Genomic DNA, 43,002 nt, shown 5'->3' on the forward strand with positions numbered 1-43,002 from the left:
CGTCGCGGTAGAAGCGCTCGACCGGGACGCCGCGCATGTAGCCCATGCCCCCGAAGACCTGCACGGCCCGGTCGGCGACGCGGCCGACCATCTCCGAGCAGAAGTACTTGGCGCACGACGGGCCGAGCTTGGTGTCCTCCCCCGCGTCGTACGCGCGCGCCGCCTCCAGCACCATGGACCGCCCCGCGTACAGCTCGGCCTGGGAGTCGGCGATGAGCGCCTGGATCAGCTGGTACTCGCCTATCGGACGTCCGCCCTGCGTGCGCTCCTTGGCGTACGCGACGGTCTCGTCCAGGATCCGCTGGGCCAGCCCCACGCAGACGGCGGCGATGCTCAGCCGGCCGTGTGCGAGCGAGGCCATGGCCGTGCGGAAGCCGGTCCCCTCGGGGCCGACCATCGCGGACGCAGGCACGCGCACGCCGTCGAAGAACACCTCGGCGGTGTGGGCGCCGCGCTGGCCCATCTTGGCGTCCGGCGGGCCGACCTTGAGGCCGGGGGCGTCGCCGCTCACCAGGAACGTGGAGATGCCGCGCGAACCGGGGCCGCCGGTACGGGCGAACACCATGAACACGTCCGCTTCGGGGGCGTTGGTGATGAACCGCTTGGCCCCGTCGATGACGTACTCGTCGCCGTCCTTGACCGCGCGCGTGGTGAGGGTGCTGGGGTCCGACCCGGCCTCGGCCTCGGTGAGCGCGAACGCTCCGACGACCTCCCCGGACGCCAGCCGGGGCAGCCAGGCCTCCTTCTGCTCTCGGGTGCCCGCGTTCACCAGCACCTGCCCGGCGATGCCGTTGCTGGTGCCGAACATCGACCGGAAGGCGGGGCTGGCGTAGCCCAGCTCGAACGCCAGGCGCACCTCCTCGCTGATCGACATGCCGAGCCCGCCGTACTCCTCCGGCAGCGCGTACCCGAACAGGCCCATGTCGCGGGCGGCCCGGCGCAGGTCCTCCGGGATCGCGTCGGTCTCCTCGATCTCCTCTTCGCGGGGGATCACCTGCTCGCGGACGAACGTGCGCACGGCGGCCAGCACATCGGCGAAATCCTGAGGTTCCATGAACCCATTCTAGAATCCCATTCCAAGATTGGGGTCAGGGACGGACCAGCACCGCCGTCGCGTCGTCATGGCGCTTGCCCCGCCGGATCGTCGCGCCCGCCTCGGCCTCCCGCGTCCGCCGGATCAGCGCCCTGGGACCGGCGTCGTCGAGCAGGTCCAGCAGCCCCGCCCAGTCGGTGCGCCCGAAGATCTGCACCAGCCGCGCCGCGCCGTCGCTCAGCAGCGCCGCCCGCCGCACCCGCTCCGCGGGCGCCTCGCCCGTGAGCGCCTCGTAGGCGGCCTCAGGACGGGTCTGCACCACCCAGAATCCGCCCGGACTGTTGCGGGCCGCACGCACGGCCTCGACCGTGTACGAGGGCAGTTTGTCGACCCGGTCGTCGCACACGACCTGCACCTGCCCGTCCGTCTGCAGCAGCACCGGCGAATCGGCCAGCACCAGCCAGTCCAGGACGCCGCCGCGGCGCCGCAGCATCGCCACGGTCGCCGACGGGCTGTCGGGATTGTCCAGATCGCAGGTGTCGGCGTGGGCCTCCCCGGCCGCCTTGATGGCGTCGGCCAGCAGGTCCTGCAGCGGTGCGCCGTCCTCTGCGGCCAGCCGCGCCGCCAGCCCTCCCGCCAGCCGCCGCACCAGCCACGCCGGGCCGTGCACGCACCCGCTGTCCACTCCGGGCGCCGCCGTGGCGCCGTCCAGAAGCACAACCCATTCGGGCCCGGCGACGACGTAGTCCTCGTTCAGCCGCCCCGGTGTCGCCTCGCTCGCATAGGTGATCCGCACGCAGCCTGTCTACCCCTGATCCCTTCGCACGCTCGACACCCGCCCGCCAGTACGTGCGCACCACCGCACGTCGGCTACTGGCCGAGTTCTCCCGCAGGGGGATCCCGCCGCAACGGCCCCCACGCTGGTTCACAGGGTTCCGCTCACACCTCAGGGAGGGACGGACCGGGCGTCCAAGGGTCCGGCGCGGTGATGGCCCAGCGCTCGTGGTCGCGCCAGGCGCCGTCGATGTACAGGTAGGCGGGCGAGAACCCCTCGTACCGGAAGCCCAGACGCTGCACCAGCGCAAGCGACGCCTTGTTGTCCGGCTGGATGTTGGCCTCCAGCCGGTGGAGCCTGAGGTCGTGGAAGGCGTGCCGCAGGACAAGAGTGAGCCCCTCGGCCATGTATCCCCGTCCGGCGGACGGGGCGAAGGCGGCATAGCCGAGGGAGGCGCCCTGGTAGCGACCGCGGATGATCGAGTTGATATTGATCAGGCCGGCGGCGTCGCCGGTCTCCCGTACGCGGACCAGGAACCCCCGGTTGGTGCCGTCCTCGAACCGGCGCATCCAGGCCCGGAACTCCTGCGCGGTTGCGGGCAACTGTATCCACGGCCGGTGCAGTTCGGCGCTGGCCCGCACAAGCGAGCAGAACTCGTCCTGGTCGGAGAGGGCGAGGGGGCGCAGTACGACCCGTGACGGCACTTCGGACATGGCCCAACGCTACGCGGAACTCCCGCCCACCGACCGCCGGTAACAACCGGCAACAGCTGTGCCCCCCGAACAAGCCTCCTCTCCCCTGTCGAGGATGGACGGCTCTTCCAAACGGAGCGGGGCGGTATCGTCGGCTCCACGGCGTACGGCGACGTGTCGGCCGAGATCCGCAAACTCGCCTTCGCACCCGAACAGGTCGCCTCACCACTGGCAAGACGGCCGTACGACCTGCGGCATGCGGGTGTCTCACTGTGGCTGAACTCCGGCGTCCCGCCGACTGAGGTGGCCGAGCGCGCCGGGCACAGTGTGAACGTCCTACTGCGGATCTACGCCAAGTGCATCGACGGCCAGCAGGACAGGGCGAACGAGCGGATTGAAGATGCTCTCGGCGACTGAGGCGGCCTACACCGTTGGGGCTCCGGTTACCGGGGCCCCTTCGTTTTTGCGGGCCGGCCTGCGGAGAACGGGCCGTTCGGATCCCGCGTATTTTCCGGCAGTGGTGACAGGCGGCTGCGTCCGGCGGCGTCTGGTTGCGGGGGAAGGCCTCCTGGCAACAGAACACCCCCTGGCCTGTTCTCCCAGGTCAGGGGGCGTCTTTTGTCGTGTGGCGGGTCCAGGATTCGAACCTGGGTAGGCGAAGCCGACGGATTTACAGTCCGCTCCCATTGGCCACTCGGGCAACCCGCCCTGGCTGTCGTCCTCGCGGCGACTCTGGAAAGGATAGCGGAACCCGGGACCGGTCGTGACATCGGAGCAGAGGGCCCGCTGCGGTGTGCGAAGCGACCCCACCGGCGGGGGCGGTAGCGGTGGGGGTAAGTGGACATGGGAACGCCCGCCGGCCCCATGGGGCCGGCGGGCGCTTTGCTCAGGGCGGGGTCAGCACTTCTTGTAGTCGCCCTTGCTGCCCCAGGAGCACTTGTCCGCGAGGGTCCCGTTCGGGTAGCGCAGGTACGCGGTGTCGCCGGTGTTGTTCCACACGTACCACTTGCGGCCCCAGTACCGATGGGTGGAGGTGTTGGTGCCCTTGCCGGTGTGGATGTACACGGACTTGCGGCCGCCGAGCTTGAAGTTGCCGAAGGTGTAGGTGTAGCCCGTCTTGTCGCGCAGCTTGTAGCCCTTGAGCTGGCGGGCCGTCTTGCCGGTGTTGTACAGCTGCACCCACTCGGCGTTCAGCGACTTGTTCGAGCCGGTGTCCTTGCCCGGCGAGTCGAAGTAGACGCGGTAGATCTGCACCGCGCCAGCGGCCTCGGCCGGCGCCGCGACCACTCCGGTCGCGACCGCCGCGGCGAGCGCCGCGGCCCCCGTGGTCAGAATCCTTTTCACCCCGATTGCCTCCCCTGTGACGGTTGGGGCATTTGGTCTATCAGCGACCTATCGCTCATGAGGGGCGATGGCCGGATGTGGAGGGGTTTGTCAACCTCAGGGGGCGTTGAGGCGACGGGGACGCGCCAGACCGGCCCCGAACGCGGTTCGTCCGGTGCCGCGGGACGCGCCCGCGCCCTCGCCGGGCACGGCGAACCGGTCACCGGCGGCGGAAACGCTCGCGGGGGCCGGGGGCGCCGGGCGGCGCCGTCGTGCGCGGCGGCGGTGGGGCGCGATCGCTACGCTGATCGGCGAGGTGGGGGCGCCCCGGAGGGGCGATCGCGTCGGTCCGCGCCTCCACGGGGGCCTAAAGCAGAGTGTTTTCGCAGTTCAGAGGGGCTGAGTGCCGTGGCAGACTCTTCTTTCGACATCGTGTCGAAGCTCGACCGGCAGGAGGTCGACAACGCGCTCAACCAGGCGGCCAAGGAGGTCGCCAACCGGTTCGACTTCCGCAACGTGGACGCGGGCATCCGGTGGGCCGGGGACGGCATCGAGATCCAGGCCAACTCCGAGGAGCGGGCCAAGGCGGTGCTGGAGGTGCTGAAGGACAAGCTGGTCAAGCGGGGCGTCTCGCTGAAGGCGATCGACGCCGGGGAGCCCAAGGCGTCCGGGAAGCTGTACAAGCTCGGCGTGGCGCTGAAGGAGGGCATCTCCCAGGAGAACGCCAAGAAGATCAGCAAGATCATCCGGGACGAGGGGCCGAAGGGCGTCAAGGCCCAGATCCAGGGTGACGAACTGCGGGTCAGCTCGAAGAAGAAGGACGACCTGCAGGCCGTCATCGCCCTGCTCAAGGGCAAGGACCTCGACGTCGCGCTGCAGTTCGTCAACTACCGGTGAGTGAGGGGGTCGCCGGCACCTTTCCCCCGCTGACGGTGCCGGCGCCCGTACACAGAGATGTCGGGAACGCGGCCGCGGTTCAGCCCGCGAGACGGGAATCGTCGAACGGCTCCAGGTCGCGGGCCAGGGCGGTCAGGTCCAGGTCGAGGACGCGGGCCAGGGCCGCGATGGTGAAGAACGCGGGCGCCGCGATGGCCCCGCGTTCGATTTTGCGGAGGGTGTCCAGGGAGATTCCCGCCTCGGCGGCGACGGCCGCGGCGCTGCGCGGGCCCCGGGCGGCCCGCAGGATGCCGCCCAGGGCGCGGCCGCGGTCGCGCTGCTCGGAGGTCAGTGGTGTGCGCACCATGGTGAAGATTCTAATACTGGTATTACTATCTTGGCCATGGTGACGTATCGCAGCCCCCGGGAATGGAAGATCATGCGTGAGGCGGGCCGGGTGGTGGCCCGCACGCTGCACACGGTGCGCGAGGCGGCCGAGCCGGGCATCCCGCTGGCGGAGCTGGACGCGATCGCGGCGCGGTGCATCAAGGAGGCGGGGGCGCGGTCGTCGTTCCTGCACTACCACCCGGACTGGTCTCCGACGCCCTACCCTGCGACGATCTGCGTGTCGGTGAACGAGGCCGTCGTGCACGGCATCCCGAACGGGCGGGTGCTCAAGGAGGGCGACGTCGTCTCGGTGGACTGCGGCGCCGAGCTCGGCGGCTACCACGGCGACGCCGCGATCACGTTCGCCGTGGGCGCGGCCGACGAGGAGGCCCGGCGGCTGATGGACGTCACCCGCACGGCACTGGAACGGGCGATCGAGCAGGCCCGGCCGGGCGGGCGGATGGGCGACATCTCCCACGCCATCATGCGCACGGCCCGGGACTGCGGGTACGGGATTCTGCAGGGCTGCGGCGGCCACGGCATCGGCACGCGCATGCACGAGGATCCCGACGTGCCCAACATGGGGCGGCCGGGACGCGGGCTCAAGCTCCGCGAGGGCCTGACGATCGCGATCGAGCCGATGTTCCACGAGGGCGGCGGCGACGCGGCCGAGGTGCTGCCGGACGGCTGGACGATCGTCACGGCGGACGGCAGTCGCGCCGCGCACTTCGAGCACACCATCGCCATCACGGCCGACGGCCCGGTCGTCCTCACCCTCCCCTAGACACCGCGTCTTGCGCCCCCGGTGCGGGACGGGGCGCTCAGCGCAGGCCGGCCATGCGCTCCAGGCGGGCGATGCGCTCGGCAATCGGCGGGTGGGTGGAGAACAGGCGCCCGATCCCCGCGCCGCGGAACGGGCTGGCGATCATGAGGGAGCTGGTGGTGGCCAGCTCGGGGTCCTGCGGCAGCGGCATCGCGCGGGTGCCCGCCTCGATCTTGCGCAGTGCGGCGGCCAGGGCGAGCGGGTCCCCGGTGAGCTGGGCGCCGGCCGCGTCGGCCTGGTACTCGCGGGTCCGGCTGATCGCCATCTGCACGACGGCGGCGGCGACCGGGCCGAGCACCAGCAGCATCAGGGCGCCGAGGACGCCGGGCCCGTCGTCGTCCTCCGACCGGCCGACCGGCAGGAACACCGCCAGGTACGACAGGTAGGTGATGACGGTGGCGATGGCCGCGGCGACGGAGGAGATGAGGATGTCGCGGTTGTAGACGTGCGACAGCTCGTGGCCGAGCACCGCGCGCAGTTCCCGCTCGTCCAGCATGCGCAGCAGCCCCCGGGTGCAGCACACCGCCGCGTTGCGCGGGTTGCGGCCGGTGGCGAACGCGTTGGGCTGCATGGTCTCCGACACGTACAGCCGGGGCATGGGCCGGCGCGCGGAGGTGGCCAGTTCCCGGACCACCCGGTACAGGACGGGCGCCTCGACCTCCCCGACCGGGTGGGCGCGCATGGAACGCAGCGCGATACGGTCGCTGAAGAAGTACGCCACGCCGTTGGTGACCAGCGCGATCAGCAGGGCGATGGCCAGCCCCGCGCCGCGGCCGAGTCCCCAGCCGGCGAGCAGCATCAACGCCGACAGGGCCGCGATCAAAGCGGCCGTCTTGACGCCGTTGAAGTGCACTTTCGCCGCCTCCCGTTGCTCTTCCGCTGTCTGGGACAACGGTGTGACCTGGCGAAACGTTCCCGTTTTCGGGCGGCGTCCAGGGGCCTGGGCGGACCGCCGCAAGACCCCCGGACGGCCGCCGGTCAGGTGACGTTCGACACCGTCTGCAGCACCAGTTGCGGCGCCGCCGACAGCACCACGGCGCCGGCGGCCGCGGCGGCGATGGCGGCGCGGACGGGCACCCCGGTGTCCGGCACGGGCGGCCGGGCCCCGGCGGGCGGGGCGCCGAACAGCCGCACGGCCCACACCAGGTAGTAGTACAGCCCGATGACGGTGTTGACGGCCATGACGACCGCCAGCCACGTCACGCCCCCGGCCAGGGCCGCGCGGAACACCACGACCTTGGCGAACAGCCCCATGACGCCCGGCGGCAGCCCGGCCAGGCAGATCAAAAAGAACGCCAGCGCGGCGGCGACGGAGGGGCTGCTGCGGGCCAGGCCGCGGAAGTCGTCCAGGGCGTCCCAGCGCGAGTGCGGGCCGCGGCGCTGGACGGCGACGACCACGGCGAACGCACCCATGTTCATCACCGCGTACAGCGCAACGTAGGCGGTGGTGGCGGCGACCGCCTCGGGCAGCCGGTGGTCGCCGACCGCCAGCGGCGCCAGCATGTAGCCGGACTGGGCGACCGACGACCAGGCCAGCAGGCGGATGGCGGTGCGCTGCCGCAGCGCCATCAGGTTGCCGAGCGTCATGGTGGCGGCGGCGAGCACGGCGACCAGCGGCCCCCAGACGTGCCCGTACGCGGGCAGCCCGAGCGCCAGGACGATCGCGAGGCCGGCGAACCCGGCGGCCTTGGACACCACCGACAGGAACGCGGCGACCGGCAGCGGCGCGCCCTGGTAGACGTCCGGCGCCCAGAAGTGGAACGGCACGGCCGCGACCTTGAACCCGAACCCGGCCAGCACCAGCACGGTCCCGGCGGCCGCGACCGGCTCCAGGTCGGCGGGCAGGCGGGCGAGGGCGGGCGCGAGCCGGTCCAGGTGCATGGCGCCGGTGGCGCCGTACAGGAGGCTGACGCCGAACAGCATGACGGCCGCGGAGATCACCGAGACCAGGAACAGCTTGAGCGCGGCCTCGGTGGCGGCGCCGTCGTAGCGGCGCAGGCCGACGAGCGCGAACACCGGCAGCGACAGCGTCTCCAGCGCGACGACGAGCAGCACCAGGTCGCGGGCGGCGACGAGGGTGAGCGCGCCGGCGGTCGCGGCCAGCAGCAGGAAGTGGTACTCCCCGGCGGGCATCTTCGCCCGGGTGATCTCGTCCAGGGACAGCAGGACGACGACCACCCCGGCGGCCAGCACCACGCCCTGGAACAGCAGCGTGAACTGGTCGGTCACGTAGGAGCAGGACGGCGGTCCGCCGCCGCGCAGACCGCCCGGCACGCAGAACGTGGCGCGGCGGCCGCCGCCCGCGGCCAGCGCGACGACCGCGACGAGCGCGGCGGCCAGCGCGCCGCACGACGCCCAGCCCAGGACGCGGCGCGGCACGTCGAACGCGTCGGCGAGCAGCAGCGCGACGGCCGCCACCGCGACGATCAGCGCGGGCGCGACGGCCGCGTAGTCGATGCTCTGGATGATCATCGGGCGGTTCCTTCCGCCGTGGTCCGTCCGGCCGCCATCAGCCGCCTCCGAACAGCGCGCGGACCGGGGCGGTGGTCACGGCCAGCAGCGTCTTGGGCCACAGGCCGACCAGCAGGGTGAGGACGATCAACGGGGTCCAGGCGGCGTACTCGCAGCGGCTGATCGGCGCGATGCGGGTCCGCGTCGCCGTCCCGTCCGGCCCGTCGGGTCCGGGTGCCGGGGCGGCGGCGCGGTCCGCCGGCACCGCACCGTGTGTGATCTTGGTGAGCATGCGCAGGAAGTAGGCGGCGGTGAGGACCGCGCCGAGCCCGCCGACGACCATGAACGTCACGAACGTCTCGCGCGGCAGGTCGGCGTGCGGCCGATAGGCGCCGAGCAGGGCCAGCATCTCGCCCCAGAATCCGGCGAGGCCGGGCAGGCCCAGGCTCGCGACCGAGGCGAACGTCAAGACGGACGCCAGCCGCGGCGCCTCGGTGAGCATGCCGCCGCCGAGCCGGTCCAGCTCACCGGTGCCGTACCGGACCTTGACGGCTCCGACCAGGAAGAACAGCAGCCCGGTGATCAGCCCGTGGGCGATGTTGCCGAACAGCGCCGCGTTCACCCCGACCGGGGTGAGGGTGGCGATGCCCAGCAGCACGAAGCCCATGTGCCCGACGGACGAGAACGCGATCATCCGTTTCAGCTCGCGTTGCGCCAGGCAGGCCAGGGCGCCGTAGACGATCCCGACGACGGCGAGCAGCCCGAGCCAGGGCGCCCAGTACGCGGCGCCGTCCGGGGCCAGCGGCAGCGCCACCCGGACCAGGCCGTAGGTGCCCATCTTCAGCAGCACCCCGGCCAGCAGCACCGACCCGATGGTGGGGGCCTCGGTGTGCGCGTCGGGCAGCCAGGTGTGCAGCGGCCACATCGGCGCCTTGACGCCGAAGCCCAGCACCATCAGCAGGAACGCGTTGACCTGCACGCCGTGGGCGATGCCGGCGCCGTGCCGGCGGGCCAGCTCGGTCGCATCGAGCGTCCCGGCGTTCACCGCGACCAGCAGCATGCCCGCCAGCAGCAGGCCGGAGCCGAGCAGCGTGTAGAGGATGAACTTGTACGCGGCGGCGCGGCGGCCCGGGCCTCCCCACAGCACGATCACCGCGTACATCGGGATCAGCACGACCTCGAAGAACACGAAGAACAGCACCAGGTCGAGCGCGGTGAACGTGCCGAGCAGCCCGACCTCCAGCACCAGCAGCAGCCCGACGAGCAGGCGGTCGGACGCCGCCCCGTGCGGCGGGTGCCGCAGGGCGTGCACGAAGCACAGCAGCGACAGCAGCGCGGTGAGCAGCACCAGCGGCAGCGAGATGCCGTCGACGCCGAGGTGGAAGCGCAGCCCGATCGCGGGCGCCCAGTCGCGGTCGATCTCCAGTTGGACGCGCGAGGGGTCGCCGTAGTCGAACGCGGCCGCCGCCGACAGCGCCACCAGCAGCGCCGCCCCCGAGACGCCGACCCCGTAGCGGCGGACGGCGCCGTCCCCCGGCAGGAAGCGCCCGGCCGGAAGCAGCAGCGCCAGCGCCCCCGCCAGCGGGATCGCGAGCAACAGCACGAAGATCACAGGAAGATCACCGCCCCGGCCGCGATGAGGACGATCCCGGCGATCAGGCCGGTGAGGTAGGTCTGCGGGTTGCCGTTCTGCGGCCGCCGCAGCGGTTCGGCGAGGCGGCGTGCGCCGCGGGCGGCGCCGACGACCGCCGTGTCGATGCCGCGCCGGTCCACCGCGACGACCTGGCGCGCCACGGCCTGCACGGGACGCACGACCGCGGCCGCGTACAGCTCGTCGACGTAGAACGCGCGGGCGAACACTTCGCGTGCGGGGCCGAGCGCCCGCGCGGGGTCGGCGGCGGGGTCGCGGTTCCAGATGGAGAACGCCGCGCCCGCGCCCACCGCGGCGCACAGCAGCGCCACGACGGCCGAGCCGAGGTGCGGCCGCAGTTCGGCCGCGCCCAACCCGAAGAACCCGACGACCGCCGACGGCACGGCCAGCGCGGCCACCGTCCACGACATGAGCTTGGGCGCCTCGCGCACCTCGTACCGGCCGCGCGGCTCGCCGAAGAACGTCATCAGCCACAGCCGCATCGCGTACGCCGCCGTCACCGCGGCCGTCAGCAGCAGGCCGGCGTACACGGTCCAGGCGACGCCCGCCGGGATGTGCACGCCGCCCGCGGCGATGTCGCCGCCGTGGGCGGCGGCGTGCTGGGCGGCCTCGATGACGGAGTCCTTGCTGAACCAGCCGCTGACGGGCGGGACGCCGACGAGCGCCGCCAGCCCGATCGTCATCGACCAGAACGTGATCGGCATCCCGGTGCGCAGCCCGCCGTAGTGGCGCAGCATGGTCGACCCGGCCGTCACGATCACGCAGCCCGCCGCCAGGAACAGCAGCGCCTTGAACGCGCCGTGGGCGAGCAGGTGGAAGATCGCGCCGTTCCATGCGCCGACCGCCAGCCCGGCCGCCATCACCGCCAGCTGGCTGATCGTCGAGTACGCCAGGACGCGCTTGATGTCGTCCTGCGCCAGCGCCGCCAGCGCCGACCCCAGCATCGAGACCACCGCGACCAGGCCGAGCAGCGCCAGCGCGGCCGGGGCCGCAAGGAACACCCCGTACACGCGGGCCACGACGTACACGCCCGCCGCGACCATGGTGGCCGCGTGGATCAGCGCGCTGATCGGCGTGGGGCCCGCCATCGCGTCCGGAAGCCAGGTGTGCAGCGGGAACTGCGCGCTCTTGCCCGCCACCCCGGCCAGCAGCAGCAGCGCGGCCGCCGTGACCGTCGCGTGCGGCAGCGTCCCGGCCCGCGCCCAGATCTCGCCGATGTCGAACGAGCGGGCGCCCACCCCGAGCACGAAGACGCCGAACAGGAATCCGACGTCGCCGAGCCGGGTGACCAGGAACGCCTTGACGGCGGCGCGCGAGTTGGCGCGGTCCTCCCAGTGGTGGCCGATCAGAAAGTAGGAGCAGACCCCCATGACCTCCCAGCCGACGTAGAGCAGCAGCAGGTCGCCCGCGTACACCACCAGCAGCATGGCGGAGGTGAACAGGGAGATGAACGCGGCGTAGGAGGAGTAGCGGGGGTCCTCGGCCATGTAGGCGACCGAGTAGACCTGCACGGCCAGCGCGACGAGGCACACCATCAGCCCGACGACGGCCGGCAGCCCGTCCAGCCGCAGGCCGATCTCGATCGGCACGGTGCCGGTTTCGACGAGGGTGAGGGTGCCGGTGCGCGTGCCGGGCGTGCGCCAGACGGCGAACGCCGCGACCGCCGACAGCACGGCGGCGACGGCGACCGGCAGGCAGGCGATCAGCGCGGGCCCGTTGCGCAGCGGCGAGCGCTCCGCCGTCGCAGCCGCCTGCCACCGGGCCCGCCGCCCTTCGGCGGGCGCCTCGGCCTGCGCTTCGGCGTGGGGCGCGGCCTTGTCGCGGGGTGGGCGTGCGCGCAGCGTCTCGGACAGGCGCGGACCCAGCAGCATCCCGGCGAACGCCGCGACGAACGGCAGCAGGATGACGACGGAGATCAACGCGATCATGTCGCGGCTCCCTTGCCGCCGGCCCGCACGGCCGCCGCAGCGCGTACGCCGCCCGCGTCACCGTCGCCGACCTCGGGAGCGGGCGCCGCGTCCTCCGACAGCGTGCGCAGCCGGTCCACGTCGATCATCCGGCGGTTGCGGTAGACGAGCAGGACGATCGCCAGCCCCAGCCCCACCTCGGCGGCGGCGATCACGATGGTGAACAGGGTCAGCACCTGCCCGCCGTGCAGCCGGTCCCGCCACCACACGTCGAACGCGACCAGGTTGAGGTTGACGGCGTTGAGCATCAGCTCGACCGACATCAGCACCAGGATCGCGTTGCGCCGGGCCAGCACCCCGTACACGCCGACCGAGAACAGCAGCGCGGCGACCACCGCGGGATAGGCGACGTGCATCAGCGCTCGCCCCGCTTCTTCGTGGGTTCCTTCTCCTTCGGCCCGCCGACGTCGGAGCGCGACAGCACGATCGCGCCGACCAGCGCGGCCAGCAGCAGCACCGACAGCACCTCGAACGGCAGCACCCAGGTGCGGAACACGGCGGCGCCGAGCGCGTCGGCGGAACCGCCGCCCGCCCGCAGCGGCATGGACGCGTCCCGGAACCCGATGACCACCACCGACACCAGCACACCCGCCGTCGCCAGCGCGACCGCGAGCGCCGCCCACCGGTTGCCGGAGTCCAGGTCGGCCGCCCGACCGATCGGCGCCCGGGTCAGCATGATGCCGAACAGCAGCAGGACGACCACCGCGCCCACGTAGATCAGCACCTGCACCCACGCGACGAACTCGGCGGTCAGCACCAGGTAGCCGCCGGCGAGCGCGCCCAGCGACACCACCAGCCACAGGGCCGCGTGCACCAGCTGCCGCGTGGTGACCACGAGCACGGCCGAACCGACGGCGACCACGCCCAGCAGCGTGAAGACGATCTCCTGGCCGGTCATGCGCCTCCCCCGCCGGGCTCGCCCCGTCCCGGCGGCCGCCCGTCACGGCCGACCCGCGGCCCGCGGACGGCGCCACCCGCCGGACCGCGCGCCGCGCCCCGCGCCGGGCGGGCGGCGGCGCGTTCGGCCGCGGCGATCTCCTTGGGCGGCTCGGCCCCGGGGTCGTGCGCCGGCGGCGGCGGCACCGTCCACATCCACTCCCGCAGCCGCTCCTTCTCGTGGGTCAGCTCGCCGATGTCGTACTCGGCGTACTCGAACTCCGGCGACCAGAACAGCGCGTCGAACGGGCAGACCTCGATGCAGATTCCGCAGTACATGCACAGCGCGAAGTCGATCGCGAAGCGGTCCAGGACGTTGCGGGTGCGGGGCCGTCCGCCGCCCTCGGCGGGCAGCGTCTCCTTGTGCGAGTCGATGTAGATGCACCAGTCGGGGCACTCGCGGGCGCACAGCATGCAGACCGTGCAGTTCTCCTCGAACAGGGCGATCACGCCGCGGCTGCGCGGCGGCAGCTCCGGCTGCACCTGCGGGTACTGGCGCGTTATGGACCGCCGCGTCATCGTCCGCAGCGTCACCGCCAGCCCCTTGGCCAGCCCGCCTCCTGGTAGCCGTCCCACGGCCCCCATAATTGCGTACGAAACGCCGTGGGGGAACGCAACGGGGGCGGCGTTCGTCCAACACACGTGAGCCGAGCGCAGCCGATGGCTCGGCGGCTAAGCTCACTGGACGACGAGCCGTCAGGCGAGGAGGCCGCGTGACCCACGGCGTGGACGATCCGAACGGCGCGGGCGGGCCCCGCCCTTCGGCGCACCGGCCGCGCCCACGGCCGCACACGCCCGTACCTCCTCCCGGCTGGCGTGCGCCCTTCCCAACGCCTCCCGTCCCGCCGCCCCCTCCCCCGGCCGTCCCGGTGCCCGTTACGCCCGGCGAGCCCCGCGGCATCCTGTGGGCGTTCGTGCCGTTCCTGACGTTCGGGCTCGGCACGCCGTTCTCGTTCCTGTACGCGGCGGTCAGGCGCCGCTCGTGGAACATGGGGGCGGCCTCCGTCGGCTACGGCGCCGCCACCGCCGGGGTGCTCACGCTGATGCAGCTAGGCGACCCGTTCCTGGGGTTCATCGCCGGGACCATGATGCTGATGCTGTGGATCGCCGGCACGGTGCACGCGTTCGCCGTCCGCCCCTCGCTGTTCCCCCGCACCGGCCCGCGCAGCCAGGCCAACCAGCACGCGCTGCGCGTCGCCCAGTACCGCCGGGAACTGCGCGAGGAGGCCCGCGCGCTGGCCGCCGAGGACCCTGCCCTGGCCCACGAGCTGCGCATCGGCCGCCCCGACCTGCCGCGCACCTACGACGACGGCGGCCTGGTCGACGTCAACCACGCCTCCCCGCAGGCGCTGGCCACGCTGCCGGGCATGACGCCCGAACTCGTCGACAAGATCGTGCGGCGCCGCGAGGAGCAGGGCGGCTTCATCTCCGCCGAGGAGATGTCGGTGGACGTCGACCTGCCGCCCGGCCTGCTCCCGCAGCTCGCCGAGTACGCGATCTTCCTGCCGTGACCCCGCCGGTCAGGCGAGGGCGACCTTGACGACACCGGTGAGCGCCAGCTGCCCCAGCGACAGCGGCACCAGGTACGCCCAGGCCAGCTTCTGCAGCTGGTCCTCGCGCAGCCGCGGGTAGCTGACGCGCAGCCAGATCACCACGAACGCCAGCACGGCCGCCTTGAGCAGCGTCCACAGCCAGCCCAGCTCGGCGTCCAGGAACGGGCCCTTCCACCCGCCCAGGAACAGCACCGTGGTCAGCGCGCACAGCACCACGATCCCGGCGTACTCGGCCAGGATGAACAGCGCGAACCGCAGCCCGCCGTACTCGGTGTACGGGCCGAAGATGATCTCCGAGTCGGCCACCGGCATGTCGAACGGCGGGCGGCGCAGCTCGGCCAGCCCGGCGACGAAGAACACCACCGCGCCCACCGCCTGCCAGGGCAGCCACCACCAGCGCCACTCCTCGACGATGCCGCTCAGCGACAGCGTTCCGGCGGCCATCGCCACCGAGGAGGCGGCGAACACCAGCGGCAGCTCGTACGACATCAGCTGCGCGGCCACCCGCATGCCGCCCAGCAGCGAGTACTTGTTGGCGCTGGCCCAGCCCGCCATGATCGCCCCGATCACGCCGACGCCCATCACCGCCAGCGCGAAGAACACCCCGAGGCCGAGATCGAGCGCGACCTGACCGTCCGGCCCCACCGGGATCACCAGCAGGACCAGCAGATACGGGATGATCGCCACCGCCGGGGCCAGCTTGAACACCGTGCGGTCGGCGGCGCGCGGGACGACGCTCTCCTTCTGCGCGAACTTCACCCCGTCCGCCACCAGCTGCGCCCACCCGTGGAACGCACCGGCGTACATGGGGCCGAGCCGCCCCTGCATGTGCGCCATCACCTTGTGCTCGGCCTGCCCTACCAGCAGCGGCAGCACGGCGAACGCGGCCGCGACCAGCACCAGCTTGAGCACGACTTCCAGCAGGTCAGGCACCGGATCCCCGCCCTTCGTCCGGTCGGCGCGCCCGGCGCTGCGGCCGCTCGGCCGACTGCCGCGCGGCCGGCCCCCAGTCGTCGGGCACCCCCGGCGGGCGCATGCGGCGGCGGCTCGGCGCGCCGTGCCCGGACTCGCCCGGCTCCTTGGCGCCCGGCCACGGCTTGGCGACCCGCGCGGCCAGCACGAAATCCTTGCGCAGCGGATGGCCCTCGAAGCCGTCGGGCAGCAGCAGCGGCCGGAGATCCGGATGCCCGTCGAAGACCACGCCGAACATCTCGAAGGTCTCCCGCTCGTGCCAGTTCGCCCCCCGGTAGACGCCGACAGCGGTGGGCAGCCGCGGCTCGTCCCGGGGCACCCGCGTGCGGACCAGCAGGTGGTGCCCGCGCTCCAGCGAGTACACGTGCGCGACGACGGCGAACCCCTCGGTCAGCTCGTCCACGCCCGTCAGCCAGTCGAAGAACCCGCAGGACAGCTCGTCGCGCGCGAACAGCAGGGCGTCCACCCAGTGCTCCGGCGGCACCCCCACCGCCAGCCCGCCGTGCGTCTCCTCGGTGCTGACCTCGTCACCGAACCGCGCCGTCCAGGCCGCCGCCAGCTCGGCACTCACCGGCCGCTCCGTCCGCCCTCGTCGTCACCGTCGTCCACCAGCCCCGGGATGATCGACGGATCGTGCCCGCCATCACGCCCCCGCCGCCTGCGCCTCCCGGCCTGCTTCTCCGCATCAGCGGCCTCAACCGTCCGCGTCACCTCGTCTGGACCAACGTCAGGCCGCGACGACCGCTCCTGCCCAACATCCGACCCGTCAGCATCAGCACACTCGTCGGCCGACTCCAACGGCAACGCGGCATCACCGGACCCGGCCTCGCTGGGCGGCAGCGGACGCATCTCATCACTCGATCCGGCCGCTCTGGGCTCATCCACCGGCTCCACCGGCTGCGTCACCGCAGTCGGGCTGACATCCTCAGACCGCAGCGAACGCTTCTCAAGACTCGATTCGGCCGACTCCGCCGACTGTGCGGCCCCGCTCGGAACCGTGCCGCCCGAACCCGACTGCTGCGGCTCGGCACTCGTAGCGTCAGCACGCACGTCACGCGGCTCGACCGGCTGCGTCACCTCGCTCGGATTAGCCTCAGCCGACCGCGACGAGCGCTTCTTAACGCTCGCCCCCGCAGCATCGGCACGTTCGTCGGCCGACTCCAACGGCAACGTGGCATCACCGGAGCCGGCCTCGTTGGACGGCAGCGGGCGCGTCTGGTCGCTCGATCCTGTTGTGCCGCGCTCGTCGACCGGCTCCACCGGCCGCGTCACCTCACCCGGACCGGCCTCAGCCGACCGCGACGAGCTCCTCTTTACGCTCGCTCCCGCCGCATCATCACTCTCATCAGCTGAACTCAATGGCCGCGCGGCATCACCAGAACCAGTCTCGCCGGGCGGCAGCGGGCGCGTCCCCTCGCTCGATCCGGCGCCGCGCTCGTCGACCGGCTCTACCGGCCGCGTCACCTCGTCCGGACCACCCCCCTCGGATTGCGGCGACCGCTCTTCAACACTGGCGCCCACAGCACCAGCACTCTCGCTGGCCGACTCCACCAGCCGCGCATCACCGGAGCCGCGCTCGCCAGAGGACAGGGGGCGCGTCTCATCACTCGATCCGGCCGCTCTGGGCTCATCCACCGGCTCCACCGGCTGCGTCACCGCAGTCGGGCTGACATCCTCAGACCGCAGCGAACGCTTCTCAAGACTCGATTCGGCCGACTCCGCCGACTGTGCGGCCCCGCTCGGAACCGTGCCGCCCGAACCCGACTGCTGCGGCTCGGCACTCGTAACGTCAGCACGCACGTCACGCGGCTCGACCGGCTTCGTCACCTCGCTCGGATTAGCCTCAGCCGACCGCGACGAGCGCTTCTTAACGCTCGCCCCCGCAGCATCGGCACGTTCGTCGGCCGACTCCAACGGCCGCGTAGCCTCGCTCGCACCTGCCTTGGACGGCAGCGGACGCGTCCTGTCACGCGCCCCGGCAGCACCGCGCTCATCAACCGGCTGCACCGGCCGCGTCACCTCATCCGCGGCGGCGTCGGCCGACCGCGACGAGTGCTTCTCGGCGCTCGGCTCGGCGGCATCGGCACGTTCGTCGGCCGACCCCAACGGCAGGGTGGCATCACCGGTGCCCCTCTCGTGGGGCGGCAGCGGGCGCGTCTTGTTGCTCGATCCGGCCGCACCGCGCTCGTCAACCGGCTCCACCGGCTGGGTCACCGCGGTCGGGCTGACGTCCTCGGACCGCAGTGAGCGCCTTTCCGCACTCGGTTGGGCGGCATCGGCGCGAGGCTCGGTCGGCTTCGCCGGTTGTGCGGTCTCGGACGGGGCTGCGTCGCCGGAACCCGACGGCTGCGGCTCTACCGGCTGGGTGATGGCGTCGGGCGCTTCGGAGACGTCATCGGGGGTGGGAGGCGGTTGCAGGGGGCGGCGCAGCACCGTCGCCGACAGCGGGCGGGGCGGGGGCGGGGGCGCGACGGGTTCGCCGCCGCTGCCGTAGCGGTCGTCGAGGGACTCTCCTGCGATCTTCTCCTGGAGATGGACGATGCCGTGCAGCAAAGCCTCGGGACGGGGCGGGCAGCCGGGGACGTACACGTCCACCGGGATGATCTGGTCGACGCCCTTGGTGACGCAGTAGGAGTCCCAGTAGGGGCCGCCGCAGTTGGAGCAGGCGCCGAACGAGATGACGTACTTGGGTTCGGGCATCTGCTCGTAGAGCCGCCGTACGGCGGGCGCCATCTTGTCGGTGACGGTGCCGGAGACCACCATGAGGTCGGCCTGGCGGGGGCCGGGCGCGAACGGGATGACGCCGAGGCGGATGAAGTCGTGGCGGCTCATCGAGGTGGCGATGAACTCGATGGCGCAGCAGGCCAGCCCGAAGTTGAACACCCACAGGGAGTAGCGGCGGCCCCAGTTCAGGACGAACTTGATCGGCTTGGGCGCCACTCTGGCCAGCGGTCCCACGCCGGGCGTCGGCAGGTCCACGGTGCTCATCGGCACGCTCCCCGTCCGGGGCTGTCGGGGGTCACAGCAGCATTCTTACCTGCTGCGCGCGGTGTCAGACCCACGACAGGACGCCCTTCTTGCCGGCGTACGCCAGCCCGGCGGCGAGAAAACCCAGGAAGACGAACATCTCCCCTAGGGTGGTCAGGCCGTAGCCGGGAGCCGAGAAGACCGTGGCCCAGGGGAACAGGAACACCGCGTCCACCGCGAAGACGACGTACAGGTAGGCGAACACGTAGTAGCGCACATAAGACTGGGCCCAGTCCCCGCCGACGGGGTCCACCCCGCATTCGTAGGTGGCGAGCTTCTCCGGGGTGGGACGGTGCGGGCGCAGCATCCGGTTGGCGGCCAGCGCCCCCGCCACGATGCCGCCGCCGACGAGCAGCAGCACCCCGACGACCACGTAGGAGTGGAAGTAGTCCCGCACGGCGACCTCCTGGAGAACCTCCCGTCAAGTATCTCTGAAAAGTCGAGGGCGGGCCGAACTTACGGGCGGCGGGCTCACTCTCTACCATCGACCGCTCTTTACTGCACACTGAGACACAGACGGGGCAAAAGAACTGTAAGGACGTGACCGGATGAGCACTCCTCCGCCTCCCCCCGGCTGGGATCCCCCCGCCGGTCCTTCCTGGCCGCCCGCGCCGGGCGGCCCCGGTGACCCTTCCGGTCCGGCTGGCACCAGCGGGCCGGGCGGCCCGCCCGGTGGCACTCCTCCGCCGTCCGGTCCGGGTGGTTATGGGGGCCCCGGCACGCCGCCGCCCTTCTACCCGCCTCCGCCGGGCTCCGGCGGTCCGATGGGGCAGCCGCCGATGGGTCCGCCGCCCAAGAGATCCGGCGGCGCGATCATCGCGCTGATCGTCGGGGGTGCGCTCGTCCTCGTGCTGCTCATCGCCGTCGCGTTGGTGATCGTCGTGCGCGGCGGCAGCGAGCCGACCCCGGCGGAGCGGCTGCGGGCCGCGGCCGGCGGGCTGTCGTCAGCGCGGGCCATGACGTTCAAGGGCTCTTTCGGCACGACCACCTCCGGCCTCAACGGCGAGTTGAAGATCACCAAGGGCGGCCGGATCCTCGGCGACGTCACCGCCGACGGGTCCCAGATGACGCTGCTGTCGGTGGACGACGACCTGTTCGTCAAGGCGAACCGGTCCTACTGGGAGCGGCAGACGAGCCTGCTGACCACGCCGTACTACCTGAAGGACGGCCAGCAGTGGGGCCGGGTCAGCACCACCGAGATCGACCTGTCCTTCAAGCGGAAGCTGACGCCGGCGGCGCTGGCCTCGGAGATGCGGTCGAACACGTCCTACCGGCTGACCGAGCGGGAGACCACGGTCGGCGGCCGCAAGGCGGTGCGGGTGGCCTCGTCCCTGGCGTCGTTCTACCTGACCGATGACGACGACCACCCCGAGCTGCTGCGCTACGAGTCGTCCTACCCGCGGGTCGCGGCGGACGTGACCGTCCGGTCCGGCAGCGCCGGGTACGCGACGGTCACCGAGATCCGCAACCGCATCGGGGAGCTGAAGGACTCCTTCGACGTCCACAGCCTGCCCAGCATCGCCTCCTGGGACGACACCCCGTGCAAGGCCAACAGCAACAGCTGCCGGGTGCGCGGGCAGGTGCGGCCGCCGGTGGACACCACCTCGTCGACCACGATCGAAGTGCGGTTCACGCTGCGGGCGGGCACCACGACGGGACGCGAGCTCGGCAACTGCACCAAGTCGATCACGGTGTCGTCCTCGACGCCGCAATGGGTCGCGTGCGACGTGACGGGTTCCGCGTGGCGCAGCTTCTCGCGCGGCAGCGAGACCCGCTACTACATGAGCGCCCAGTTCAAGGTCTCCGGGGCCAGCGACTCCGACATCCAGCGGATGCAGGCGGCCCTCGACCAGGAGTGACGGGCCGGCGGCGCCGGTCCGCCGGCGCCGCCTCCTGCGGGCTCCTCAGCCGCCCCCCGATCCGTCCGCGGGCATTGAGACGTAGCTCATAGCGAGGCATCGGCGCTGGGTGACCGGTGCCCCGGCCGGGATGATCGGCGCTTGTGCTGCGCCGGTCCGATTCGTCCGGCACTCTATGTCTGGCATCGGCAAGTCGGGAACAGAGTGGTCTGCTGAGTGAGCGTTGAACAGGAGGGGCCGCCGCAGCGCGGCCCCCGTCCCCCCCGCGCGGAGCCGGAGACGCATCCCGGGTCCGCCCTGCCCGCCGTGCCCGGGTTCGGCACGGCGGGTCCGTCGGCCCTGCCCTCCGCCGCGGGACGGGTCCAGGTGGTGCCGCCCGAGCCGGGGGACGTGCTGGTGGCGGGGGTGGGGATGTCCGCCGGCGGGCCGGTCGAGCCCCCGCAGCACGGACCGGCTCCCGAACCGGCGCCGCAACCGGAAAAGGCCCCCGAGAAGAGGAGAAAGTCGCGGGCGGCCCGGGTCGTCGTCGGCTGCGTGGGCGCCGTCGTGGTGCTGGCGGGCGGTGCGACGGCGTACGTGCTGGTGTCGAAGGGCGAGAAGTCCGAGAAGAACAACGAGCCCAGGGCCGACGCGCCGGTGGCGGGGTGGGCCGTGCGGGCGGGACGCGACATGCGGGCCATGGCCGGGGTGCAGTACGACGGCACTCTGCGCGGCGAGGCCGGGCAGACCGCGCGGGTGCGGCTGAGGGTGACGCGGTCGGGGGCGGCCACGGGACGCCTTTCGGTCGGCGGACGGCAGTTCAACGTGGTGGCGGTGGGCGGCGCCACGTACATCAAGGCCGATACGGCGTTCTGGCGCCAGTACGGCCCCGACAGCGCCCACCCGGAGAACTACGCGGGCCGGTGGAGCAAGGCGCCCGAGTCGATGCCCGGGCTGGACGTGGCGAACGTGCTGGCCCCCGAGTCGATCGCGAAGGCGCTGGTCAAGGCGTCGGGCAGGGCGTCCCTGGAGAACGTCGGCGGCACGCCCGCGTACCGGGTGAAGACGCCCAAGGCCGACTACCTCATCACCAGGTCCGCGCCGTACCGGTTGCTGCGCGTGCAGGTCGCGGGCAACGGCGACCCGGCGCTGGCCGTCACCCGGCTGACGCAGCCGGCGCCGGTGTTCACCGAGCTGCGGCCGCGGGTGGCCGCCCTGGTCGGGGCGGCGGACCCGTCGGTGCGGTTCCGGGCGGGCAAGCTGACATTCGTCAACTGCAACGAGAACGTCACCGGCTGCACGGTGAGCGTCCCCGCGACGTTGACCGTCCCGGAGAGCGGGCCAGTGCCGGAGGGGACGCGCGCGGCGCTGCGCGCGACCATCACCGCGGACGGCCGGACGCTCGGCAGCTGCACCGGGTCGGGTGCGGTGCCCGCGAACCGTTCGCTCGTGCTGCGGTGCACGGTGCGCAGCGCGGGATGGCAGGCGTGGATGCGGCAGGCCCGCGACACTCCCGGGGAGCACGCCTACGAGGCGCAGGCACGGGTGGTCGGCCAGGCGCTGACGGCGAGCGAGGTCGGCAGGCTGCTCGCCCGGCTGGACCGCGAACGCGCCTCGCTCGCGCCGACCCGCCGCACGACCCCCAGCACGCGGGCGTCGACGGCCGTGTCACCGACCGGACGGTCCTGACCCCGCGCCCGCGGGGTGACCGAGGTCACCGATAAGGCCTGATTCACCTGCGCCGCAGGTGACAGGCGGCGGGGTCGGGTAAGAAGTGGCTTTCCCGGGCTCTCTATAGTGCAGAGCGTGGAATCCGTGCCATCGGGGAGCGGCGGCTCCCCCTGCGAGCCTTTGCGGCTGGTCAGGCGTCTGCACGTCGACCTGTGCCGCCTGGCGAGCTGCCTGTGTCGCCGGTGAACCCGCGGGTCGCCCAGGTCGTATGTTCCGGCCCGGCACGGTCTCCCCGCGGCCTCCTCCAGCCACCGAGCCTCCGAGAAAAGAAATCAGATCCCGGACATACCATGAAGGTAAGCCTAAGTAGCATCACGTTCCCGGGTGCCTCCCCCGGGCCGGGTGCTGCGCGTCGAGGAGGTCTTCCTCTGTGACCAAGCAGGTCCAGCAGCTCGACCGCGTCATCATCCGCTTCGCCGGTGACTCCGGTGACGGCATGCAGCTGACCGGCGACCGCTTCACCCAGGAGACCGCGGCGTTCGGCAACGACTTGTCGACGCTGCCGAACTTCCCCGCCGAGATCCGCGCCCCGGCCGGAACTCTGCCCGGCGTGTCGAGCTTCCAGCTCCACTTCGCCGACCACGACATCCTGACGCCGGGCGACGCGCCGAACGTGCTGGTGGCCATGAACCCCGCCGCGCTGAAGGCCAACCTGCCCGACCTGCCGCGCGGCGCGGACCTGATCATCAACACCGACGAGTTCACCAAGCGCAACCTGGCCAAGGTGGGCTACACCGGCAACCCGGTCGAGGACGACTCGCTGAGCGAGTACCGCGTGCACGCGCTGCCGCTGACCTCGATGACGGTGAACGCGCTGGCCGACTTCGACATCTCCAAGAAGGACGCCGAACGCGCCAAGAACATGTTCGCCCTCGGGCTGCTGTCGTGGCTGTACCACCGGCCCACCGAGGGGACGATCGCGTTCCTGGAACGCAAGTTCGCCCGCAAGCCCGAGATCATGAAGGCGAACATCGCCGCGTTCCGGGCGGGCTGGAACTACGGCGAGACCACCGAGGCGTTCTCGGTGTCGTACGAGGTCAAGCCCGCCGAGCACGAGCCGGGCCTGTACCGCAACATCACCGGGAACACGGCGCTGGCCTACGGGCTGGTCGCGGCGGGCGAGCGCAGCGGGCTGCCGGTGTTCCTGGGCTCGTACCCGATCACGCCGGCGTCCGACATCCTGCACGAGCTGTCGCGGCACAAGCGCTTCGGCGTGCGAACGTTCCAGGCCGAGGACGAGATCGCCGCGGTCGGCGCGGCGCTGGGCGCCTCGTTCGGCGGCTCCCTGGGCGTGACGACCACGTCCGGGCCGGGCATCGCGCTCAAGAGCGAGACGATCGGCCTGGCGGTGGCGACCGAACTCCCACTGGTGATCATCGACGTGCAGCGCGCCGGCCCGTCCACCGGCATGCCGACCAAGACCGAGCAGGCGGACCTGCTGCAGGCCATGTTCGGCCGCAACGGCGAGGCGCCGGTGCCGGTGGTGGCGCCGCGTTCGCCGTCGGACTGCTTCGACGCGGCGCTGGAGGCGGCCCGCATCGCCGTCAAGTACCGCACGCCGGTGGTGGTGCTGTCGGACGGCTACCTGGCCAACGGCTCCGAGCCGTGGAAGCTGCCGGACGTGGACTCGCTGCCGACGATCGAGCCGGGCTTGGCCACCGCCGACGGCGGGGACTTCCAGCCGTTCGGACGCGACCCCGAGACGCTGGCGCGGCCGTGGGCGGTGCCCGGCACACCGGGCCTGGAGCACCGCATCGGCGGCCTGGAGAAGGCCGACGGCTCGGGCAACATCTCCTACGACCCGGCCAACCACGACACGATGGTGCGGCTGCGTCAGGCCAAGGTGGACGGCATCGCCCGCGACATCGAGCCGTTGGCGGTTGACGACCCGTCGGGCGAGGCACGTGTGCTGGTGCTCGGATGGGGCGGCACGTACGGTGCGATCTCCGCGGCGGTGCGGCGGGTCCGCAAGGCGGGCCGTCCGGTCGCCCAGGCGCACCTGCGGCATCTCAACCCGTTCCCGGCCAACATCGCCGAGGTGCTGCGCTCCTACGACAGGGTGCTGGTGCCCGAGATCAACCTCGGCCAGCTGGCGCTGCTGCTGCGCGGCAAGTACCTCGTCGACGTGATCAGCTACAACCGCGTGCGCGGCCTGCCGTTCAAGGCCGAGGAGCTGGCGGGCGTCATCCAGGATGTGATCGACAGTGAGTGAGAACGGGGTCAACGGCGCCAACGGGGTCAACGGCAACGGGCTCGGCGCCCTGGCGCTGGTGCCCAAGGCCGACCAGAAGCAGACCCTCAAGGACTTCAAGACCGACCAGGAGGTGCGCTGGTGCCCCGGCTGCGGGGACTACGCGATCCTGGCGGCGGTCCAGTCGTTCCTGCCCGAGCTGGGGCTGCGCCGCGAGAACATCGTGTTCGTCTCCGGGATCGGCTGCTCGTCGCGGTTCCCGTACTACATGAACACCTACGGGTTCCACTCGATCCACGGCCGCGCCCCGGCGATCGCGACGGGGCTGGCGGTGTCGCGTCCGGACCTGTCGGTGTGGGTGGTGACCGGTGACGGCGACGCGCTGTCGATCGGCGGCAACCACCTGATCCACGCGCTGCGCCGCAACGTCAACCTGAAGATCCTGCTGTTCAACAACCGGATCTACGGGCTGACCAAGGGCCAGTACTCGCCCACCTCCGAGATCGGCAAGATCACCAAGTCGACGCCGATGGGCTCGCTGGACACCCCGTTCAACCCGATCTCGCTGGCGATCGGCGCGGAGGCGACGTTCGTGGCGCGCACCATCGACTCCGACCGCAAGCATCTGCAGTCGGTGCTGCGGGAGGCCGCCCAGCACAAGGGCACCGCGCTGGTGGAGATCTACCAGAACTGCAACATCTTCAACGACGGCGCGTTCGAGCCGCTGAAGGACCCGCAGGTGCGCGACGACATCACCATCCGCCTGGAGCACGGCCAGCCGGTGGTGTTCGGCAAGGACCGCCAGAAGGGGCTGCGCCGCAGCCCGTCCGGCGGTTTCGAGGTGGTGAACGTCGCGGACGTGGACCCGTCGGACCTCGTGGTGCACGACGCCCACAACCCCGACCCGTCGCAGGCGTTCGCCCTGTCGCGGCTGGACTCGCCGTCGTTCGAGCACACCCCGATCGGCATCTTCCGCAACGTGCAGCGCGCGTCCTATGACGAGCTGCTGCGCGCCCAGGTGGAGGAGGCCGTGGAGCGCGAGGGCAAGGGCGACCTGGCCGCCCTCCTCGCCAGCGGCGACACCTGGCGCGTCGACTGACCGCGGCTTCGGCGGCACGGGCCGGTCCCCCTGGGGGCCGGCCCGTGCGCTTTCGTCCGGGTGTGGCCGAGTTCGGCCCGAAGGACGATGCATTGCCGCCCGGGGTACTGGAAGACTGGCCCAAACGGTAGATCACTCGGAGGTCGCCGCGAGACCGGTCGGGTACGAGTGGTCGGGTGAAGCGCGGTCGGGTACGACGCGTGGGCCGGCCGGTGAGGGCCGCGCCATCGGGGAGGTGACGATGCGGGTCATTCCGCGCCGCAGCAAGGACCGTCAGCATACGCACGTCGCCGTGCCGGCACGCAAGGACGATCCGCCCGCTGCCCCGGCGGAACCCGAACCGTCCCAGATGACCGCCGACGCCGCTGACGAGGGCAAGAAGCGCCGCAGGAACAAGCGCAGGCGCCGCAAAAAGAAGGGCGACCCAGCGCCCGCCCCACCCTCCGTGCAAACGGCAACGGAAACCAGCACCCCCGCCAACCGTGCCGAGCCCGCGGACAACGCCGACGCCACGCAGGGCACAAAGCCCGCGGAACACGCAGAACCCGCGGCCAGCCCGGGGACCGCACAAGGCGCGAAACCCACCGGACATGACATGTCCGCCAGGGGCACGACGCCGCCAGATGCCGCAGGTAGCGCGCAGAACACGAACCCCACGCATGGCATGGCCGCGCAGGGCGCGAAGCCAACACACGACGCACAACCCACGCAACACGACGCATCCGCCCAAGACACGACACCACAAGGCGGCACGGACAACACGCAAGGCACCCCACCCACGCAGGGCGGCAAAGCCGCCACCCACATGCAACCCGCCCACAACACACAGGCCACGCCAGACACGAAACCAACACACGACGCACAACCCACGCAACACGACGCATCCGCCCAAGACACGACACCACAAGACGGCACCGAAAACACGCAGAGCACTTCACCCGCGCAGGGCGGCAAAGCTGTCGAACGCGCGCACAGCGCGGAAGCCACGCAGGGCGTGGAGCCAGCGGACAGCGCAAAACACGTCGGAGGCGGCGAATCCGCTAAGAGCGCGGTGCCGTCAGGTGGTGCGAGTGCGGGGAGTGCCCAACCCGCGCAGGGCGGCAAGGCTGCTGGGCGTGCAGAACCTGTGGGCGGCGCGGAGAGCGCGCGGGATGTTGAGGCGACGCGTGGTGTGAAGGCTGCGGAGCGCGGGACGCCTTCGGAGGGGGGCACCAAGCCCCTGCCCGTCCCCGCCGGCGGCGAGCGCGGTGTGGGGTTGGGGATGCCGCCGGGGGTGGGGCTCGGCACGGCGTCCGCGGACGCAGCCCGGCGCCGCCGGGTGCGGTCGGCGGCGCGGCAGCGGGAGGTCGCCGCGGTCAAGCGCAGCCGGGCCGCGCACCGGCGCCGTCACGTCGACGCCGAGCAGGCGGCGCGCGCACACCGGTCGGCGCTGCTGGTCATGGTGGTCACGCTGGGGCTGCTCATCGCCGCGGTGGCGGTGAGCGGAGCGATGATCGCCGCCTCCATGCGCACCCGTCCGGTGGTGCTGGCCTCGCCGCTCAACGTCTTCCCGGTGACGCAGACGACGCCGGGGCAGTGCCCGGCGGGCACGCCCGGGGTGACGGGGCAGTCGGCGAGCGGGCCGACCTGCTACCGGCTGGCGCAGGGCATCGCCATCCGCGAGGTCGCCGACCTGCGCACGCAGCGCAACGGCACCAGCGGCGCCTACGACGTGGCGGTGACGCTGCGCAGGCACGATCACGCGGCGTTCGCCAACCTGACCCGCGGGTCGGTGGGCCGCGAGCTGGCGTTCGTGGTGCGGGACCGGCTGGTCACGGCGCCGCGGGTGGACATGCCGATCCTGGACGGCCGGATCGTCATCACCGGGCCCGCCGACCGCGCGCAGGCCGAGCGGCTCGTCCGCGAACTGAAGGGCCGCTGACCGGAAAGAGCGGCGGCCGTCAGGCGGTCGGCAGCGTCTCGCCCTGGACGGCCTGGATTTCCAGTTCCACCCGCAGGCTCTCGCCGACCGCGGCGATCCCGGCCTCCAAAATCTCGTTGTAGCGGATGCCGAAATCGGCGCGGCGCAGCTCGGTGCCCGCGCGGAACGCGATGCGGGTGCCGCCCCACGGGTCGGGGCCGCTGCCGAGGTAGGTCAAGTCGAGGTCGACCGGGCGGGTGAAGCCGTTGAGGGTGAGCCGTCCGTGCACGGTCCACCGGTCGGTGCCGAGCGCGGTGAGTCCCATCCCCTCGTACTCGATCACCGGGTGGACGTCGGCGTTGAGGAAGTCGGCCGAGCGCAGGTGGTCGTCGCGCAGCTTGTTGCCGGTGTCGATGGACGCGGCGTCGATGCGCGCCCGTACCGTGGACTCCTCCACCGGCTCGGCGATGTCAATGCGTCCCTCGAAGGACGCGAACCGGCCGCGCACGCTGGACAGCCCCAGGTGCCGAGCGACGGCGCCGACGCTGGAGTGCACCGGGTCGATCGTCCACGGGCCGGGCGGCGGCAGCTCGGGACCGCCGGCCCGGCCGAGCACGACCGTGCCGAGGTCGGCCGCGCCCGACGCCGGCACGATCAGCGTGGCGGCGTGCGGGGCGTAGCCGACCGCGGTGAGGATGACCGTGTAGGTCCCCGGCGGCAGCGGCGGGGCGGCCAGGCGTCCGGCCTCGTCCGCCTCCACCCGCGCGACCTGCCGTCCGGTCAGGTCGGTGACGGTGGCGACGGCGTGCCGCACCGTCCAGCCGTCCTTGGTCCGGACGGTTCCGCGCAGGCCTCGGGTGTCGCTCATGGCTCGCCTTCCGTTCATGCGTCGGGGTGGCCGAGCTCGATGTCGTGCCCGTCGGGGCCGTCGCCGGTCAGCGTCACGGCCGTGGCCACCGGCGGGTAGCCGGAGGCGATCACGGTGTACTGGCCGCCGGTGAGGTCGGTGAAGGCGTACTCGCCGTCCGGCCCGGTGATCATGTGGGCGACCACGGTGCCGGCGCCGTCCAGAAGGGTGACGCTGGCCTCGGCGACGGGTTCGCCGGCCCGGTTGCGGACGGTGCCGCGCACCTGCACGCCGGGCCGCAGCTCGACGTCCAGGCGGGTGGCGCCGCTGCCCGCGACCTCGACCTGCAGGGCGACGGGGCGGTGCCCCTCGGCGCTGACGGCCACGGTGTAGGCGCCCGCGACGATGTCGCGCAGCGCATAGCCGCCGTCGGCGGCGGTGCGGGCGCTGCCCACGACCTCGCCGCGCACGTCGGTGACCACGACCATGGCCCCCTCGACCGGGGCGCCGGCGGAGTCGCGCACCGTGCCCGACAGCCCGCCGTTGCCCGCCAGGACCAGGTCGAAGTCGAGCGGCTTGGCGCCGGCGACGAGGGTCGCGGCCTGCGGTTCGTGCTCGGCGGACGCGGCGATCAGCACATAGGTGCCGGGGCCGGGGGTGCGCAGGGCGTACCGGCCGTCCGGGCCGGTCTGGGCGCGGCCGAGCTGGTGCCCGGCCACGTCGATGAGTGTGAGGGCGGCGGAGGCGACCGGTCCGCCGCCCGGTCCGTACACCACGCCCCGGATCTGCCCGCCGTCCTCCTCGTCGGGGACGGTGTGGCCGGCCACGGCGGACGCGTGCTGCGGCTGGGGCGCCGCGGCCGCGCCGGCGGCCACTCCGTTCGGGCTCTGCGAGGCGTGGACGCCGTGGGCGCCGTTCGCACCGACGGACACCAGCTGCTCGGCCGGGGCGGCGTGCGGTTCGTCGGCACGCGCGTGCCTGCCGACGGAGCCGGTTCCGATGGACGCCGCCCCCGCCGCGTCCACCGGGACCGCTCCGCTCCTGCCGGGGCCGTCCGCCGGGGCCCCGGCCTGTGCCGCACCGCCCGCTGCGGCGCCGGCCCCAGCCCCGGCCGGCGCCGCAGCGGCGGCGCGTCCGCCGCGCAGCGGCAGTTCCTTGATCGCCAGGACGGCGATCAGTCCGACGACCGCGATCGGGATGCCGAACAGGAACACGTGCTGCAGCGCGGCGGTGAACGAGTCCAGCACCCAGCTCCGGAACGGCTCGGGCAGGGCGTGGATCTGGTCGGGCGAGCCCAGTTGCTGACCGCCGGACGGCGCGCTGACGTGCGCGGCGGCCATGCGGTCGTTCAGCTCGCTGGTGAGGCGGTTGGTGAGGACCGCGCCGAACCCGGCCACGCCCATGGCGCCGCCGAGGTTGCGGAAGAACGACACGCCCGAGGTGGTGGCGGCCAGGTCGGCGGGGGCGGCGGCGTTCTGCGCGGCCAGCAGCAGGATCTGCATGGTCAGGCCGAGACCGAGGCCGAGCACGGCCAGGTCCACCCCGATGACCAGCTTGCCGGAGTCGGTGTGCAGCTGCGACAGCAGGTACATGGCCACGCCGGCCAGCAGCATGCCCACCACCGGGAAGACCTTGTAGCGGCCGGTGCGGGTGACGATCTGGCCGGAGACGGTGGAGGTGACGAGCATGGCCGCCACCAGCGGCAGCGTCATCAGCCCGGAGGCGGTGGGGCTCATGCCCTTGACGATCTGCAGGTACTGCGGCAGGTAGATCATGCCGCCGAACATGGCGCAGCCCAGCGCCGCCGAGCCCAGGCTGGTCAGCACGAACGTGGGGTTGCGGAACAGCCGGGGCGGCAGGATCGGCTCGCTCGCGATCCGCTCGGCGATCACGGCCAGCACCAGCAGCACGAACGCGACGGCCGCCAGCCCGTAGGTCCAGCCGGAGTTCCAGTCGAACTCCTTGCCGCCGAGCGACAGCAGCAGCATCACCACGGCGGCGCCGCCGGTGATGGTGAACGCGCCGAAGATGTCCAGCCGGGTGTCACGCTTGACCTTGGGCAGCTTCAGCACCTTCTGGATCACCAGGAAGGCGATGACGGCGAGCGGGACGCAGACGTAGAAGCACCAGCGCCAGCCGAGCCCGTCGGCGTCCACGATGAACCCGCCGAGCAGCGGGCCCGCGACGGTGGCCACGCCGAACACGGCACCCATGTAGCCGGCGTAGCGGCCGCGTTCGCGCGGCGTGACGACGTCACCGAGGATGACCTGCGCCAGCGCCGACAGGCCGCCGGCGCCCAGGCCCTGCACGGCCCGCGCCACGATCAGCTCGCCGATGTTCTGCGACAGCCCGGCGCCGACAGAGGCCAGCACGAACAGCACCAGGGCGGTCTGGAACATCAGCTTGCGGCCGAAGATGTCCGACAGCTTGCCCCACAGCGGGGTGGAGGCCGTCATGGTCAGCAGCGTGGCGCTGGCCACCCAGGACAGCTGGTCCTGCCCGCCGAGGTCTCCGACGATGGTGGGCAGCGCGGTGCCCACGATCGACGTGGAGATCATCGCGGTGAGCATGCCCAGCATCAGCCCCGTGAGAATCTCCAGGATCTGCCGGTGCGTGTAGTGCACCGGAGCCTGGTCGCGCGGCGCGGCGTGCCGCCCGCCGGTATCCGGCGTCACGCTGGCTTGAGTCACCCTGGCCCCCATAACAAGTCAATTACCTGTGCTCTGCACATATCCTAAGTAGTCATCTGTTTACATGCAAATCAGGCAATACTGGGGCCCGTGTCGACGGGAGAGAAGATGCTGGTCAAGCGGGACAAGGCGGACGTCGGCGGGCCGCCGGGCCCCGATGCGCGTCCCGCCGGGCGGCGGGACCGGCCGCGCGACCGGGAGGCGACCCGGCGCCGGCTGCTGGAGGCCGCCCGGGACCTGTTCGGCGAGCACGGCTACGACGGCGTGACCGTCCGCATGATCGCGGCCGCGGCGGACGTCAACGTGGCCCTCGTGCACCGCTACTTCGGCTCCAAGGCCGGGCTGTTCGCCGAGGTGCTGGAGGGCGAGTCGGCGCTGGCCGGGCTGATCGCCGCCGGGGACGCGGCGACCCTGCCCCGGCGGCTGGCCGAGCATGTGGTGCGCACCGTGCACCGCACCGTCCCCGGTCCCCTGCCGCGCATGATCGACCGCTCCGTCGGCGGCGGCCCCGAGGTGCAGTCCGTCCTCAGCGAGCACACCGAACGCGTCCTGGTCAAGCCGCTGGTCGCCCGGCTCAACGGCCCCGACGCCCGCGCCCGCGCCGCCCTCACCGCGCAGCTCATCTTGGGTCTCGGCCCGCTGCGCCGCACGCTCGGCATGGCCGACCTGCGCGCCGCCGACCCGGCCGATCTGACCGACCGCCTCACCGTGATGTTCACCGCGGCCCTGTCCCCGAGCGCCCCGCGGTGAGACGGGACTTTTCCGCAGGCGTGATACCGCAGGGGGCGTAACGAGACCGGCCCCGGATACGGCGACGGGAGGAGACAAGATCGTCTGGGGGACGGACCGGCCGTCCCCCACGCGGCGCATAAGGTGCTGGGCATGAGGCTGGGGGGAGCACGCGGGCTCCGGGAGCGGTGGGGCGGGGCCGGGCGCGTCACACGCTGGACGGCCGCCGCCGGGGCGGTCGCGGTGGCGGCCGCGGGCGGCGCAGTGGCCTGGGGCGTGGCGTCCGGGGAACCGCCCGTAAAGGCGCTGCACCAGCGCATCCAGGTCGTCGACGGGCCGAAGGACGACCAGCGCGTCTGGCTCGACACCGCGTTCTTCCGGCCGGTGGGACGCACCAAGGGCCCCGCCGTCCTGCTGGCGCACGGGTTCGGCGGCACCAAGGACGACGTGCGCACCGAGGCCGAGGACCTCGCCCGCGCCGGGTACGCGGTGCTGACCTGGTCGGCGCGCGGGTTCGGCGCGTCCACCGGGCAGATCGCGCTCAACTCCCCCGACTACGAGGTCAAGGACGTCCGGCAGCTCATCGACTGGCTGGCGCGCCGCCCGGAGGTGACGCTCGACCGGCCCGGCGACCCGCGCATCGGCATCGCCGGCGCCTCCTACGGCGGCGCGATCGCGCTGATGACCGCCGCCCACGACCGCCGCGTGGACGCCATCGCCCCGCAGATCACCTGGTACAGCCTCCCCGACGCGCTGTTCCCGAACGCGACGGGCGACGGCGCGGACGCCGGCGTCTTCAAGAAGCTGTGGGCCGGGATCTTCTTCACCGGCAGCGGCGGCAACGACGCGTGCGGACGGTTCCTGCCGTCGCTGTGCACGATGTACCAGCAGGTCGCCGAGTCGGGGAAGCCGACGCCGGAGGCGGTCGAGACGCTGCGCCGCTCCAGCCCCGAGTCCGTGGCCGACCGGATCAGGGTGCCGACGCTGCTGGTGCAGGGCCAGTCCGACTCGCTGTTCCCGCTCGACCAGGCCGACGCCAACGCCCGCGCCATCGCCCGCAACGGCGCACCCGTGTCGGTGGTCTGGTACCAGGGCGGCCACGACGGCGGCGACCCGGAGACCGAGCGGATCCGGGAACTGGTCCGCGACTGGTTCGACCGGCGGCTGCGCGGCGACGGCGGCGCACCGCCGGTGGACGGCTTCACGGTGACGCGGGCGGGCGGTATCGACTCGGGCAGCCAGCAGGTCGTCGTGCTGGCCGCGTCCACCGGCCGGTACCCGGGCCTGAACGGCACCCGGCGGCGCACCGTCCCGCTCACCGGAGGCGAGCAGACGGTCCACAACCCGGCGGGCGGCTCGCCCCCGTCCATCTCCGCCCTGCCCGGCCTCGGCGCCCTCGGCAGCATCGGCGACCTGGGCGGCGCGGGCGCGGTCGCCGGGCAGCTGCCCGCGGACATGCCCGGCCAGTCCGCCGTGTTCGACTCGCCGCGGCTGACCGAGCCGCTGCAGCTCACCGGCGCGCCGACGGTGCGCGTGCGGGTCCAGGGCGAGGGCGACGTGACGCTGTTCGCCAAACTGTACGACGTCTCGCCCGACGGGCAGGCGTCCCCCGCGCGCCGCCTCGCCGCGCCGCTGCGGGTGCGGGACGCGGGCGACGGACGCGAGGTCACCGTCACCCTCCCGGGCATGGACTACCGCTTCGACCGGGGCCACCGGATGCGGCTCGTCCTGTCCACCACCGACATGGGTTTTGCCACGCCCGTCAAACCCGCCACGTACAAGGTGCGGGCCGTCTCCGGGCTGACGGTGCCGGGCGTCCCGTCGCTGACCACCCCGGCCGCGCCCGTGCCCGCCTGGGTGTGGATCCTGCCCGCCGCGGGCCTGGCCGTCGCCGCCGGGATCCTGGCGACCGGGCGCCGCCGCAGGGGCGGCGCGGCGTACGACCCGTCGCTCGCCGACGTCCCGCTGCAGATCACCGGGCTGACCAAGGCGTACTCCAACGGGCACCTGGCCGTCGACGACCTGTCGTTCCGCGTGGAGAAGGGGCAGGTGCTGGGCCTGCTGGGCCCGAACGGTGCGGGCAAGACGACGACGCTGCGCATGCTCATGGGCCTCATCCACCCCGACGCCGGGGAGATCCGCATCTTCGGGCACAGCGTGGCGCCCGGCGCGCCCGTGCTGTCGCGGCTCGGGTCGTTCGTCGAGGGGCCCGGGTTCCTGCCGCACCTGTCCGGCCGCGACAACCTCGACCTGTACTGGCGCGCCACCGGCCGTCCGGCCGCGGAGGCGCACCTGGAGGAGGCCCTGCGCATCGCCGGCCTCGGCGCCGCGCTGGACCGGCCCGTCCGCACCTACTCGCAGGGCATGCGGCAGCGGCTGGCCATCGCCCAGGCCATGCTCGGCCTGCCCGACCTGCTGGTGCTGGACGAGCCCACCAACGGCCTGGACCCGCCGCAGATCCGCGAGATGCGCGAGGTGCTGGTGCGGTACGCGCAGGCCGGACGCACCGTCATCGTGTCCAGCCACCTGCTGGCCGAGGTGGAGCAGACCTGCACGCACGCGGTGGTCATGTCGCGCGGACGGCGCGTCGCGGCCGGACCGGTCGCCGAGATCACCGGGTCCGGGCGGCGGCTGGAGGACGCGTTCCTGGAGATCATCGGAACCGGAGGGACGGCGTGAGCAGCGTCGAAGAGGTCGCGGCGCGCCCCGCGGCGGCGCCGGCGGACGGCTCGGCCGGCTACCGGGCGGGACGCACCCTGCCGCTGCGCGTGGAGGCCGTCCGGCAGTTCCGGCGCCGCCGCACGCTGGTGGCGTTCGGCATCCTGATGGTGCTGCCGTGGGTGCTGGTCGCCGCATTCCTGCTCGGCGGCGACCCGGACCCGAGCCGGGCCCCCGGCCTGGTCACCGTGGCGACCGCGAGCGCCATGAACTTCGCCCTGTTCGCGATGTTCGTCTCGGTCGGCTTTCTACTCGTGGTCGCCGTCGCGCTGTTCTGCGGCGACACCGTGGCCAGCGAGGCGAGCTGGTCGTCGCTGCGCTACCTGCTGGCCGCCCCGGTGCCGCGCGCCCGGCTGCTGCGGCAGAAGCTGATCGTGTCGCTGGGGTACGCGGCGGCGGCCGTGCTCACCCTGCCGCTGATGTCCCTGGTCGCAGGCGCGGTCGCGTTCGGCTGGGGCGAGGTGCGGCTGCCCGCCGGCGGCGCCGTCCCGGTCGGCACCGCCCTGGGCCGCATGCTGATCATCGTGGCGTTCGCGCTGGTCAGCCAGCTGGTCGTGGCGGCGCTGGCGTTCCTTTTGTCGGTCACCACGGACTCCCCGCTGGGCGCGGTCGGCGGCGCGGTCGGGCTGGTGATCGTCAGCAACATCCTGGACGCGGTGACGGCGCTGGGCTCCTGGCGGGACTTCCTGCCGACCCACTGGATGTACGCGTGGACCGACGCCCTGCAGCCGCAGATCCAGTGGACCGGCATGGCCAAGGGCACGGCGCTGTCGGTGGCGTACTCCGTGGTGCTGTTCGCGCTCGCCTTCCGCCGCTTCCGCGACCGGGACGTGGTGTCCTAGCCGCGCTGCCGCTCCCCTGCCGCCGCCTCTCCCGGGCCGGAACCGGCCGCGGCCGGTCGCCGAAGCCGCCGCGAAAAATCGGTCGAACAACGCCAGACGGGTGCATAAACTCGGCGGTCCTCGGGTCCGTCCGTACCATCACACGGATCCGGGGTTACGTCATCGCCACCACGGGGGAGATGATCAACATGGCCAGGCAGCAGCTTGTCAAGCGCCCGCGACCCCCACGCCGACCGAGCCCGCTGGACCTGCGAACCCCGTCCGGCCGCCCGCTACCGTACTGACGCCCCCGTCTCAGCGCGAGAGGGAGCCCAGGAAACGCTCACGATCGACGACGACCCGCTCGACGAGGCCATCGCCGAGCACCGTGCCGCCGGCGTCGGTGGCCGAGAAGGTGAACGAGAGCCGCCTGCCGTCCACGGCGGTCAGCTCGGCCGCCACCGTGACCCGCGCCCCGATCGGGCCGGCGGCACGGTGGGCGAGTTCCACGCGCGTGCCCACCGTCGTCCGCCCCTCCCCCAGCCGCCCCGCGACCGCCCGCACCGTGGCGGCCTCGGCGAGCGCCACCAACCGCGGCGTGGCCAGAACCGGCACGTCCCCGCTGCCGACCCGCTCGGCCGTGTCGTCCGGCCCCACCGCGGCGACCACCTCGCCCCGCAACCCCACCGTCAGCTCCATGCCCGCCAACCTAGCCGCCCGCGGGGCCGGGTCGTGTGATCAGGGCTTGGACCAGCCGTTCGCCCGGTCCCACTGCTTTCCGTAGTAGTCGGGGTAGCGCTCATTGGTGGTGGACGTCCTGTGCCGCCCGGCGCGAAGCTCCTTCAGCAGCGCGTCGACCGCGCCCTTCCGGCCGATCCGCCGCCGCTCGGCGTCGGTCAGCTTCTCGCCTCGCCGTTCGGCCTCGGCCACGGCGCGGTGGAAGCCGCGGTAGTACGTCTCCTCCACCGGAAGCACGTCCAGCTTGGCCCCCTGTTCCCTCAGGTCGAACGTCATCTCCAGCTGGCGGACGACCCCTTCGGCCTCCTCCTGGTGGAGACCGTCCACGTACTTGTCCCTCGGCTGGGACAGCTCGGGGCTCTTGCCGGTGTGGTCGTACAGGACGTGGTTGGCCTCGTGCACCAGGTCGATCGCCTCCTCCTCGGGCGAGAGCGCCTCGTCCACGTCCTTGTAGTTGGAGATGACGATCTGGTTGCTCTCGGGGGAGTAGAAGGTGCCGCTCTTCGTCGTGTAGAAGACATCGACGTTGTACCGGTTGAGGATGTCGTTGGCCCAGCGCCCCGTCGGGGTCTGCAGCAGGACCTTGCGGATCTTGGCGTCCTTGACGGCCCGCTCGGCCGCCCTGACGGTGCTCCTGACCCTCGCCCGCTCGCCCATGGAGACCCGGGTCGGGTCGTCCGCGCCGGCCTCCCATATCCGGCGCAGATGTCGGCGTGCGTCTTCCAGCGCCTTTTGCGCCGTCTCCACATCGCCGCGGCGCGCCGCCTCGACCGCCCGCCGCTCGATCACCTGCGGCGGGTCCAAGGGGGGCGGGTCGGGGGCCCTGTCCCTGTTCTTGAGGTTCTTGAGCTTGTTCAGGCCCTTGCCGCCGAAGATGAGGCCGAGCCCGGCCGGAACGGCGCGGAAGACGGCGCGGACCTTGTGGCCGTTGTTCCAGTCGTCGCGGATCGGCTTGGTGGTCTCGTCCACGATGACCCGCGCGGTGTCCCGCGGGTCCGTGGTGAAGAGCGCGCCGATGCCGCTCCAGTTGCTCTTGAAGCCGTCATGGCTGCACAGGTGCGCCAGGCAGCCGGCGAAGGCGACGCCGTCCCAAGCGTCCGTGAACAGGTCGACGGTGCCGAGCCGCAACCCGTCGACGGCGCCGCAGGCCCAGTCGGCCCAGCTCCAGCAGTTGCCGTCGTCCTTCTTCTCTCCGCCGCGCTGGGGAGCGGCGACGGTCTCCGGGCGTCCGCCCCCGGCCGTGCCCGGATTCTCACCGGCCTTCTCGGGGGTGTCGCACCGCGAGCCGGAGGCGACCTTGCAGACGGCGGTCTTGATCGTGGAGACGACGGTGACCGGGACGTTCGTGACGACGAGCGCGCCCACCAGCAGGCCCACCAGAAGGGCCACGGCGATGTAGGAGGCGGGACCCTCACCGCGGTCGGTCGCCGGAGGCACCGGACGCCGGGGCCGACGCGGAAGCGAGAACAAGGGTCACCTCGGTGGGCAGGGATCTCCAGAAGGCGCTCGTCGCCTAACCCCCGGGCACCGAGGCAGGTCCGATTATGACCCGCCCACAAAGGGTGATCAAGCACGTCTAACTCACATTACGGTCACCACAAAGCCCCGGCGCGCCCGCGCGAAACCCGCGGCCGGACAGCGGACCGTCAGGCGAGCGGCAGCCCGCGCAGCACGACCTGCCGCGTGTCGGTGACGGAGGCTCCGGCGTCGATGCTGACCGTGCGCTGCTCGATGTCCGTCCCGTTCCGGACGAACAGGGTGACGACGTAGGCGTCCCCCTTGGCGACGGCCGCGGGCGGCTTCAGCAGGGAACGCAGCCGGGGCTCGGCGCGCTCCCGGGCCTTCTTCTCCTCGTCGGTCGGCTCGGGCCGCCACGTCAGGTCCTCGACGCCGTCGACGACCCGCAGGTAGCGGTTCATGCGCCGCGTCACGTCGAGGTAGGCGCGGGCCACGGCGACCGCCTCGCGCGTGGTCGGCAGGGTCGCCTTCGAGGCGCGCAGCACCTGGCCGAACGCCTCGGGCCTGCCGGTCAGGTACACCACCTTCCCGGTGCTCACCTCGACGGCCACCTGGAACGAGGCCTGCGGGTGGGGGACCGTGTCGAACCGGAAGAACCGCCAGGTCTTCGGCAGCGGAACCGAGACCTCCTGGAGCATCGAGGAGGTCTTGCGGGTCAGGGGGCCCAAGTGGGAGTCCCCGGCCTCCTCCAGGGCCCGCCGCACGGTCTCCCGGATCTCCTCTTCGTTCATCACGCCCCCCTGCTGCCGGGCGGAACGGGTCTGCGTCGGCGCGGTCGAGGAGGCGCCGGCCGGTCCCTCCTGCTCCGCGGTGCATCCCGCGCACAGCACCGCGCACAACGCCGCGATGACACAACCGCGGACGGCCCGCCGCGCGCACGGTCTCACCGTGGAACCGAACACCCGACCTCCCATGGGCAGCCCCGCACGCGTACGTTGGCGAGGACGATAAATGATTCCAGGGGCCGACCGTCACCGGTCATTCGGCGCGTGAGAAGTACCGCCGCGACGCGGACCGGTTGACCAGGATCAAAATGGCCACCGGAAGGATCGCCCCCACCAGGCCGAACGGGTCGCCGTCGGCGATCCGGCCGAACTGCCAGAACAGGTAGAGGACCTCCAGCGCGACGACGCCGACGCGCACCCGGCGGCCCGGTCGCCTCCCGATCGCCCAGGCCGCCGCCAGGCTGGCGACCGCGGGCAGCGAGAGGCCGACCGCGACACCGACGCCCTCGGCGCCGCCCACCACCAGTCCGCCCTGCAGCGCCGCCATGAAGGTCAGGAACGCCGCGACACAGAGCAGGATCCGGACCGTCCTCACCGGCGAAGGCATCGCAAACTGGGCGGTCACCCACACTCCCTGGTCGCACGTCCGAAACCCGCGCTGCGGAACCTACTGACCGCTCCCGCCCCTGTCCATGCCCACCAACCTTCCACCCCGGCCTGAGTGCGGCCTGCGTCAGGGGGCGACGTTCAGTCGTCGGGCCAGTCCGTGGATGGGTGACGCCGGTGCCGGGCTTCCCAGGTCAGCTGTCGGCTCGGGCGATGCCTGCTCGTCAGCCTCGCAATCCTGCCGTCCTGGCACGCGGCCACGGCCACGCCCGCGGGTTGCGCAACGCTTCCCGCAACTCATCGGGATCGATGGCTTCCACGAGCCGTGCGCCCTGCCCAAGTGGCACGAACGCCCACCACGAGCCCGTAGCCATGCCGTACCAGGCCAGCACCCCCGGGTACTCACGCTGGATCGCCCGCACCACCGGCCCAGCGTCCACCCCCTCGGGCGGCACGACCCGGGGCGCGCGGGTCATGCCACGCCCGCCCGGGGCGGACCGGCCCTGTTGCAACTCGTCCGCTGCCAGGCCACCGAGGAAGACCCCAACGGCGCGGAGATCTCCGCCGATGACGACCTTGTGTGGGACTACGACGGCGACGACGCCGTGATGACGCTCACCCGCAACCACCTACACCCCAACCAGTCCCTCACCCTGCGATGGGATGTACCGCATGCCCCTGCGTGACGACATCGAGACGGTTCTCCGCGCGTGGAACGCCCTAGAGGTCAACCGCGGAGCGTCCCCCATCATTGACTTCGACTGCCACCCAGGCGGCCCCGAACCAGAACCCGCCCCCGACCGCCTCACCGTCTACCGACGACTCGCCGACCTGCACCAGCACGCCACCGGCCTACTTGCCGCCCGCCTTGACGCCGACCTCGCCTACCTCGGCGCTCTTCTAGGCGAACGGCCACCCCTGAACGACTACGTACGCGCCACCCAAGGGTGCGACGCCGCCGGTTGGCCCGACGACTACATCGCCGAACGCTTCGAGCAGGCCCGCACCGCCCTAGCCGATCTCGGCATCGCCTGGGGCCCCGACACCAACCGCGAACTCCGCCAGGCAGAGGGACCACTCGACGTCAGCGACGCCCCCGACGCCATCCGCTCAGCCGCCAACGACCTAGAACCCGCCATCCGCCAGGCCACCGGCAGCAACGCCCCCTACACCCTCACCATCGAAACCGCCGAGGTCGACGCCTACTGGGCCTACTGGCTGGATGGCGCCGGCCACAACGTGCGCCTCCGCCTCAACCTCCCCAACGTGGAGTTCACCCAGGCGGGCGCCCGCCAGTTCGCCCTTCACGAAGTCCTCGGCCACGGCCTCCAGAGCGCCAGCTACACCGCCCGCGCCGCCGCCGAAGACGTCCCCTGGGTTCGCCTGCTGTCCATCCACGCACCGCACCAAGTGCTGCTTGAAGGACTCGCCCAAGCCTGGCCCCTGTTCGTCCTGCCCGACGACAAGGTTCTGATCGCCCGCGTCCGCCTGGCCCACTACACGCAACTCGTCCTCGGTCAGGTCCACCGCGCCATCAACGCCGGCACCCCCGCCGCTGAGTGCGCCGACCACCTTCGGGCGTGCGTCCCGTGGTGGAGCGACAAGACCATCGCAGGTTACCTCACCGACCGGGGCACCGATCCCACCCACCGCACCTACATGTGGGCCTATCCGGCCGGATTCGACTGGTTCGCCGCACTCGCCGACGCCGACGCTAAGGTTTCCCGGGAGGTGCTTCATGCCGCGTACCGGGACCCACTCACCCCGACCGACCTCGCCCGGCTCTGGCCGGACGGACCGCCTATCGGTGGACCCGGAGGCCCTGTTCGTCTACGGAAGCCTCCAGTTCCCTGAGGTCCTGTTCGCCCTCATCGACCGCGTCCCCGACCACAACCCCGCAGCCGCCGCAGGGTGGCGCGTCGCCACCCTGCCCGGCGAGGTCTACCCCGGCCTGGTCCCCGGCGAGTCGATAGCCCGCGGCTACCTGCTCACCGGCCTCACGGCCGACGAGTGGCAACTACTGGACGCATTTGAGAACCCCCTGTACGACCTTAAACGCCTAGACCTAGTGGACGGCCGCCACGGCTGGGCCTACGTCTGCAACCCCACCGCCGAAGTAGGCGACGACGACTGGTCCGCCGAACGCTTCCAGGCCCAGCACCTCCCCGCCTACATCGAACGCTGCGCAGCCTGGCGCCGCCGCTACGAGCAGCAAGAACAGGCAAGCTAAGACCCCAGAGACGAAGCACCCAGCGCGTGTCGGGTCTCATGAGGTTGGTGACAGATCCGGCTCGGGAGGTGGGTGACACTTCGGCTAGATGATCTGTGGTTGTTCCTGGGGTGAGGGTAGTGGGGTTGGTGTCTGGGGTGGGGAGGGTCGGCCGGTTCGGCGGTGTTGGGGTTTGCGGGCTTTGAACCGGGCGATCGGTTTGGTGGTGGTGCGGGCGACCTCGGTGATGGTCTGGTCGGCGAGCCTGATGCGGAAGGTGCTGCCGGTGTCCTCGATGGTCACGGTCGCTCCGGCATGGCCGATCCCGACCTGGATCTTCTGCCCTGCGATGACGATCTGGCCGCGGCTGCTGACCTTGCGTTGAGCCTGGACGGGTTCGGTGGCCGGTTGGGGTGGTGGTCCGGCGGGGCGGGCGTCGCGGATGCGTGCGATGTCGGTGTCGGTGAGTGGGTTGGGCAGGGTGCGCAGCAGGGTGTGCCCGTCGATCAGGTGCAGCAGGGTGCCGTCGATGCGTGCGGTCAGGCGGCGTCCGGCCAGGTGGTAGCCGACCGGGTGTTGGCGGCCGCCCAAAGACAGCAGGCCGCTGGCGTTGACGGTGCGGTCGACTTCGATCGCCTGGCCGGGCCCGGGGCGGGACGGGGGCGCCGTCGGCTGGATGCGGGTGCCGCCGGCGGCAAGCAGTTGCCGCAGGTGCTGTGGGGTCAGCCGGGAGGGGACCTTTTTGATCCTGGTTCCGGCGGTCAGCAGCTCGATGGTTGCGGTGTCGGCCCGGAGGGTGAGGGTGAGCCCTGCGTGGTGGGGGCCGAGCCAGAACTGCTGGCCGCAGACAGACAGGTTGCCCGAGGCCGGGACGATGCGGGTGAACTCCACCGCCACGTTCACCGGGTCGATGCCATCGGCCGACAGCACCAGCCCCGCGGCTTGCGCGGGGTCGAGCTCCTTGCGCGGCGGCGGCACCGCCGCAGGCTTCGGCTCGGCCGCCGGGTCGGGTTCGGGCTCGGTGTCGGGGTGGGGCCGCAGTGTGGGCGGCAGGCGCAGGGGGAGGTGGTCGTCGCGGCGGGGCTGGAATCGGTCGGCGGGGCAGGCCATGTCCAGGGACTGATGCGGCCGGGCGGTGTTGTAGTGGTGGACGAAGGCGTCCAGGACCTGCCGGGCGTGCTCGATGCCGGTGAAGGGGCGGTGGCCGTCGAGCAGTTCGCGGCGCAGAGTCTGGTGGAAGCGTTCGATCTTGCCGGTGGTGGTGGGCGAGGCGGGCCGGGTCAGCCGGTGCGCGATGCCGTTCTCGCGGCAGATCCTGTCGAACAGCACCTCCCCGCCGCGGCCGAACCGGGCGGTGAACTGCTTGCCGTTGTCGGTGAGCAGTTCATCAGGAATGCCGAACCTGGCCAGCGCTTCGGCCAGGGCCAGGCAGACGGCCCGGCCGGTGGGGCGGGCCACCACCGCGGCGATCACGCAGTACCGCGAGTGGTCGTCGATGCCGGTGACGACCTTGCACTCGGTGCCGTCCGCGAGGAACACCCCGCCGACGATGTCCATCTGCCACAGTTGCATCGGTTCGGTGCGCTGCCAGCGTTTGTAGTCCTCACGCCGCCGACCCCGCGGCGTGACCTGCACCAGGCCGTGCCGGACCAGCACCCGGTGCACCGTGGCCCGTGACGGCACCGGACCCGGGCAGCCCCGACGGCCCAGTTCCCACACCAGACGGCGAGCACCCCACGAAGGATGGTTACGCCGCAGCTCACAGATCAGCGCCTCCACCTCGGCAGGCGTGCGGGACGGCGAGGAGGCCGGACGCGAGGAGCGAACCGACAACCCGGCCAGGCCCTCATCGCGATACCGGCCCAGCCACCGGTGCACCGCCTGACGCGACACCCCGAACCGGCCCGCCACCTCCGTGACACTCGCCCCCGACAGCACCTGCAGCACAGCCTGATACCGCTGCTCCACCACGCTCAACTCCACCAACACTCGGCGAAGTGTCACACACGTCCTGAGCACGATGTGTCACGCAGGTCATGAGACCCGACACAACCACGCCGCCCGCTGGATGAAAACTTTCTCTACGTCTTCAAGGGCGCCCCGCTGCGCGGGCCGCCGGGCGGCCGCCCGCCCCGGCGCGCCGGGCGTGCGGCCTCTTCGGTCCGATCCCGCCGCG

The 43,002-nt window shown here is 72.3% G+C and carries 37 protein-coding genes, 1 tRNA gene and 2 pseudogenes (1 of these 40 running past the window's edge); 16 read left to right on the forward strand and 24 right to left on the reverse strand.

Annotated elements, in window-relative coordinates; all coding sequences use genetic code 11:
• The 3 genes from QSK22_RS12795 to QSK22_RS12805 form a co-directional block, all read right to left on the reverse strand.
• Positions 1-1,054, reverse strand: partial view of an acyl-CoA dehydrogenase family protein gene (locus QSK22_RS12795; protein ID WP_285494313.1) — the 5' portion only. Its footprint begins 74 nt before the window's first position; 1,054 of the gene's 1,128 nt are visible here — the first part of the coding sequence; its start codon is at positions 1,052-1,054; the stop codon falls past the left edge of the window.
• A 34-nt stretch (positions 1,055-1,088) separates the two neighbouring features.
• Positions 1,089-1,829 (reverse strand): protein phosphatase 2C domain-containing protein, encoded by a 741-nt coding sequence (locus QSK22_RS12800; protein WP_285494314.1) that lies wholly within the window; start codon positions 1,827-1,829, stop codon positions 1,089-1,091.
• A gap of 143 nt (positions 1,830-1,972) precedes the next feature.
• A complete protein-coding gene (locus tag QSK22_RS12805) occupies positions 1,973-2,521 on the reverse strand; it encodes a GNAT family N-acetyltransferase (protein WP_285494315.1) in 549 nt (182 codons plus the stop codon).
• A 153-nt stretch (positions 2,522-2,674) separates the two neighbouring features.
• Here QSK22_RS12805 and QSK22_RS12810 point away from each other — a divergent pair, with 153 nt between their 5' ends.
• Entirely contained in the window at positions 2,675-2,917 is a 243-nt protein-coding gene (locus QSK22_RS12810) for a site-specific integrase (RefSeq protein ID WP_285494316.1), read from the forward strand.
• A gap of 209 nt (positions 2,918-3,126) precedes the next feature.
• Here the strand turns inward: QSK22_RS12810 and QSK22_RS12815 are convergent.
• Both QSK22_RS12815 and QSK22_RS12820 read right to left on the reverse strand, forming a co-directional pair.
• Positions 3,127-3,208, reverse strand: a tRNA-Tyr gene (locus QSK22_RS12815).
• A gap of 189 nt (positions 3,209-3,397) precedes the next feature.
• Entirely contained in the window at positions 3,398-3,844 is a 447-nt protein-coding gene (locus QSK22_RS12820; RefSeq protein WP_285494317.1) for a lamin tail domain-containing protein, read from the reverse strand.
• A gap of 387 nt (positions 3,845-4,231) precedes the next feature.
• Between QSK22_RS12820 and QSK22_RS12825 the strand changes: the two genes are divergently transcribed.
• Positions 4,232-4,720, forward strand: coding sequence for a YajQ family cyclic di-GMP-binding protein (locus tag QSK22_RS12825; RefSeq protein WP_285494318.1), 489 nt, complete (start codon positions 4,232-4,234; stop codon positions 4,718-4,720).
• 79 nt (positions 4,721-4,799) lie between these two features.
• Here the strand turns inward: QSK22_RS12825 and QSK22_RS12830 are convergent, their stop codons facing one another.
• On the reverse strand, positions 4,800-5,066 hold the full coding sequence (locus QSK22_RS12830) for a helix-turn-helix domain-containing protein (protein ID WP_285494319.1): 267 nt from the start codon (positions 5,064-5,066) through the stop codon (positions 4,800-4,802).
• Between the two features lie 36 nt (positions 5,067-5,102).
• On the opposite strand from QSK22_RS12830, the gene map reads away from it, so the two are divergent.
• The gene (gene map, locus QSK22_RS12835) at positions 5,103-5,870 is read left to right on the forward strand and encodes a type I methionyl aminopeptidase (RefSeq protein ID WP_285494320.1); all 768 of its coding nucleotides are present in this window, start codon (positions 5,103-5,105) and stop codon (positions 5,868-5,870) included.
• A gap of 37 nt (positions 5,871-5,907) precedes the next feature.
• Here map and htpX read toward each other — a convergent pair whose 3' ends face one another.
• The 7 genes and pseudogenes from htpX to QSK22_RS12870 form a co-directional block, all read right to left on the reverse strand.
• Positions 5,908-6,762 (reverse strand): zinc metalloprotease HtpX, encoded by an 855-nt coding sequence (gene htpX / locus QSK22_RS12840; RefSeq protein WP_285494363.1) that lies wholly within the window; start codon positions 6,760-6,762, stop codon positions 5,908-5,910.
• 125 nt (positions 6,763-6,887) lie between these two features.
• Complete coding sequence (locus tag QSK22_RS12845) at positions 6,888-8,381, reverse strand: NADH-quinone oxidoreductase subunit N (RefSeq protein ID WP_285494321.1); 1,494 nt, start codon at positions 8,379-8,381, stop codon at positions 6,888-6,890.
• 37 nt (positions 8,382-8,418) lie between these two features.
• On the reverse strand, positions 8,419-9,972 hold the full coding sequence (locus QSK22_RS12850) for a complex I subunit 4 family protein (protein ID WP_285494322.1): 1,554 nt from the start codon (positions 9,970-9,972) through the stop codon (positions 8,419-8,421).
• Entirely contained in the window at positions 9,969-11,939 is a 1,971-nt protein-coding gene (locus tag QSK22_RS12855; protein WP_285494323.1) for an NADH-quinone oxidoreductase subunit 5 family protein, read from the reverse strand. Before QSK22_RS12855 ends, QSK22_RS12850 begins: the two co-directional genes overlap by 4 nt.
• A gap of 113 nt (positions 11,940-12,052) precedes the next feature.
• A pseudogene (gene nuoK / locus QSK22_RS12860) lies at positions 12,053-12,334 on the reverse strand (NADH-quinone oxidoreductase subunit NuoK); the annotation flags it as partial.
• The gene (locus QSK22_RS12865; protein ID WP_285494325.1) at positions 12,334-12,876 is read right to left on the reverse strand and encodes an NADH-quinone oxidoreductase subunit J family protein; all 543 of its coding nucleotides are present in this window, start codon (positions 12,874-12,876) and stop codon (positions 12,334-12,336) included. The pseudogene nuoK and the gene QSK22_RS12865, both read right to left, overlap by 1 nt.
• Complete coding sequence (locus QSK22_RS12870; protein ID WP_502872302.1) at positions 12,873-13,499, reverse strand: NuoI/complex I 23 kDa subunit family protein; 627 nt, start codon at positions 13,497-13,499, stop codon at positions 12,873-12,875. Before QSK22_RS12870 ends, QSK22_RS12865 begins: the two co-directional genes overlap by 4 nt.
• Positions 13,500-13,783: 284 nt before the next feature.
• On the opposite strand from QSK22_RS12870, the gene QSK22_RS12875 reads away from it, so the two are divergent.
• On the forward strand, positions 13,784-14,425 hold the full coding sequence (locus tag QSK22_RS12875; protein ID WP_285494327.1) for a helix-hairpin-helix domain-containing protein: 642 nt from the start codon (positions 13,784-13,786) through the stop codon (positions 14,423-14,425).
• A gap of 9 nt (positions 14,426-14,434) precedes the next feature.
• Here QSK22_RS12875 and QSK22_RS12880 read toward each other — a convergent pair whose 3' ends face one another.
• The 4 genes from QSK22_RS12880 to QSK22_RS12895 form a co-directional block, all read right to left on the reverse strand.
• Complete coding sequence (locus tag QSK22_RS12880; protein WP_285494328.1) at positions 14,435-15,400, reverse strand: complex I subunit 1/NuoH family protein; 966 nt, start codon at positions 15,398-15,400, stop codon at positions 14,435-14,437.
• Positions 15,393-16,010 (reverse strand): NADH-quinone oxidoreductase subunit C, encoded by a 618-nt coding sequence (locus QSK22_RS12885; protein ID WP_285494329.1) that lies wholly within the window; start codon positions 16,008-16,010, stop codon positions 15,393-15,395. Before QSK22_RS12885 ends, QSK22_RS12880 begins: the two co-directional genes overlap by 8 nt.
• Positions 16,007-18,427 carry an NADH-quinone oxidoreductase subunit NuoB gene (gene nuoB / locus QSK22_RS33995; RefSeq protein ID WP_502872303.1) on the reverse strand — a complete coding sequence of 807 codons (2,421 nt, stop codon included), beginning with the start codon at positions 18,425-18,427 and terminating at the stop codon, positions 16,007-16,009. The genes QSK22_RS12885 and nuoB overlap by 4 nt, the downstream gene beginning before the upstream one ends.
• 64 nt (positions 18,428-18,491) lie before the next feature.
• Complete coding sequence (locus QSK22_RS12895; RefSeq protein WP_285494330.1) at positions 18,492-18,863, reverse strand: NADH-quinone oxidoreductase subunit A; 372 nt, start codon at positions 18,861-18,863, stop codon at positions 18,492-18,494.
• 382 nt (positions 18,864-19,245) lie between these two features.
• On the opposite strand from QSK22_RS12895, the gene QSK22_RS12900 reads away from it, so the two are divergent.
• From QSK22_RS12900 to QSK22_RS12920, 6 genes are all read left to right on the forward strand, one after another.
• Positions 19,246-20,325, forward strand: a complete 1,080-nt coding sequence (locus QSK22_RS12900; protein ID WP_285494331.1) for a hypothetical protein — start codon at positions 19,246-19,248, stop codon at positions 20,323-20,325.
• A 216-nt stretch (positions 20,326-20,541) separates the two neighbouring features.
• Positions 20,542-21,993, forward strand: a complete 1,452-nt coding sequence (locus tag QSK22_RS12905; RefSeq protein WP_285494332.1) for a LolA-like protein — start codon at positions 20,542-20,544, stop codon at positions 21,991-21,993.
• Between the two features lie 126 nt (positions 21,994-22,119).
• A complete protein-coding gene (locus QSK22_RS33745) occupies positions 22,120-22,221 on the forward strand; it encodes a putative leader peptide (RefSeq protein ID WP_352231446.1) in 102 nt (33 codons plus the stop codon).
• A 184-nt stretch (positions 22,222-22,405) separates the two neighbouring features.
• Complete coding sequence (locus QSK22_RS12910; protein ID WP_285494333.1) at positions 22,406-24,247, forward strand: 2-oxoacid:acceptor oxidoreductase subunit alpha; 1,842 nt, start codon at positions 22,406-22,408, stop codon at positions 24,245-24,247.
• Positions 24,240-25,325: a 2-oxoacid:ferredoxin oxidoreductase subunit beta gene (locus tag QSK22_RS12915; protein ID WP_285494334.1), complete on the forward strand. Its 1,086-nt coding sequence runs from the start codon at positions 24,240-24,242 to the stop codon at positions 25,323-25,325. Before QSK22_RS12910 ends, QSK22_RS12915 begins: the two co-directional genes overlap by 8 nt.
• A 1,171-nt stretch (positions 25,326-26,496) precedes the next feature.
• Positions 26,497-27,246: a SecDF P1 head subdomain-containing protein gene (locus QSK22_RS12920; RefSeq protein WP_285494335.1), complete on the forward strand. Its 750-nt coding sequence runs from the start codon at positions 26,497-26,499 to the stop codon at positions 27,244-27,246.
• A gap of 19 nt (positions 27,247-27,265) precedes the next feature.
• On the opposite strand, the gene QSK22_RS12925 is transcribed toward QSK22_RS12920, so the two are convergent.
• Both QSK22_RS12925 and QSK22_RS33750 read right to left on the reverse strand, forming a co-directional pair.
• Positions 27,266-28,093 carry a YceI family protein gene (locus tag QSK22_RS12925; protein ID WP_285494336.1) on the reverse strand — a complete coding sequence of 276 codons (828 nt, stop codon included), beginning with the start codon at positions 28,091-28,093 and terminating at the stop codon, positions 27,266-27,268.
• Positions 28,094-28,107: 14 nt separating this feature from the next.
• Entirely contained in the window at positions 28,108-30,747 is a 2,640-nt protein-coding gene (locus tag QSK22_RS33750; protein WP_352231442.1) for an MFS transporter, read from the reverse strand.
• Positions 30,748-30,852: 105 nt separating this feature from the next.
• Here QSK22_RS33750 and QSK22_RS12940 point away from each other — a divergent pair, with 105 nt between their 5' ends.
• The 3 genes from QSK22_RS12940 (at position 30,853) to QSK22_RS12950 (ending at position 35,051) form a co-directional block, all read left to right on the forward strand.
• A complete protein-coding gene (locus tag QSK22_RS12940; RefSeq protein ID WP_285494337.1) occupies positions 30,853-31,512 on the forward strand; it encodes a TetR/AcrR family transcriptional regulator in 660 nt (219 codons plus the stop codon).
• A 132-nt stretch (positions 31,513-31,644) separates the two neighbouring features.
• Positions 31,645-34,170 carry an alpha/beta fold hydrolase gene (locus tag QSK22_RS12945; protein WP_285494338.1) on the forward strand — a complete coding sequence of 842 codons (2,526 nt, stop codon included), beginning with the start codon at positions 31,645-31,647 and terminating at the stop codon, positions 34,168-34,170.
• A complete protein-coding gene (locus QSK22_RS12950) occupies positions 34,167-35,051 on the forward strand; it encodes an ABC transporter permease (RefSeq protein WP_285494339.1) in 885 nt (294 codons plus the stop codon). Before QSK22_RS12945 ends, QSK22_RS12950 begins: the two co-directional genes overlap by 4 nt.
• A gap of 294 nt (positions 35,052-35,345) precedes the next feature.
• Here the strand turns inward: QSK22_RS12950 and QSK22_RS12955 are convergent, their stop codons facing one another.
• The 4 genes from QSK22_RS12955 to QSK22_RS12970 all read right to left on the reverse strand — a co-directional run bounded on the left by QSK22_RS12955 (position 35,346) and on the right by QSK22_RS12970 (position 38,606).
• Positions 35,346-35,729, reverse strand: coding sequence for a thioesterase family protein (locus QSK22_RS12955; protein ID WP_285494340.1), 384 nt, complete (start codon positions 35,727-35,729; stop codon positions 35,346-35,348).
• A 39-nt stretch (positions 35,730-35,768) separates the two neighbouring features.
• Entirely contained in the window at positions 35,769-37,157 is a 1,389-nt protein-coding gene (locus QSK22_RS12960) for a periplasmic substrate-binding domain-containing protein (protein WP_285494341.1), read from the reverse strand.
• A gap of 257 nt (positions 37,158-37,414) precedes the next feature.
• A complete protein-coding gene (locus tag QSK22_RS12965) occupies positions 37,415-38,017 on the reverse strand; it encodes a hypothetical protein (protein WP_285494342.1) in 603 nt (200 codons plus the stop codon).
• Between the two features lie 247 nt (positions 38,018-38,264).
• A complete protein-coding gene (locus QSK22_RS12970) occupies positions 38,265-38,606 on the reverse strand; it encodes a hypothetical protein (protein ID WP_285494343.1) in 342 nt (113 codons plus the stop codon).
• A 517-nt stretch (positions 38,607-39,123) separates the two neighbouring features.
• Between QSK22_RS12970 and QSK22_RS12975 the strand changes: the two genes are divergently transcribed.
• From QSK22_RS12975 to QSK22_RS12985, 3 genes are read left to right on the forward strand one after another with little or no spacing between them, the layout of a single operon-like run.
• On the forward strand, positions 39,124-39,303 hold the full coding sequence (locus tag QSK22_RS12975; RefSeq protein ID WP_285494344.1) for a hypothetical protein: 180 nt from the start codon (positions 39,124-39,126) through the stop codon (positions 39,301-39,303).
• A complete protein-coding gene (locus tag QSK22_RS12980; RefSeq protein WP_285494345.1) occupies positions 39,290-40,471 on the forward strand; it encodes a type 2 periplasmic-binding domain-containing protein in 1,182 nt (393 codons plus the stop codon). Before QSK22_RS12975 ends, QSK22_RS12980 begins: the two co-directional genes overlap by 14 nt.
• The gene (locus QSK22_RS12985) at positions 40,425-40,847 is read left to right on the forward strand and encodes a gamma-glutamylcyclotransferase family protein (RefSeq protein WP_285494346.1); all 423 of its coding nucleotides are present in this window, start codon (positions 40,425-40,427) and stop codon (positions 40,845-40,847) included. The genes QSK22_RS12980 and QSK22_RS12985 overlap by 47 nt, the downstream gene beginning before the upstream one ends.
• A 156-nt stretch (positions 40,848-41,003) precedes the next feature.
• Here QSK22_RS12985 and QSK22_RS34000 read toward each other — a convergent pair.
• A pseudogene (locus QSK22_RS34000) lies at positions 41,004-42,815 on the reverse strand (IS481 family transposase); the annotation flags it as partial.
• Between the last annotated feature and the right edge of the window lie 187 nt (positions 42,816-43,002).

The organism is Actinomadura sp. NBRC 104425 (genome assembly GCF_030269545.1).
GTDB classification, from domain to species: Bacteria; Actinomycetota; Actinomycetes; order Streptosporangiales; family Streptosporangiaceae; genus Spirillospora; species Spirillospora keratinilytica.

Excerpts from the sequence above, each read along its gene's own strand:
- QSK22_RS12805 (WP_285494315.1), bottom strand. The coding sequence starts at position 2,521 with ATGTCCGAAGTGCCGTCACGGGTCGTACTGCGCCCCCTCGCCCTCTCC.
- QSK22_RS12830 (WP_285494319.1), bottom strand. The coding sequence starts at position 5,066 with ATGGTGCGCACACCACTGACCTCCGAGCAGCGCGACCGCGGCCGCGCC.
- map (WP_285494320.1), top strand. The coding sequence starts at position 5,103 with ATGGTGACGTATCGCAGCCCCCGGGAATGGAAGATCATGCGTGAGGCG.
- QSK22_RS12845 (WP_285494321.1), bottom strand. The coding sequence starts at position 8,381 with ATGATCATCCAGAGCATCGACTACGCGGCCGTCGCGCCCGCGCTGATC.
- QSK22_RS12855 (WP_285494323.1), bottom strand. The coding sequence starts at position 11,939 with ATGATCGCGTTGATCTCCGTCGTCATCCTGCTGCCGTTCGTCGCGGCG.
- QSK22_RS12865 (WP_285494325.1), bottom strand. The coding sequence starts at position 12,876 with ATGACCGGCCAGGAGATCGTCTTCACGCTGCTGGGCGTGGTCGCCGTC.
- QSK22_RS12870 (WP_502872302.1), bottom strand. The coding sequence starts at position 13,499 with ATGGGGGCCGTGGGACGGCTACCAGGAGGCGGGCTGGCCAAGGGGCTG.
- nuoB (WP_502872303.1), bottom strand. The coding sequence starts at position 18,427 with ATGAGCACCGTGGACCTGCCGACGCCCGGCGTGGGACCGCTGGCCAGA.
- QSK22_RS12900 (WP_285494331.1), top strand. The coding sequence starts at position 19,246 with ATGGGTCCGCCGCCCAAGAGATCCGGCGGCGCGATCATCGCGCTGATC.
- QSK22_RS12925 (WP_285494336.1), bottom strand. The coding sequence starts at position 28,093 with ATGAGCGACACCCGAGGCCTGCGCGGAACCGTCCGGACCAAGGACGGC.
- QSK22_RS12945 (WP_285494338.1), top strand. The coding sequence starts at position 31,645 with ATGAGGCTGGGGGGAGCACGCGGGCTCCGGGAGCGGTGGGGCGGGGCC.
- QSK22_RS12955 (WP_285494340.1), bottom strand. The coding sequence starts at position 35,729 with ATGGAGCTGACGGTGGGGTTGCGGGGCGAGGTGGTCGCCGCGGTGGGG.
- QSK22_RS12965 (WP_285494342.1), bottom strand. The coding sequence starts at position 38,017 with ATGAACGAAGAGGAGATCCGGGAGACCGTGCGGCGGGCCCTGGAGGAG.
- QSK22_RS12980 (WP_285494345.1), top strand. The coding sequence starts at position 39,290 with ATGCCCCTGCGTGACGACATCGAGACGGTTCTCCGCGCGTGGAACGCC.